This window comes from Micromonospora sp. NPDC047793, from assembly GCF_040642635.1.
In the GTDB taxonomy this organism is placed as follows: Bacteria; Actinomycetota; Actinomycetes; order Mycobacteriales; family Micromonosporaceae; genus Micromonospora.
This window is the reverse complement of record NZ_JBEYSG010000001.1, coordinates 230,687-287,850: the sequence shown is the minus strand read 5'-3', so window position 1 is coordinate 287,850 and position 57,164 is coordinate 230,687. Positions and strand designations below refer to the sequence as shown.

The following is a 57,164-nucleotide window of genomic DNA, read 5'->3' as shown; positions in this document are numbered from 1 at the left end:
TTCGCCGCCGTCAGCGTCCCCATCGCGGCGGTCCGCCTGGCCCAGGGGGTCGGGCGGCTGATCCGGGCCAACGGTGACCGGGGCGTGGTGGCGGTGCTCGACTCGCGGCTGGAGACCGCCCGTGGGTACGGGCCGTTCCTGCGCCGGTCGCTGCCGCCGTTCTGGTACACGACCCGCCGTGAGGTGGTCCAGGGCGCGCTGACCCGGCTCGCCGCCGACTGACCGGGCCGGGCAGGGCAGGGCAGGGCAGGGCCCGGCCGCTGCGGGTCAGGGGGCGCGGGAGGCGACGACCACCGCGTCCGGTGGGGTGTCCGGCACGGTACGCGCGGCGAGGCGGCGGACCGCCGTGTTGAGCACCGCGATCAACGGCACGGCGACCAGGGCGCCGGTGATCCCGGCGAGCACCACGCCGGCGGCCAGCCCGATGATCACCGCGAGCGGGTGGATGGCCACCGCCCGGCCCATGATCAGCGGCTGGAGGATGTGCCCCTCCACCTGCTGTACGCCGATCACCACGCCGAGGATGATCAGCGCGGTCACCGGGCCGCTGTCGACCAGCGCCACCAGCACCGCCACGCCACCGGAAAGGGTGGCGCCGACGATCGGGATGAACGCGCCGAGGAAGACCAGCGCGGCCAGCGGGAACGCGAACGGGATGTCGAAGATGACGAGGAAGATGCCGATGCCGACGGCGTCGATGAACGCGACCAGCACCGTGGCCCGGACGTAGGCGCCCAGGGTCGCCCAGGAGGCCCGGCCGGCGTCGTCGACCTTCCAGCGTGCCGCCACCGGCAGCAGCCGGACCAGGAACCGCCAGATGACGGTGCCGTCACGGAGGAAGAAGAACGCCGCGAAGAGCACCAGGACCGTGCCGGTCAGCACCTCGGCCAGGGTCGCGGCGGTGGAGAGGGCGCCGCTGGTGAAGCGCTCGGTGTTGTTGTTGACGAACTGCTGGACCTCCTCGATGTACCGGTCGAGGTCGTTGTCGGAGAGGTGCAGCGGCCCGGTCTTGAGCCAGTCCTGGATCTGTTGCAGGCCCTGGGTCGACTTCGCGGCCAGCTCCGGTACGCCCTTGATGAACTCGTTGACCACCAGGGTCAACGTGCCGATCACCGCGGCCAGGCCGGCGACCAGCACCACCGCCGTCGCCAGCGACCTCGGGAACCGGGCCCGCAGCAGCCACCCGACGGCAGGCGCCAGCAACGCCGACAGCAGCAGGGCGACGGCGAGCGGAATGATCACGATGCTGATCGTGCTGACGACCTTCACCAGCGCCCAGAACACGACACCGACCACGATCAACCGCCACGACCAGCCGGCGGCGATGCGTAACGCGTGCGGCACGTCCGCGTCGTCACGGCTGGAGGTGGAGGCGGGCCCTGGCTCCGGGGACTCCTCGTCGACCACGGTGGCGGTCGGCGACGCCACCGGACCGGGCCGCGACGGCGAGGCCGTAGCGGCGGGCTCCGGGACGTCCGGCGGCCGGTTCCGGGCGGTACGCACCGAATCCCGACCCGACTCGTACGCGCGACGCACGCGGCTGCGGATCCGCTCGAACCGGCTCACGGGCACCTCCAGGCAGATTTCGGCCCGCGCATGGGCGCCAGGGGCGGACAGGATACGTCCGACCGCTCCACGGTAGGGCAAACTTCCGCCACACATTGCCCCCACGGACGGCTGCCCAACCCGGGTGACCACCGGCGGCGCGCCGGAGGCGACACGGTAGCGTCTGCGGCGTGACAGCGGACCCGAATCTCGACTCCGGCCTGCCCATCCGGCTGCTGCACGACCGCGTGCTGGTGCGGGTGGAGGGAAGCGAGGGCGAGCGCCGTTCCACCGCCGGCATCGTGATCCCCGCGACCGCGGCCGTGGGCAAGCGCCTGGCCTGGGCCACCGCCGTGGGAGTCGGGCCGCACGTACGCTCGATCGTCTCCGGCGACCGGGTGCTCTTCGACCCGGACGACCGCTCCGAGGTGGAGTTGCACGGGCGCGGCTACGTGCTGCTGCGCGAGCGTGACGTGCACGCGGTGGCCGCCGAGCGGGTCGAGGAGGACGCCACCGGGCTCTATCTGTGACCCCGGCGGCACCGAGACACCCGAAGGCACCAGGACACCCGGCGACGACTGCGCTCCTCGTGGGCTGCCCGACCGTCCCCGGACGGCACTGACACCGTCCGCGTCGTTTGCCACGCTCCCCGGCGGGAAGCCAGCCGCACCACCGGCCCTGGGGAGGGACGATGCCGGTATTCGTGAAGAAGGTGCTGGCCTGGGGCAGCCTCGCGTTCCTGATCTATTTCATGGCCTTCCGGCCGGAGGGCGCCGCCCAGATGTTCCGGTCGATCGGAGCGGCCCTGATGATGATGGCGCAGGGGCTCGGGGACTTCCTGACCAGCCTGATGGCCTGACCGGGCACCCGTCCGCTCAGCGGTGGCCCGGCGGCCAGTGCGCGGGCGGGTGCTGCCCGTGCCAGCCGTACGGGCCGTACCCGGCGGGGTAGGCGGGCGGCGGTGGTGGCTGCGGCGGCGTGAGCACCACCGGGATGGGCACCACCGGTTCGTCCGGTGCCTCGACCGCCCGCTGGGAGCCGTCGGGGAAGCGCAGGTGGTACCGCTCGCCGTCCCAGACTCCCACCGGGGTCTGCGGGTCCCGGCCCACGAAGTACGACCGGTACAGGCTGATCGAGTCCAGTAGCTCCCGTTCCTCCCGCGCCGTCCGTTCCCGGTCGGCGGGCCGACGGTCCAGGCCCCGCGTCACGCCGTCGCGCAACAGCGCCAACCGGGTCGCCGCGAACTGGTAGCCGCGCATCGCCCGCAGCCCGGCCTCGCCACCCACCCGCTGGGCCCACACCCGGGCCGCGTGCCGCCGCCCGAGGCTGCTCAACGCCGCCACCTCCGGCGGGGTCAGCCAGCCGGCGCGGACGTAGTCGGGCAGGGTCCGCTCGGTGAGCCGGCCCTCCCAGGCCCGCAGCCAGACCGCGAAACCGACCATGCCGAAGAAGATCGGCACCATCACCCCGACGATGCCGACCACCGAGATCAGCACCTCGCCGGTGGCCTCGGCCAGCGTCGGCAGCAGGTTCCACGCGCCGTGCAGCATCATCGCCAGCAGCAGACCGGCGACCGGGGCGAAGAAACGGACCCGCCGGTCCGCCGCCCGGGCGGCGATACCGAGCCCGATACCCGCCAACGAGGTGAACAGTGGGTGGGCGAAGCCGAACAGCAGGATCCGGCCGATGAAGATGGCGATGACCTGCTGCGCACCGGTCGCCGGGCCGTACTGCTCGACGCCGGAGGCGTACCCGAGGCCGCCGAGGTAGAGGATGTTCTCCACCATCGCGAAGCCGATCGCGGAGAGTCCGCAGTAGACCAGCCCGTCGGTGATGCCCGACCACTCCCGCCGCCGGAAGATCAGCAGCAGGATCGGGCCGAGGGTCTTGGTCAGCTCCTCGATGAACGGCGCGACCAGCACCGCGGTCAGACCGGCGGGCAGTCCCTGGTCGTCGAACCAGTTGGCGGCCGTCTCGTTCACCAGCAACGAGATCGAGGTGGAGACGAAGGCACCCCACGCGAAGCAGAAGACGAGGTATTTCAACGGCTCCGGCTCGTACCGGTCGAGCCAGAGGAAGCAGGCCACCAGCACCGGGACCGGCAGGATCGCGGCGGCCGTACCGACCAGCAACGCCTCCCCGCCGAGACTGGCACCGAGCGTGAAGATGATGAAGATCGCGCTGGCCGCGATCACCAGGATCACCCCGGCCAGCACCAGCGCCCGCCGCCAGCGGAACCGGCGACGCGGCATGCCGGGCGTACCGGGGCCACCGGGTGGCGCGCCGGGCACGGGAGGCGACGGCGGCAGGTATCCGCCGGACGGGGTGTCGGCCATGCGGTCAGCGTAGTCATGCCGAGCCCACCCGGCCCGGCGCATCGGCACCCCGCCCCCGGCTCAGCCGACCGGGGGTGCGGTGGGCGCCTTGGCGGCCGGTTCCGGGCCGGACGGCGCACCCGGCCGGTCCAGCTCACCGAAGGACTGCCGGACCAGCCGGTTCGCCTCCTCCTGGCTGATCCCCGACGCCACCATCAGGTCGCTGGCGGTGGTACGCACCTGGGCCACCACCACGCTGCCGGAGAACCCGACCCCCTCGGCGTACGCCCGGCCGGCCTCGCTGACCGCGCGCAGCGACCGTTCCCGGGCCTGCTCGGGCTCCTCGCCCTGGGCGAACTCCTTCTTGAGCAGACGGACCGACTCGGCGAGGTGTGCGATCGCGTCCGGCATCGGCCCCGGGACCGGTTCGTCGTCCTCGACGAGGGTGACGGCCCGCCGGATCAGCGTGCCGCTGTTGCGCATCGCCCGGTCGATCGGCTCGGCCGCCTCCGCGTAGTGGGTCAGTTCGCTGCGCCGGTGCCAGCGTGCCGGGGAGAGCAGGGCGGTCTCCTTCGCCCCCTCGATCGCCTCGCTGAGTGCGGACAGTTCCTCCTTGTTGTTCCGCAGCCGGTCCAGCGCCTCCTGGATCCGGTCGCGGTCCCGGTCGCGCAGGCCGTCGGCGGCGTTGTCGAGTTGCTCGGCGAGCAGGTCCAGGGCCGGCCGGGCGGCGCGGTTGAGCACCCGTAGCGGGTTGAGCGGCAGCAGGACGGCGGTGACCAGCAACGCGATGCTGCCGCCGACGAGCGCGTCGATGAACCGGGGGATCTCCAGGTCCTCGACGGAGGGGCTGAGCGTCGCGATCAGCACCGCGGTGGCCGCCGCCTGGATGACGATGGCGACGCTGCCACCGGCGAAGATGGTGAGCAGGATCGCCGAGGTGACGATCAACGCGAGCTGCCACGGACCGGTGCCCAGGAAATAGACCAGCAGGTCACCGACGAACACCCCGACACCCACCCCGATGATCAGCTCGGCGGTCCGGCGGAACCGCTGGCCCACCGAGACGGCGAGGGTGCCGACCGCCGAGATCGGGGCGAAGACCGGCTGCGGGTTGCCCAGCAGTTCGTGCGCGGCCACCCAGGCCAGCCCGGCCGCGAGACCCGCCTGGAGGGCCAGGGCGAGCGACATCCGGACCCGGTGCAGGCGGTCCTTGAGGGTGGCCTTGCCCCGGTGGTGCAGTTGCGCCACCGTCTCCGCGATCCGCTGGGTGTCCACGTCCGACAGGCCGTCCCGCATGCGGTTGCCGCGTAGCAGGGTGAATCGTCGGTCCCGGGCCACCGCCATGGCCGCGACTACCCGCCGCACGTCGGGACATTCCTCGCCGACCGGGTGCATCCTCCCGTCGGGTGACGGTCCGCCCGTCCCGGACACTGCCGGACGCGACGCCCGCCGGAGGCGGTTCGGGCCGGGCCGGCACGGATCCGGAACCGCCGCGACGCGGACTCCCGGCCGGTGCGGCAGACTCGTCCGGGTGACGGGGTTGACGCAACGGTGGCGCACTGCCGCCCTCTCGGCGGGCGCGACCCGGCCGACGGCGGTGGACGACGCCGGGGCCGAGCTGGTCGCCCGGTGGCAGGAGCCGCACCGCCACTACCACACCCTCGACCACCTGACCGCCGTGCTCGACGTCGTCGACCGGTACGCACCCGCCGCGCACCAGCCCGATCTGGTCCGGCTCGCCGCCTGGTGCCACGACGCGGTGTACGACCCCCGGGCGCCCGGCGACCGCAACGAACGTGACAGCGCGGCGCTCGCGGAGGTCCTGCTCACCCGGGTCGGGCTGCCCGCCGCCGAGGTGGCCGAGGTCGGCCGGTTGGTCCTGCTCACCGCCGGGCACGCGGTGGACCCGGCGGACGCCGACGGCGTACTGCTCTGCGACGCCGACCTGGCGGTGCTGGCCGCACCCGAGCCGGAGTACGACAGGTACGCGGCGGCGATCCGGCGGGAGTACGCCCACGTGCCGGAGCCGGACTACCGGGTCGGTCGGGCCCGGGTGCTCTCCGGGCTGATCGCCCTGCCCGCGCTGTTCCGGTCAGCTCCGCTGGCCGACGCCGGACAGGCGCGGGCCCGGGCCAACCTGACCCGCGAGCTGGCCGCCCTCACCGGCCGGGACCCGGGCGGCGAGGTGTTTGGGGCGACGTAGGCCGGTGGCCCGCAGGAGCCGGGCGATCTCGCGGCTCGGCACCACCTGCGCGCCGAGCCAGACCGCCATCGCGAAGCGTTCCGCCGGGATGTCGTAGTGGTCCCGGTCGAAGCCGCGCCGGGGCGCACCGAGCGCCTCGGCGAAGGCGTGCAGCTCGGCGACGGAGACGTCACTGATCAGGTGGGACCAGAGTCGGCCCCGTGCCGGCCAGGCCGGCCGGTCCACGAAGATCACGGCAGTCACGGTACCCGGCAGCGACCCGAGGTTGATGATCGCCAGCGGCCGGTCGTAGCCTCGGCCCATGGCCAGCCTCCTCGACGACCTCCGCGCCGCGCTCGGCCCGGACGCCGTCCTCACCGACCCGGACCTGCTGCGCGGGCACGAGCGGGACGAGGCCGACCTGTGCGCGTCCGGCACCCCACTGGCGGTCGTCCGGCCGCGCAGCACCGAGGAGGTGGCCGCCGTGGTCCGGGCGGCCGGGCGGCACGGCGTACCCGTGGTGCCGCAGGGCGCGCGGACCGGTCTGGCCGGTGCGGCGAACGCCGTCGCGGGCGCGGTGGTGTTGAGCACGGTGGCGATGGACACCATCCTGGAGATCGACCCGGTGAGTCGGATCGCGGTGGTCCAGCCCGGCGTGGTCAACGCGGCGCTCAGCGCCGCCGTGGCCGAGCAGGGCCTGTGGTATCCGCCGGACCCGGGTTCCTGGGAGTCGTCCACGATCGGCGGCAACGTCGCCACCAACGCGGGCGGGATGTGCTGCGTCAAGTACGGCGTCACCACCGAGTACGTGCTCGGCCTGGAGGTGGTGCTCGCCTCCGGTGAGGTGCTGCGCACCGGCCGGCGTACCGCCAAGGGGGTCGCCGGGTACGACCTCACCCGGCTCTTCGTCGGCTCCGAGGGCACCCTCGGGGTGGTCACCGAGGTGACCGTGGCGCTGCGGCCCGCTCCGGCGGAGTCGTTGACGATGGTGGCGGTCTTCGGCTCCACCGCCGAGGCGGGCGACGCGGTGGCCCGGATCGCCGCCCGTGGCCTCTCCCCCAGCCTGCTCGAACTGCTCGACCGCACCCACCTGGTGGCGATCGAGGCGTACCGGCCGATGGGGTTGCGCACCGACGCCGAGGCGCTGCTGCTGGCCGCCGCCGACACCGGTCCCCGCGCCGCCGAGGACCTGGCCGAGCTGGCCGCCGTCTGCACGGCGGCCGGTGCCGCCGAGGTGTACGCGGCCACCGACGCGGTGGAGGCCGCCGCCCTCCTCCAGGCCCGACGCCTGGCGCACCCGGCGATGGAGAAGTACGCCTCGGACACGTATCCGGACGGCAACGGTGGGCTGATCATCGACGACGTGGCGGTGCCCCGGGCGGCGTTGGCCGCGCTGCTCGACGGGGTCGCCCGGATCGCCGCCGAGTGCCGGGTGCCGATCGGTGTGGTCGGTCACGCCGGTGACGGCAACATGCACCCCAACATCGTGGTCGACCGGGCCGATCCGGCCAGTCTGGAGCGGGGCCGCCGGGCCTTCGACGAGATCATGCGACTCGGCCTGGCACTCGGCGGCACCTGCACCGGCGAGCACGGCGTCGGGCTGCTCAAGCGGGAGTGGCTGGCCCGCGAGATCGGGCCGGTGGGCGTCCGGGTGCATCAGGCGATCAAGGACGCACTCGACCCGGCCGGGCTGCTCAACCCCGGCAAGGTGCTCTGATCCGGGCCGTCCGGGGGCGGGGTGCTTCTGACGGGCCGCCTCAGCCGACCATCTCGGCCGGGGTGTTCTGGGTGAGCAGCAGCAGGATCTCCTCGGCCACCTCGGGTCGTTCCTCGCCGGGGCAGTCCTGCGAGGTGATCAGGCCCGCCGAGGTGAGCAGGCTGGACGTCAACGCGCCGACGCAGGTGACCCGGTAACCCCGGGCCTCGTCGGTCTCCCGGGCCAGCCTCGGATCGGCGAGCAACTGCTGCAACCGCTCGCGGAGTTCCTCGTTGAGTGTGCCGGTCGAGGTGACGCCGTCGCCGGCACAGTCGATGCACTCCCAGCGGCCGTCGGGGGTCACGTTCAGGGTGCGCAGCGGCCCGTCGCTGCCGAGGTTCTGCAACAGGCTGACCCGCCCCTGGCCGCTGGTCGCGGCGCCGCCGGCACCCGGCTGGTCGGCGGCCGGTCCGCTCACCGACGTCTCCGGTTCGGCGCGCTGGCCGAACGGGGCGCATCCGCTCAGGGCGACCACCACCAGGGCGGTGACGGGCAGGGACAGCAGCCGTGACCAGGGTTGCGCTATCACGCGCGGAACTTACCTTACCGTAGGTAGGGCACGGAACCGTCCGGACGGACATCCACCGGCAGCGATATCCAGAATGGACCTGGTCAGCGTGGCAGCCCCGCCGCCCCGTCGTCGGCACCACGGTCCGCCGGATAGCCGCGCACGTCCGGCGCACCCAGCCGGGCGGCGTCCGCCGTCGCGTCGTCCGGCATCAACTGCGACTGCCGCTCCGCCTCCACCCGTGCCCGGTAGTGCGTCACCTCGCGCTCCCGCCGTGCCTCGTCCCAGCCCAGCACCGCACCCATCAACTCGGCCGCGTGTCCGGCCGACTCCAGCCCCCGGTGCGTGGTCTCGAAGGAGACCCGGGTACGCCGGGTGAGCACGTCCTCCAGGTGCAGCGCGCCCTCGGCACGGGCCGCGTAGGTCACCTCCGCCGCGAGGTACTCCGGCGCACCGGCCAGCGGAGACGCCTGCAACGGGTCGGCGTCGATCAGGGCGAGCAGGTCCATGGCCAGGCTGCCGTAACGCTCCAGCAGGTGCTCGACCACACCGACCGGCACCCCGTGCCGGCGGGCCAGGTCGGCCCGGTCCCGCCACATCGACGCGTACCCGTCCGCGCCGAGCAACGGCAGGTCGGCGGTGCGCGAGGGACGTTGTGCCCCGAGCCGGTGCGCGGCCCGGTCGACCACGTCCGAGGCCATCACCCGGTACGTCGTGTACTTGCCGCCGGCCACCAGCAACAACCCGAGCATCGGCTCGATGACGGCGTGCTCCCGGGACAGCTTCGAGGTGGAGTCGGCCTCGCCGGCCAACAACGGGCGCAGCCCGGCGTAGACGCCCTCGATGTCGGCCGTGGTGAGCGGCCGGTCCAGCACGGTGTTCACCTGTTGTAGCAGATAGTCGATGTCGCTGGCGGAGGCCGCCGGATGCGAGCGGTCCAACTGCCAGTCGGTGTCCGTGGTGCCGATGATCCAGTGCCCGCCCCACGGGATCACGAACAACACGCTCCGGGCGGTACGCAGGATCAGCCCGGTCTCACCGGTGATCGCCGAGCGGGGCACCACCAGGTGCACCCCCTTGGACGCCCGGACCCGGATGCCACGCCGCAACCCGACGTCGTCGAGCATCCGTGACATGTCGTCGGTCCACACGCCGGTGGCGGCGATCACGGTGCGGGCGCGTACCTCGAACTCGCCCTCCGGGGACCCGGCGGGCGACTCCAGGTCACGGACCCGCACCCCGGTCACCTCCCGGGCCTGCCGGATCAACCCGACCGCCCGGGTGCTGCTCACCACCGTCGCGCCCAGGCTCGCCGCGGTCCGGGCCAGCGTCACCACCAGGCGGGCGTCGTCCACCTGGCCGTCGTAGTAGCGGATCGCGCCGGCCAGTCCCTCGGTCCGCAGGCTCGGGAAGACCCGGCGGGCGCCCTCGCGACTGAGGTGCCGGTGCAACGGCATGCCCCGGCCACCGCCGAAGAGACCCGCGAAGGCGTCGTACGCGGCCACCCCGGCGCCGTAATAGGCCCGCCGCAGCACCCGGGCCGGAAGATCGCGTACGCCCTGCCCGGCGGGAAGCGGCACCAGGATCGGCACCGGACGCACCAGGTGCGGCGCCAGCCGGGTGGCCAGCAGACCTCGCTCGGTGAGCGCCTCGTGCACCAGGTGGAACTCCAACTGCTCCAGGTAGCGCAGGCCGCCGTGGATCAGTTTGCTGGACCGGCTGGACGTGCCGGCCGCGAAGTCGCGGGCCTCGACCAGGGCCACCTTCAGCCCCCGGGAGGCCGCGTCGACGGCGGCACCGGCACCGGTCACACCACCGCCGATGACCAGAACGTCGAAGCGCTCGGCCCGTAGCCGACGCAGGTCGTCGGCCCGGCGGGCGGGCGAGAGCTGGCCGGCAACGGATCGCAAGACGTGGGGATCGCGCACCCGTCCACGGTAGCCGCAGCGATCACCTGGTGGCATGCCACGGCCGCCGGGGACGACCGGTGGAGGCCGGACCGTAGGGTGTGCGGATGCGTGACGATCACTTGACGTCCGGTGACGCCGGGAGCCCCTGGGCCGTTGTCGCGGCGGTGCTGGTCGGCGGGGCGACAGTCACCATCGCCCTGCTGACACAGGCCGGTGGCTGGCTGGTCGACCAGGTGCTGCTGCTCAGCGGGCTGGACCGGTTCGTGCCGCTCTGGCCGCTGGCCGCACTGTTCACCGTGCTCCTGATCGGTGCCGCCACGCTGCCGCTGGCCCTGGTCCCCCGCTCGACGACGATCCGCGCCGCCGGCCGGGGCTGGCTGGTCGGGGCGCTCGCGATGGGCGTGCTCGGGCTGCTGCGGACGATTCCCCCGGTGCACCACGAGGCGTACCTGGCCGCGCTGGCCGTGACCGCCGCGCTGCTGGCGCTGCTCGCCCACCGGCTCTCCCCCCGTCTGGCCCCCGCTCCCCGCCCGGCCCGTCCCGGTCCCCTCCCGCCGCCCGGGTGGCACACCACACCGCCGGGTTGGCCCACGACACCGCCGGGTCCGACCGGGGCGGGGCCAGGTCCGACCGGGGCGGGGCCGGAGTCGTCCGGCGAGCAGCCCGTCCCCACGCCGGGCGGCGATCGGGCCGAGCCGGTGGGTGATCCGCCGGGCACGGCCGGACCCGACCCGGCCGCTCCCCCGGCTTCCCGGCCGACCCCGGTGACCCTGCTCGGCATCGCGGGCGGGCTGGTCCTGCTGATGCCCTGGGTCCGGTTCGGCGCGCTCGGCGGGCTGCTGGAGACGGTGCTGGCCGGGCTGGCCGCCGCCGCCGTGGGCGCGCTGGCCGCCGAACTGCTGGACGCCCGCTTCTGGGGCCACCACGAGGTCGGCGAGCCACCCCGACCGGCCCGGCTGGTGCTGCTCGGCGGGCTGGTCGCCGGCGTGGTGCTGCTGCTGGTCGGCGCCGGTACCGGTCAGTCGGGTGCCCAGTTGCCGCTGCTGCTGACCCTGCCACCGGCCGCCTTCGCGCTGGCCGCGCTGCGGGCCCTGGCCCGGCGTACCGACCGGCGGCACGGTCGCCTCCCCACCGCCTGGCTGGTCGGGCTGGGCGTGTTCGGTCCGCTGGCCTTCACCGACCCGGAGGAGGTCACCCTGCTCCTGTCGGGCAGCCGGGACATCCCGTTCTGGGTGGCCGTCACCACCGGCGCCGGGCTCCTCGTCGCGCTGCTGCTGTCGGCCGCGTACGCGGTGGTGCTGGCCCGGCCCTCGGCGCGCCCGCCACGCCGGGCCACCGCCTGGACGACCGCCGTGGTGATGCTGCTGACGGTCGGCGTCGGTGGCGTCGTCGCCGGCCAGCCCGGGCTGCACGGGGAACGGTTGTTCGTGGTGCTGCGCGAGCAGGCCGATCTGACCGGTCTGCCCGCCGGGGCGGGGAAGGCAGGTCGGGACGCCCGCGCCGAGGAGGTCTACCGGCGTCTGGTCGACACCGCCGAGCGGACCCAGGCCGACCTGCGCCGGGACCTGCGCCGGCTAGGGCTGGACCACACCGCCTACTACCTGGTCAACGCGATCGAGGTGGACGGCGGGCCGGTGACGCGAGCCTGGTTGTCGACCCGACCCGAGGTGGCGAAGGTCCTGGTCAGCCAGCGGCTGCGTCCGCTACCGGTGCCGGACGGTACGACGCGCGGCGACGCGTCCGCGCCGACCGGCCCACCCTGGAACATCACCATGATCGGTGCGGACCGCGTCTGGTCCGAGCTGGCGGTGACCGGCGCCGGGGTGACGGTGGGGAGTTCGGACTCCGGAGTGGACGGTGGACATCCGACCCTCGCCCCGGGTTTCCGGGGCGGTGACGACTCGTGGTTCGACCCCTGGAACGACACCCGTACGCCGACCGACCGCAGCGGGCACGGCACCCACACGGCGGGCAGCGCCGTCGGGCGGGGTGGTATCGGTGTGGCACCGGGGGCGCAATGGGTGGGCTGCGTGAACCTCGACCGCAACCTGGGCAGCCCCGCCGCGTACCTGGACTGCCTCCAGTTCATGCTGGCGCCCTTCCCGCCCGGCGGCGACCCGTTCGCGCAGGGGCGCCCGGCCCGGGCCCCGGAGATCCTCACCAACTCGTGGGGCTGCCCACCGATCGAGGGCTGCGACCCCCGGGTGCTGCTGCCGGCCGTCGACGCGCTGGAGGCCGCCGGGATCCTGGTGGTGGCCGCCGCCGGCAACACCGGCCCGTACTGCCGGTCCATCCAGGACCCGCCGGCCCCGTACCCGGACGTGCTGACGGTCGGTGCGGTGGACGAGCGGCGGCGGGTCACCGACTTCTCGTCCCGGGGACCCACCCCGTCGGGCGTGAACAAGCCGGACCTGGTGGCGCCGGGCGCGGACGTCCTCTCCGCGATGCCCGGGGGCGGTTACGCCACGCTCGCCGGTACGTCGATGGCGACCCCGCAGGTGGCCGGCGTGGTGGCGTTGATGTGGTCGGCCAACCCGGACCTCGTCGGTGACCTGGACCGGACCCGGCGGATCCTGCGCGAGACGGCCACCCCGATCGACGCCCCGACCGGCTCCGGCAACTGCGGCGGTACGGCGAACGTGGCCGGTGCCGGGCTGGTCGACGCGTACGCCGCCGTCGAGGCCGCCCGGGACTGACGCCGGATCACGGACTGACACCGGACTCGATGTGATCTAGGGTCGGCTGCCATGGACGCGACCACCATCGCCGAGTTGACCGTCGAGCGGGCCGCCGAGGTGGTCGAGCTCTGTCGCCGGGCGCTCGACCTGCCGGAGGACGCGGCCGAGGCGGAACCGCTCGTGGCGACGCTCTGGCACCGGGCCGCCGCCGACCGGCCGGTGCGGGTGTTCGGCGCGTACCGGGGTGACGACCTGGTCGGGGTCCTGATCGGATCGCACTCCGGCGAGGCGGGGCACGTCGACCTGCTGGCCGTGCACCCGCGGGTACGCCGTCAGGGCGTGGCCCGGGCCCTGCTCGGGCACGCCGAACGGGCGCTGGCCGAGTCGGGCGCGGTCGAGATGGTGCTCGCCGGCAACCCGCCGTACTACGGCTGGCCCGGCATCGACGTCCGCTACACCCCGGCGATCTGTCTCGCGCTCGCCCTCGGCTACCGCCAGGACCGCACCGCGTGGAACATGACCGCCGACCTGTCGTCCGACTCGTCACCGGCGCTGCGCGCCACCGAGGCGGCCGAGGCCCGGCTGGCCGGGCAGGGCGTGACGGTACGCCGGGCCGAGCCGAGCGACCTGCCGGCGCTCACCACCTTCGCCCGTACCACCTTCGGCGGGGCGTGGGACGGCGAGCTGGCCGGTTCGGTGGGTCGCCCCGACGCCGGCTGCCATCTGGCCGAGCGCGACGGCGAGCTGCTCGGCTTCGCCGCGTACGGATCGTCCCGGCCGAGCTGGTTCGGGCCGATGGGCACCGTCCCCGCTGCCGAGGGGTCCGGCATCGGCGGCGTCCTGCTGCGGCGCTGCCTGCGGGACCAGCGGACGGCCGGCATCGAGTCCGCGCAGATCGGCTGGGTCGGTCCGGTGCCCTTCTACTCGCGCAGCGCGGGTGCCCGGATCGAGCGGGTCTTCTTCCTGTACCGCAGGGCGCTCGGCAGCCCGAACGAGTCAACCGGCGCATAGGCGCCGATACCACCGTTCACCCTCCCCGGTCATCGACGCCCCCTACGGTTTTGCGTAGAGGAGGCAGCCATGACCACGGATGACGAGCAGACCCGGGACACCCTGGCGGTGCCCTTGGTCGCGGTTCCCGAACTCCCGGCCCAACTGCCGATCGACCGGCTGGACTACGGCGACGCCGAGCAGTTGGCGGAGATGACCGGGGCAGCCGAACCACCCGAGGAGCCGCTCATCCTGGTCGACGAACCGGCACCGCACCGCCCACCGTACGACCGGGCGCAGCAGCGGCGCGACGAGCGGCCGCTACCGACATAGGAAAAGGGCGGACCGCTGACGCGGCCCGCCCTTTCCGGCGTGTGGAGCTGGACTCAGAAGTCCATGTCCCCGCCACCCGGACCAGCCGGGGCGGCCGGGGTCTTCTCCGGCTTGTCCGCCACGACGGCCTCGGTGGTGAGGAACAGCGCGGCGATCGACGCGGCGTTCTGCAGCGCCGAGCGGGTCACCTTGGCCGGGTCGATGATGCCCGCGGCCAGCAGGTCCACGTACTCACCCGACGCGGCGTTCAGGCCGTGACCGGCGTCGAGGTTGCGGACGCGCTCGACGACGACGCCACCCTCCAGGCCGGCGTTGACGGCGATCTGCCGCAGCGGGGCGTCCAGCGCGATCTTGACGATCTGCGCGCCGGTCGCCTCGTCGCCGGCCAGGTCCAGCTTGTCGAAGGCGGTCTTGCCGGCCTGCACCAGCGCGACACCACCACCCGGGACGATGCCCTCCTCGACGGCGGCCTTGGCGTTGCGGACGGCGTCCTCGATGCGGTGCTTGCGCTCCTTGAGCTCGACCTCGGTGGCCGCGCCGACCTTGATCACCGCAACACCGCCGGCCAGCTTGGCCAGGCGCTCCTGCAGCTTCTCCCGGTCGTAGTCGGAGTCGCTCTTGTCGATCTCGGCCCGGATCTGGTTCACCCGGCCCTGGATCTGCTCGGCGTCACCGGCACCGTCGACGATGGTGGTCTCGTCCTTGGTCACCACGACCTTGCGGGCGCGGCCCAGCATGTCGAGACCGGCGGCGTCCAGCTTGAGGCCGACCTCCTCGCTGATGACCTGACCACCGGTGAGGATGGCGATGTCGGTCAGCATGGCCTTGCGGCGGTCACCGAAGCCCGGCGCCTTGACGGCGACCGACTTGAAGGTGCCCCGGACCTTGTTGACCACCAGGGTGGCCAGGGCCTCGCCCTCCAGGTCCTCGGCGATGATCAGCAGCGGCTTGCCGCCCTGCATGACCTTCTCCAGGATCGGGAGCAGGTCCTTGACCGACGAGATCTTGCTGTTGGCGATCAGGATGTACGGGTCGTCGAAGACGGCCTCCATACGCTCCGGGTCGGTCATGAAGTAGGCCGAGATGTAGCCCTTGTCGAAGCGCATACCCTCGGTGAGCTCCAGCTCCAGCCCGAAGGTGTTGCTCTCCTCGACGGTGATGACGCCTTCCTTGCCCACCTTGTCCATCGCCTCGGCGATGATCTCACCGACGGTGTTGTCACCGGCGGAGATGGAGGCGGTGGAGGCGATCTGCTCCTTGGTCTCGACGTCCTTGGCGAGCTTCAGCAGCTCCTCCGAGACGCTGGCCACGGCGGACTCGATGCCACGCTTCAGGGCCATCGGGTTGGCACCGGCAGCCACGTTGCGCAGACCCTCGCGAACGAGAGCCTGGGCCAGGACGGTCGCCGTCGTCGTGCCGTCACCGGCGACGTCGTCGGTCTTCTTGGCGACCTCCTTGACCAGCTCGGCGCCGATCTTCTCGTACGGGTCCTCGAGCTCGATCTCCTTGGCGATGCTCACACCATCGTTGGTGATGGTGGGGGCACCCCACTTCTTCTCGAGCACGACGTTGCGGCCCTTGGGGCCGAGGGTCACCTTCACGGCGTCGGCGAGCTGGTTCATGCCCCGCTCGAGGCCGCGGCGAGCCTCTTCGTCGAACGCGATCATCTTGGCCATACGGCGTTGTCCTCCTGGACACTCACGGACCAGCCGGGGTGTGCCCCGGACGGGCCGTCTGGTGTACGCACCTTGGGACGTCGCCACCTGGCGACGGCGACGTCTCCTCGGCCGGGCCGGATAGCCCGCGACGACCGGCCACTGCCCCGCCCGAGGTGATCCCCCGGGTGCGACGGTGGCCCCACCGTCCCGACCAACTGGCACTCACGCCATGCGAGTGCCAATGACTTGTTTAGCACTCTGCCCTGCCGAGTGCAAGCACGACCGCCGTGATCAGCCGAGTTCATGGGCCAGTTGGGCGTCGTTCACCGGCCCCTCGTGTCCCCGCTGCTCGGCGTACGTGACGACCAGCCCGACCAACTGGGCAAGCTGGCCCGGCAGGGTGAGCAGCGCCGCCAGCACCGTCACCACGACCGTGCCCGCCGTCACAGTCCGGGTCTCCATCGGGCCGGTGCCGATCAGCAGCAGGCCCACCTGCTCGATCGCAGCCGCGACCAACGACACGGCGACCACCGCGCCGATCACCAGCGCCAACCGGCCGAGCAGCAGGCCCAGGCGCTGCCGCAGCATCTGGTGCGAGCGGCCGATCGGGTTGTCCCGCTCGAACAGGTAGACCGGGCCGACCATGGCCAGCGCGAACACCGCGTAGATGCCGGGCAGGAAGCAGAGGCAGAGGCCGAACAGCACGATCATGCCGAACAGCAGGGTCCATCCCCAGAGCCCGAGCGCCCGCCGGACCCCGTAGCGCATGGCCGCGCCCAGGTCGACCGGCGTACCGGCCGCCTGCCGGGCGATCACCCAGGTCCCGGCCGCCCAGCCCACACACTGCACCAGGCTCGCGATCAGACCCGCCCCGAAGAGGCTGCCCACCCACACGAGGCTGTCGGCCCAGAATCCGGAGGGCAACGCGCTGCTGTCGTCGGCGAGCTGCTCCTCCCAGCGCGCGGTGGGGTCGATCACCAGCGCGAGCACCGCCAGCACCACCGCCGGCAGCACCTGGGTCAGCAGGACGATCGGCAGCAGGAGCGACCAGCCCCGGCGGAGCGCGCCGACACAGCGCGCGTACCAACCACCTACACCGGCACCGGGCGGATTCACCAACGGGCTGGCCGGGTCGAGGCCGTACCCCGGTTGCGGGTACCCACCGTAGGGCGACGTCGGATATGGCTGGCCCGGGTAGGGCTGGCTTGGATAGGGCTGGCTTGGATAGGGCTGGCCCGGATAGGGGGCGGTCGGGTCGACCGGTGGCCGCCCGTCCCCCCGATCGGGCTCGTTCGCCGGCGGGGTCGGCTCGTTCGCCGGCGAAGGCCGGGCCGGCTCGTCGGGGGACGAGGACGGACCCGCCGGGGGCGGCTGGTCGGACATGGACGCTCCTCAGCGATGGCTGGATCGGCCCATGATCTTCCCTGGTCGGCCCCGGCGCCGCTGCCCTGCACCGGCCACGATCCCATAACCCCACCCGAGGATCAGCCGGCGAGGTGGACGCGGCGGGTGACTCAGATGGCGCGTACCCGCTCGGCCTGCGGGCCCTTCTGGCCCTGGCCGATCTCGAACTCCACCCGCTGGCCGTCGTCCAGCGCCTTGTAGCCGTCCATCTCGATCGCGGAGAAGTGAACGAAGACGTCCTGCCCGCCGTCGACGGCGATGAAGCCGTAACCCTTTTCGGCGTTGAACCACTTCACGGTGCCCTGTGCCACGGTGTTGTCCTCACTCTGCGCGGCGTACCACAACTCCGGGCACCGGCACGCCGAACACCCGGAGACCACCGGTTTCAGCGATCCGCGACGACCCCGAAAAACGGTGACCGAAATCGCACGGTACACGAGGCGTGACGACCGCGCACGACCACAAATCGGGCATATTCCGACTGACGGCATCGCCGTACGTCATTGTGGTAAGCATGCCGACATGACCAGCGCGCTCGACGAGACCAGCACCCTGCGGGCGGACGTCCGTCGGGTCGAGCCGGCGGACGCCGCCCGGATGCGGGCCCTCCGTCTGGAGATGCTCGCCGACGCCCCGCTGGCCTTCCTGGAGACGATCGCGGAGGCCGCCGCGCGCCCGCACGCCGAGTACGCCGCCCGCGTCGCCCAGGTCTCGGCCGGCACCCACACCGCCCAGTTCGTGGCGGACCCCGGTGGCCGACTGGTCGGGCACGCAGGTGGCGTCGCCCATCCCACGGAACTCGCGGTCACCGTGGTCTACGCGGTCTACGTCACCCCGACGTGGCGCGGCACGGGCCTGCTCGCATCCCTGATCGATGCGGTCGGCGCCTGGTCACGGGAGTGCGGGCGGCAGGAGCTGATGCTCGAAGTCGTGGTGGGCAACGACCGCGCCTACCGCGCCTACCAGCGGATCGGCTTCGCCGACACCGGCGTACGGGTGCCGCACCCGACCGTCCCCGCCCTCCGCGAACTCCAGATGCGCCGCCGGGCGTAGTAGGTGTGGGTGGGGGTTTACGGGCAGCCCACCCTGCTCCGGGCGGTCAGGCTTGATTCCTCCGCAGGGTGGGCTGCCCGGAAACCCGACGTGGTCCGGCTGATCGGGTGGCCTGCCCTCGGATCGGACCGACCCACTCCCCTCGCCCTGCTCGGTAGCGACGGTCGCGGGCTGGCCAGGGTGTCCGGCGGATGCGGCGGGTGCCAGGTCTCCCGCGCCGCCTTTGCTCTGCTTCAATCCACGCAACGAACAGGGCGATTCGTTCCTCCTGGCAAATGCCGCACTGGCAAAGCCATGACAATTGACCAGAACCGGTGCGTTCTCCCGAGAGTATTGCGTGGAGTGAAGCAGAGCAAAGGCGGCAAGGCGCAGTACCGCCGCCCACCGTCCGCCTCCGCACCGCACCGCACCGCACCGCCCAAGCTCAACTCAGCTCATGCTCCAACGGTGACCCAGCAGGGTTCCGGGGCAGCCTGACCCGCGCAGGGATCAAGCCTGACCGCCCGGAGCGGGTCAGGCTGCCCCGGAACCCCCACCGTGAGAAGACCCGCCCCCCCCACCGTGAGCAGCAGACCTAGGCGTGCCGCCGACTCTGCACGATGCGGAAACGGTTGGCGACGTACGCCCCGTCGGTGAGGGCCGAGTTGGCCGCCGCGTTCGCCCCGCTGCCGTGGAAGTCGGAGAACGCCGCCGACTGGTTCACGAAGACGCCTCCGGTGAGGTTGCCGGACAGGTGCACTCCGACCTCGATCGCGGCGTTCTCGGCGGCGTCCAGCACCGCCTCGTCGGTGGAGTAGACGGCTGCCGTGAGCGCGCCCTTCTCCCCCACGGTCGCCCGGAGGATGTCCAGGCTGTGCGTGGTGGAGTCGGTGGCGATGGCGAAGGAGATGGGTCCGAACCACTCCCGCGAGTAGGTCGCGGTGTCGCCGGCGTCCAGCTTGACGACGGTGGGCGTACGGACCACCGCGTCCGGGAACGACGGGTGCGTGACGGTACGCGACTCCAGCACCGGCGTACCGACCTTGGTGACCTCGTCGAGGCGGTCCAGGACGCCGTCGTTGACGATGGCGCCGGTCAGCTCGACCCCACGCGCCGGGTCGGCGGTGAGCTTGCCGACGGCGGCGGCGATCCCGGCGGCCACCTCGTCGAAGCTCTTGTGTCCCTGGTCGGTGTCGATGCCGTCGCGGGGAATGAGGATGTTCTGCGAGGTGGTGCACATCTGGCCGCTGTAGAGCGTCAGGGTGAACCCGAGGTTGCGGCACATGCCGGCGAAGTCGTCGGTGGAGTCGACCACCACCGTGTTGAGTCCGGCCTTCTCGGTGTAGACCGCCGCCTGGCGGGCGTTGGCCTCCAGCCAGTCGCCGTACTCGGTGGAACCGGTGAAGTCCACGATCTTGACGGCCGGGTGCAGGGCCAGGGTCGAGGCCAGCTTCTCGCCGGGCGCCTCCGGGGCGAGCAGGACCAGGTTCGGGTCGAAACCGGCCTCGGCGAGCACCTGCCGGGCGTAGCGCACCGTCACGGCCAGCGGGAGTACGGCGCGCGGGTGCGGCTTGACGACCACCGGGTTGCCGGTGACCAGCGACGCGAACAAGCCCGGGTAGGAGTTCCAGGTCGGGAACGTGTTGCAGCCGATGACCAGGGCGACTCCTCGCGGCACCACATGGAACGTCTTGGTCATCCGCAGCGGGTCGCCCTTACCGGCGGCCTTCTCCCAGGCGGCGGTCCCCGGATGCCGGGTCATCTCCGCGTACGCGTAGGCGACGGCCTCCAGCGCCCGGTCGAGCGCGTGCGCGCCGCCGGCCTGGAAGGCCATCACGAATGCCTGCCCGCTGGTGAACTGCACCGCGTTGGCCAGTTCGAAGACGTTCTTGTGCAGCCGGTCGAGGATCTCCAGGCAGACCCCGACCCGCGCCTGCGGACCGGCGTCCCGCCACGCGGGCAGCGCCGTGGACGCGGCGGCGACGAGCTGTTCGGCGGTGGCGTGCGGGTAGCGGACGTCCAGCGGGACGCCGAAGGGGCTGGTCTCGGTGGCGACCTGGTCGCCGTCGCCCGACTGGTCGAGCGGGAAGTCTCCACCCAGGTACGCCTCGAATGCGGCCTTGCCGTCGGCGGCTGCGGTCTCGCCGTACACCCGGGGGCTGGGTGATTCCGGGTAGGCGGACCAGTACCCGCGCTCCGTGATCGCGGTCAGCGCGCGGTCGAGGGTCTCGGCGTGCCTGTCGTACAGGGGGTGCGGGGTCTCCGTCATGCCCGCCATCATGCAACAGGAAGCCCCGCGATCAGTAGGGGCGTGTCACAGCTCAGACGTCGAGTTGCCAGTTGCTCCAGCGATCCATCACCCGGAAACCGAGCTGCTCGTTGATCGTGATCATGTGATCGTTGCTGTCCGCGTTGAAGGTGTCGATCACCTGGATCGCGGGTTCGTGGGCGAGCAGGTGACGAAGGTTCTCGATCTTCGTGAGCAGGCCGAGGCGGCGGCCCCGGTGCTCCGGGTCGACGATGGTGATCTGTTGGAAGGCGTGCCAGTCGGCGGTCGGTGACATGTCGAGCAGGGTCCAGGCGACCAGCCGACCGGACTCCTGATGCCGTACGCCCGCGTGGTAGCGCCGCTTGCCGCGCGCTTCGAGCGCCCGCTCGGTGCCGCGTACCCGCTCCGCGTCGACCTGCTCGGGCTCCCATGCCAGGTCACCCATGGGCGCGTCGGCCAGCAGCCGCCCGTCCAGGTACGCGACGTCGGCGATCAGATCGTCCGGCGTACCCCCGCGCCAGAACAGCACCTCGTAGCCGGTTGCCCGGGATCGTGCGTCGGCCAGCAGCGCGTCCAGGGCGGCCTGGTCCAGTTCGGCGACGTGCAGTCGCCGTCGTACGTCGGCCAGGGCGTCGACCGCGCCGACGGTGGCGGCGAACCGGGCGGCCGGGGCGGGGTGGTCGGGATCGTCGCGCAGGTGCGCCCGGCTCAACGCACTGACCCGTTTCCGCCCGCGCTCGCGCAGTACGCGCAGGCCGCGCTCGAACAGCGCCCGACCGACCCCCCGGCTGCGATGGTCCGGGTGCACGACCAACTCGCCGGAGGCGTTCTCGGTGTTGTCGAGTTGCGGCAGGTCGAGCAGCAGGTAGCCGGCCGGGGTGCCGTCGGCGTGGGCCAGCAGGGCGAGGGTCTCGGTGCCCGGCATCGGCTGGTGGAACAGCGAGGTGAACCGCTGCCGGCTGAACGGGGGGTAGTCCGGCAGGTCGGTCGCGGTGTAGTCGGCACCGATCCGGTACGCCTGTTCGATGGCCGACTCGTCGTCGGGACCGAAGGAGGTGATGGTGATGGCCATCTCCGCAGCCTGCGGGACGACCGACGAAGGGGCCAGCGATTATTCGCCGGCCCCTTCGGAAAGCTTGGTCGGGAGGGACGATCGCACAACGCCTCCGGCGCTGGGTCGTAAAGACTGAAAGTCTACGGCGAAACGCCCTCCCGCACGAAGCATCTTGCGCCGCCCGGTTCCTGCCGTCAAGTACTCGACGGCGTGTTTTCCGCACTCACCGCTAAAAGCCCGTTACCCGGCGGATCGGTCGGCGTGCACCATGCCACTCGGGCGACGGGCTCGCGGTGTGTCTCAGCCGAGCAGGCCGGCGTCGCGGGCGGCCCGCAGCGACGGCTTGATCCGGTGGGTCGGCCCGACCTCGCCCGCGACCGCGTCGAGCGTCTTGAGCCCCTCACCGGTGTTGTAGACCACCGTCTCCGCGGTCGGGTCCAGCTTTCCGGACTCGACCAGCTTGCGCAGCACCGCGACGGTCACCCCGCCCGCCGTCTCGGCGAAGACCCCGGTGGTACGCGCCAGCAGCCGCACGGCGGCACGGATCTCGTCGTCGTCGGCGTAGTCCATCCAGCCGCCGGTCCGGCGTACCGCCTCCAGGGCGTACAGGCCGGCCGCCGGGTCGCCGATGTTGAGCGACTTGGCGATCCCGGTCGGCTTGACCGGGGTGATGGTGTCACCGCCGCCGTGCAGGGCGGTGGCGATCGGGTTGCATCCGGCCGACTGGGCGCCGAAGACCTTCCACCCGCCGGCCGGCGCCTCGACCAGGCCGATCTCGACCAGTTCGCTGAACGCCTTGTCGACCTTGGTGAGCAGCTCACCGGAGGCCATCGGGATGACCACCTGGGCCGGGATCCGCCAGCCGAGCTGCTCGGCGACCTCGTAGCCGAGCGTCTTGGAGCCCTCCGCGTAGTACGGCCGGACGTTGACGTTGACGAAGGCGGTGTCCTCGAACTCGTCGGTCTCCACCAGCTCGCCGCAGAGCCGGTTCACGTCGTCGTACGAACCGTCGATGGCGACCAGCTCGCCGCCGTAGACGGCGGTGGTCACGACCTTGCCCTGCTCCAGGTCGCTGGGGATGAACACCACCGACGGGGTGCCGGCGCGGGCCGCGTGGGCGGCGACGGAGTTGGCCAGGTTGCCGGTGGAGGCGCAGGCGAACCGGGCGAAGCCGAGCGCCCGGGCGGCGGTCAGCGCGACCGAGACGACCCGGTCCTTGAACGAGTGGGTGGGGTTGGCGCTGTCGTCCTTGATCCAGAGCGGGCCGGTGATGCCCAGCTCGGCGGCGAGCTGGTCGGCGGCGACCAGCGGCGTGAAACCGGGGTCCAGGGTGACCCGGGTGGCCGGGTCCTGGCCGGCGGGGAGCAGCGCCGCGTAGCGCCAGATGTTCTGCGGGCCCGCCTCGATCTGCTCACGGGTCACGGTGGCGAGGGCCGCCGGGTCGTAGTCGACCTCCAGCGGGCCGAAACACTCGTAACAGGCGTGCTGCGCGGCCAACGGGTAGCGGGCGGAACAGGCGCGGCAGACCAGGGCGCGGGCGGGGCTGGCGGTGGTGTCGATCCCGGTAGGGGCGAGCGTCGACGTCATGTCCGAGTCCTCTCATCTTCCCCCACATCGCACCCTGCGGCGGGGACGGAATTGGCACCTGCCCCACGGGACGCTCAGCGATGAGCGCGCGGGGTGGTTGCCGGGGCGTCTTCGGGCCGTATCCCTCAGCCCCTCTGGATGAGGTATTCAGTTGTGCCGCCGAGTCTAGGCAATCCCGCCGCGCTCGTCAGCGTTCGATCTCAGCCTGTGAGCGATTCCTCACCGCCGCCACCACCCGCGCAAGCGCGTCGACCCTGGATCGGGCAGCCCCGGCAGCGCCGGGTTGACCTGGTCCAGGGTCGCGCACGAGCGTCGGTCGGTCACCGCACCGGCCGGGTCAGGCCGGTACGGACCTGCGTTCGGCCGCCTTCAGGTCCAGTGCGGCACCGTTGCGCTGGCGCAGCAGGTTGTCCAGCGCCCAGCTACCCGGGCCGAGCACCGCGATCAGCAGGAACGACCAGCAGAACAGCACCGACAGCTCGCCGTGGTTGCGTAGCGGCAGCAGCGCCTCGGGCTGGTGGACGACGAAGTAGGCGTAGGCCATCGAGCCCGACGCCACCAGTGCCGCCGGTCGGGTGAAGAGACCGAGGAGCACGAGGGCACCGCAGACGGCCTGGATCAGCGCGGCCCACCAGCCCGGCCAGGTGCCGAGCGGGACGGGTTCACCGCTCCCCCGGGCACCGCCGAAGACGCCGAACAGAGACGACAACCCGTGGCAGAGAAACAGCAGGCCGATGACCATGCGGAACAGGGACAGGGCCGGCCCGCCGAACCGGTCAGTACGCATTCCGGAACCTCCATTGTGGATGGACGAGGGCAACCAGAATGCGGGACTGATAAATATTTGTCGATGCAATCTCTTCCTTTGGGAACGCTCCCACATCGATGGTAGCGACTGGAACTCCCGAGGGAACCCCCCTCGGCGAAGATCATTTCGATCACCCTCCGTAACGACCCCCTGTACACCCTGGACATCTGACGGCAACAAGTCGCGGTCATCCGATCCGGGGCCGCGCGCCCACCCGGGTCCGGAAGCGGCCACCGTCGTCCCACCAGCCGGTACGCGGGGCGGTCCCCGACCGACCGGAAAGCCGTCCCGAAGCGCCCACCTCGCCACCCCGACTGCCCGCCGAACGATCGAGGACCGTGATGCGACGATGGGCCGATGCGAGAAATCCACGGGGGATCGATGCCGGATACGACCACGAGACGCGGCGACGGAGGCCGGGCCTACCGGCGTCCTCGGCTCGTCGCGCTGCTGACCGCCTTCGCGCTGCTCGCCGGCTGCGCACCGACCGACGCGTCCGGCAACGTCCCGGGTGACGGACCGACGGAGCAGGCCGACCCGGCCACGAGCCCGACCACCGCCGGCCCGGACGCGCCGGAGGTCTGCCCCGAATCGGGGGTACGGATCCGCTACCTCGGCGTCAGCGCGGCCATGGGGCTCCGGGCGATGGGCGTGGAGCTGGTCAACTGCGGCGACCGCCCGTACAAGCTGCGCGGCTATCCGGCGCTGCGTCTGTTCGACGGCGAGGGGGCACCGATCACCGTCCGGGTGGTCGAGGGGGCGGCCGGGATCGCCTCGGGCTTCGACGACCCACCCCGGCCGCTGGTGCTGGCACCGGGCGCCACGGCCGGAGCGGCCGTGATCTGGCGCAACCTGGTCGACGATCCGACCGTGGTCGCCACCGACGCCGCGCGGGTGGAGATCGCGGCGGCCAAGGGGCAGCCGGGGCAGGAACTCGACATGGAGGGGCCGATCGACCTCGGCAACACCGACCGGATCGGAGTCAGCGCCTGGAAGAAGCGGACGGGCCCGACGCCGACGCCCACCGAGTCGGCGGACGACGGCGTCGACGCCGCACTCAGCTGGTGATGTCCTTGCGGGTGAAGCGCCAGAAGGCGAGCCCCCAGAAGAGGGTGGCGTAGCAGATCGCCGAGACGGCGCCCCGGACGATGTCGTCGGTCTGCACCGGCGTGGAGAGCAACCCCAGCCAGGCGGTGCTGTAGTGGGTCGGCAGGAACGACCGGATCGCGCCGAGCGCGGTGATCTGGTCCAGGATGCTGGAGAGGATCCACAGCAGCACCGCACCACCCACCGCGCCCAGCGCGGCATCGGTGACCACCGAGAGCAGGAACGCCAGGCCGGCGACGACCAGCAGGACGACCGCCAGGTAGCCGAGCACCGCGAGCAGGCGGAGCAAACCCTCGCCGGGTTCGAGCTGTGCGGCGACCGTGCTGCGCAGCGGCGACCAGCCGTACCGCAGGGTGCCGATCAGCAGGGCCGTACCGGCGAGCAGCACCAGCGCGAACGCCGAGTAGGCGAGCGCCACCAGCAGCTTCACCGTCAACAGCCGGGCCCGGGGCACCGGCACCGCCAACAGGTAACGCAGGCTGCCCCAGCTCGCCTCGCTGGCCACCGTGTCGCCGCAGAACAGCGCCACCACCACGACCAGCAGGAACGAGGCGGAGACGAAGATGGTGAACAGGGTGAAGTTCAGTCCGCCGGAGGTGGCGAACGAGACGAGGCTGCCGAACTCGCCCCGGCCGCTGTCGTCGTCACCCGAGTCGAACTGGAAGGCGATCAGGATGATCAACGGCAGCAGCACCATGAAGCCGAGCGCCAACTGGGTACGCCGCCGCGCCGCCTGACGGCGGAACTCGGCGCCGAACGGCAACGTCCTCGACGGCCGGTAGCCGGCGGCGGCACCCGACGGAGCCACCCCGGACTCCTCCCGCGTCGGCTGCACGGTCGATCCCGCCATCACCGGTCCCCGCTTCCCCGAGAGTTCTCGCCCACCAGGGCGAGGAACGCGTCCTCCAGGCGGCGCCGGGGCACCACCCGGTCCACTCCGATACCGGCCCGTACCAACTCGGCGACCACCTCGCTGCGCGCGGTGCCGTTGGTGTCCACCACCAGGTGCCCGTCGGCGTCGTCCAGCACCCGTACGCCACCGAGGTCGTTGAGCACGTCCCGGGCCGCGGTCGGGTCGCTCACCTCGAACAGCACGCTGGGCGAGTCACCGACGATGTCCTCCACCGGCCCGGAGGCCACGATCCGGCCCTTGTTGACCACCACGGCGTGGGTGCAGGTCTGCTCCACCTCGGCGAGCAGGTGACTGGAGACCAGCACCGCGCGCCCGTCGGTGGCGTACCGCTGAAGCACCCGGCGCATCTCGGCGATCTGTGGCGGGTCCAGCCCGTCGGTCGGCTCGTCGAGCACCAGCAGCTCGGGCAGGCCGAGCATGGCCTGGGCGATGGCCAACCGTTGCCGCATCCCGTGGCTGTACTTGCGGACCCGCCGGTGCACCGACGAGCCCAGACCGGCGATCTCCAGCGCCTGCTCGAAGTGTGCGTCGGCCTCCGGCCGTCCGGTCGCCCGCCAGTACGCCCTGAGGTTCTCCAGGCCGGAGAGGTGCGGCAGGAATCCGGGCCCCTCGACGAGAGCGCCGATCCGGGAGAGCACCGGCGAGCCCGGCACCAGCCGGTGCCCGAAGACGTAGATCTCCCCGGCGGTCGGCTGGGTCAGCCCCATCAGCACCCGCAGGGTGGTGGTCTTGCCGGCGCCGTTGGGCCCGAGCAGGCCGACCACCTGACCGGGGTGCACCTCGAAGTCCACCTCGGAGACTGCCACGAAGCCGTCGGCGTACTCCTTGCGCAAGTGGCGCACGGCCAACGGGGTGTCCGCGTACTCGGGATGGATCGAGGTGTCCTGGCGGCGGTGCCGCAGGCGCAGCACGGCCACGAGCACGACGAGCCCGATCACGATCGCGGCGATCAGCCCGACCAGCACCCAGCGCCAGAGCGCCGCCTCGGTGGGGATCGGGTCGCTGTCGACCGTCGGCAGGCTGACCGGCGTGTCACCGACCGCGACCGTGTACACGGCCGGCTCGATCGGGGTCGTGTAGGCCTGGTCCGAGGTGGCCACCACCAGCCGGAGCCGGTGCCCGGCCTCCACCCGGTGCACGATCGCCGGCAGGGTCACGGTGACCGGCGCGGCGGCGTCGACGGTGGCCGGCAGACCGCTGAGCCGGATCGGCGCGATGAGTCCGCTGGGCAGGGTGGCCGCCCCCTCCGGGTCGACCACGTAGAGCTTGGCGAAGAGGACCGCCTCGCCGCTGCTCGACGCGGCGCGCACCGACACGGTGGGCGCGCCGACGATGTCGACCGCCTCGGTCAACGGCTCGGACTCGAACCGGGCGTGCTGCCCGGGTATGTCACCGGCCACCCCGCTGAGGAGTGAGCTCAACGAGCCGGCGAACGGCACCGAGGAGATCGCGGCGGGGTTGCCGCCGGGCGGGTTGGCCACCGGCTGGGGCGGCCCGGCCACGGTCACCTCGCGGCGGGCGTCGCCGCCGAGACCGGGGTAGTCGTCGGTGCGGTATCCGGTGGCGACCAGCCCCCGGTCCATCGCGTCGAAGCCGGCGATCCGGGAGAAGGTGAAGGTGTCGCCGGGCGCGTCCCCGGTTCCCGCGACGTAGTGGTCGAGCCACTGCGCGGTCAGGAACTTCACCCGGTCGGAGTCGGTCTGCGGGCCGGAGCCGCCGTCGTGGCCGCCGGTGAACCAGGCGACCCGCACCGGGGTGCCGTTGGCGGCGATGCCCCGGGCGTTGGCGTCGGCCTCGCCGAGCGGGAAGAGGGTGTCCGCCGCGCCCTGGACCAGCAGGGTGGGTGCCTCGATCCGGTCCAGTACGCCGGCCGGGCTGGACCGGCGTAGCAGGTCGACGGCGGCCTGGTCGGCCTGACCGGTGGCGGCGATGCGCAGGTACGCGGCGCAGACGTCGGAGGCGAAGCGGCCGCAGGAGGGGTCGGGCAGGCCGCCGGCCATCGGGGCGCCCGGCGCGGTGCCCGGTCCCTGGCCCGGCGCGGGGCTGGGCGGCCCGGCGTCCGGCGCGCCCTCCGGCGACTCGGCGCCGGTGCCGGAGATCCCGGCCGGTCCGGAGCCGGCGGCACCGCCGCCACCGAAGAAGATGCCGGCCCAGCCGGACTTGAACACTCCGGCGGTCGGTTCCCCTCCGGTGCTCTCCGGCAGGAAGGAGCGGGACAGGTCGTTCCAGGTGATCATCGGGACGATCGCGTCCACCCGCTGGTCCTGGGCGGCGAGCAACAACGCCAGCGCGCCGCCGTAGGAGCCGCCGACCACGCCGACCCGGGGGTCGCCGGTCGCGTCGGTCCGGATCTCCGGGCGGTCGGCCAGCCAGTCCAGCAGTCGTTGCGCGTCGCGTACCTCGTGGTCGGGGCTGTCCAGGTGGATCTGGCCACCACTGCGGCCGAAGCCCCGGGCGGTCCAGGTCAACACCGCGTAGCCCCGGTCGGCGAGGTCCTCGGCGTCGGTGCGGACCGAGTTCTTGGTGCCGCCGAACCCGTGCGCGAGCAGCACCGCGGGCACCTTCTGGTCGGCGGCGGCCTCGCGCGGCAGGTACAGCGTGGTGTCCAGGTCGACGGGCTCGTCGCCGTTCGGCCCGGACCGGACGGTGAGCATCGCGGACTCGGTCCGGAAGCTCGGCCGCTCCGGCCACACCGCCCAGACGACGACCGCCGCGAGCAGGGCGACGGCCACTGACGCGGCGACGGCCCGGCGGCTGGTGGGCAGGGCACGGCGGATCCGCGCGGCCGAGAACGGCGATCTCATGCGGCACACGGTACGGCGCGCAACCTGAGTGGTAGCTGAGATCCGCCGTACGTCCGTCCTACTCGGCCGATCGTCATCCGCAAGAGGTCGACCGCACATCCTCCGCAGGCGAACCTTTGGGATGAGTTCGCATCATGGAAATTAATGCCTTTCACTGGAAAATACGCGTAACCACGACGTACCTCCACGGAAAGAGCCACCCACCGTAGTCAATCAGTTAATCCTCCGTCACATCGCTCGAAGTGACGCAAACCTGACCCGGAGAGACCGATACAGACAGTCCCGGTTCGATTAGTTTTCCGGTCCGGCGCACGGGACCGGCTCCTTGACGCCATCCCCCGATCGTTGCGCCACCCGGAGGAGTAACCATGACCGTTCCCGCTTCGCGGGTCCGTCGCCGGCCCCCGACGCCGGGCCGCTTGTTGCCGCTGCTACTCGCCACCGCGCTGCTGCTGCCGGTGGCGTTCCTCGTCGTGCGGGCCCACCAGTACATCGACGCCGACCGGGAGGCCCTCAAGCAGGAGCGGTTGGGCGTGGAGTACCTGCGCGCCCTCGGACCGGTGACCGAGGCGCTGGTGGACGCGCAGAGCGCCGCCGTGGCCGACCGCCAACCGCCCCGGGAGAACCTCCAGAAGGCCGTCGAGCGGGCCGCCGCCGTCGACGCCCGCATCGGTGCCGAGCTGAGCACCAGCGAACGGTGGGCCGGGATCCGGGCCAAGCTGGAGGCGCTGCCCGAGCGGTCGCTCGACCCGGAGGCGGCCTTTGGCGCGTACCGGGAGGTCACGGATCTGCTGCTGGCCCTGCACGGCAAGGTGCGCGAGACCTCCGGCCTGATCCGGGACTCCGGCGCCGCCTCGTACTTCCTCCAGGACGGCGTCGGCGAGGAGATGCCGGAGGCGACGGTGGCCGGCGGGCGGCTCGTCGACATGGCCGTCCTGGCCGCGCAGCGGCCCGTCGCCGACCGGGTACGCACCCTGAGCGAGCTGGCGACCCTGCGGCTCGCCGCGCTGCAACCCGCCAACGACCTGGTGAACAACCTGCGCGCGGTGGTGGACAGCTCGGCCAGCGCCGACCTGGGCGCGAGCGTGCTCACGCCGTTCGACGCCTATCAGCGGGCGACCGAGGCGATGGCGGTCCACTCCCAGCCGGACAACCGGACCGGCACGATCAACCTGGTCCGGCTGACCAGTGCGCGGGACGACGCCCAGCGGGCCGCCACGCAGCTCCAGCCGATCCTGCTCGACGAGATCGACCGGCTGCTGGTGGAACGGATCGACCAGCTCGACCGGGACGACCTGCTGACCATGGTCGCGGGCGGCGTGGCCGGTCTGCTGCTGATCGCCCTGGCGGTGACCGGATGGCTGTCCCGTTCGAGGGACACCACCGGTCGACCGCAGGCCACCGACGCCGCAGCCGGGGACCCGGAGCAGCCCGTCGACGACCGGTGGGAGCCCGCTCGTCCGCCGGGCGACCGCGCGCTCCAGCCGGTCGGACACGGCCACGACCCGGATCGGTGGAGGCCCTTCGATGCTGCTCGATAGGCTCCGGATCCGGGGCAAACTCGCCCTGTTGGTGCTCATCCCCCTGCTCTGCATGCTCGGGCTGACGTTTCCGGTGGTGTGGGAACGCGCCGGGGTCGCCCAGCGGGCCGGCGACATCGAGAGCACCGTCAAGGTCGCCAGCCGGATCGGCACCCTGCTCCAGCACCTCCAGCGGGAGCGGATGCTCGCCATCGGTCTGCTGCTGCGGCAGGTCGAGCGCACCGATCTGGTGCAGGAGATCGCGGAGGTGGACGACCTGATCGTCGACCTGCGCACCGAGTTGGCCGACGACCTGTCCCCCGACGTGTCGACCGCGCTCGACGGGGTCCGGCAACTCGCCCCGGTACGCACCGCCACGCTGGCCGGACAGGCCAGCCCGGACCAGGTCATCGGCGCGTACGGGCCGGTCCACCTCAAGCTGATCGACTCGTTGCGGCTGCCGTACGACGTGGACACCCGCACCTCGGCCGGACGGCAGGTGCTGGCGCTGGACGGGATCCTGCGCAAGAGCGAGGGGCTCGGCAGTGGCGCCGCCCTGCTGGTGCTGGTCGCGGCCAAGCCCAGCCCGCAGCTCGCCACCGTCTTCGTGGCCAACATGGCCACCCTCCAGTCGGAGACCAACCAGTTGCTCGGCCTGATCACGCCCGAGCAACTGGCGCTGATGGACGTCGAGCAGGCCGCCCTGGACGCCCGGACCGGGCCGGGCTTCCTGGACCAGAGCTCGCTGGACCCGGTGGGCGCGGTGTCGCAGACGCCCGTCGAGGTCCTCTACCCGACCATCTCCTCCCTGATCACGCTGGGTCAGTTCGTGGAGAAGAAGCTGGTCGCCGACGTGACCGCCGAGGTGCGGGCGGACCGGCAGACCGCGATCGCCGAGGCGTACTGGGTGGCCGCCCTGGTGCTGCTGATCCTGGTCGTGGTGGTGCTGCTCGCCCTCGCCATCGGCCGGACCGTCGCCCGGCCGCTGACCCGGCTCACCCGCTCCGCCGACCGGGTCGCCCGGGTCGCCGAGTCCGAACTGGTGCGGGTCGCCGACGACGAGACCGACGCCGCCCAGCCGATCCGGCTCGACCGGGTCGACGTCCGTGCCCGGGACGAGATCGGTGACCTGGCCCGCGCCTTCGAGCGGGTGCAGAGCACCGCCGCCCTGCTGGTGGAACGCCAGGTGGCCAGCCGGCGCAACGTGGCCCAGATGTTCGGGCACGTCGGCCGACGTACGCAGAACCTGGTCGGTCGGCAGATCGCGCTGATCGACCGGCTGGAGCAGCAGGAGGCCGACCAGGGGCGGCTGGAGAGCCTGTACCGCCTCGACCACATCTCCAGCCGGCTGCGGCGTAACGCGGGGAACCTGGTGGTGCTCTCCGGCGCCACGGGCGACGTCACCCACGTCGCGCCGGTCCCGCTGGCCGACGCGGTCCGCCTCGCGCTCGGTGAGATCGAGGACTACACCCGGGTCGACGTCGCGGTCCCGGCCGAGGTGTCGGCGGCCCCGGCGATCATCGGTGACCTGGTGCTGGCGCTGGCCGAGCTGATGGAGAACGCCACCGTCTTCTCCCCGCCGCACACCCGTGTGGTGGTCGGCGGTGAGATCACCGACGACGGCGCCCGGCTGACCGTGGTCGACCACGGGATCGGCATGACCGAGGCGCGGCTGGCCGCCGAGAACGTCCGGCTCACCCGCCGGGAACGGCTCGACCTCGCCCCGACCGAGGTGCTCGGACTCTTCGTGGTGGGTCGACTGGCGCGCCGGCACGGCTGGGGCGTCGGCCTGTCCGCGACGCCGGGCGGTGGCGTCACCGCCACCCTGCTGATCCCCCGGTCGTCGCTGGTCTTCGGCACCGGCGGGGCGACACCCACCGCCCGGGCCAGCGTGCCCGTCGCGCTGCCGACCCGGCACCAGCCCGAGCCCGGCATCCCGATGTCGCCGCCGGTGCCGACGCTGGACGGCCCGGCCCAGGCCGAGCCGGTCCACGTCGGCGTGGGCGGTCCGACCCACCTGCCGGCCGAGGCCGCCGCATTGCCCGGCTTCGACCAGAAGCTGCTCAGCCGGGCCACCGAGAGCATGGAGGTGGGTGCGTCCTGGGACGCCTTCGCCACCGCTCCGGGCGCCGTCGAACCGGACGGCACCGTCACGCCGGACCGACCGGCCGACGGCGACCCCGCCGTACCGACCGGGAGAGGGCCGGCACCGGCGGAGACCCCGCTACCCGCCCCGACCGGTCCGGTGCCCGGCATCCGGCAGCGGGTGCCCGGCGCCAGCCTGTCCAGGAGCGCACCCCGGGTGGGTCCGGTGGACGCCACCCGCGCCGACCCGGTCGCCGCCCGCGCCCTCGTCGAGCAGTTCGAGTCGGGCGTACGGCGGGCCGAGCAGAGCCGGGCGGCGGCACTTCCGCAGCCGGTCGAGCCCGCGCCCTCCGGCGCACCCACCCAACTGAGTCGGCGGGTGCCGGGCGCGAACCTGATCGCCACCACGCCCCGCCAGACGATGGCGCAGAACCCCGGCGACCCGGCCGAGGTCCGCGATCTCCTCAACGCGTTCGAGACCGGCGTCGCCCGGGCTCTGCGCGATGTCCGTCCCGACCACAGCGACGAAGAAGGAACGCCACTTTGACCAGCCCGCACGTACACGAGAACCTCGACCACCAGAGCCACCCGGCCGGGGACCTGAGCCCCGAGGCCCGCACGTTCAACTGGCTCCTGGACACCTTCACCTCGAGCACGGCAGGGGTGCTGGAGGCGATCGCCGTCTCGTCGGACGGGTTGCTGATGGCCATGTCCGCGATCAAGGACCGGTCCAACGCGGAGCGGCTCGCCGCAGTGGTCTCCGGCATGACCAGCCTGGCCGGCGGCGCCGCCAGCTGGTACGCGTTGGGCGGGCTGAACCGGGTCGTGGTGGACATGGCCGAGGGCTACCTGCTCATCAGCGCGATCAGCAGCGGCTCGGTGCTCGGTGTGGTCGCCGACCGGTCGGCCAACCTCGGCACCGTCGCGTACGAGATGACCCTCTTCGCCGGTCGGGCCGGAAGCGCGCTCACCCCGCGCCTGATCGCCGAACTCAAGAACTCCGTTCAGCAATGAACCCCGACGCCGCCGGTGCGGAACAGGAGCCGGTGTTCCGGATCCGGCCCTACCTGCGTGAGCCCTCCTCGGTCGGCGACGCCGCCCCGGTGGACGCACCGGCGGCGGTCGGATCGGCGGCGGCGTCGGTCGTCGGATCGGAACCCGAGGCGGCCGGTCCGACCGGACTCCGCCCGTTCGTGCTCACGGCCGGGCGGGTGGCCGGCGCCGACCCGTCGATCGGCCTGGAGACCCAGGTGACCGCCCGGCCCGGCCCCGAGCCGTGGACCAGTGTGACCGCGCGGCTGACCCCGGAACTCCAGGCGATCGTGGCACTCTGCGGCGACCCGATCTCGGTCGCCGAGATCTCCGCCAAGACCCGGTTGCACTTCGGTGTGACCCGGGTCCTGGTGGGCGACCTGCGGGCCGCCGGCCACCTGGACGTACACGTCAACGACGCCGACGACGCCCTCGACCCCGACGTCATCCTGCGAGTGATTGATGGACTTCGTGCAATCTCCTGACTGGCCGGTCGCCCCGCAGGGCGCGCTCGCCGCCAACAGCGCCACGGCCCGCTACGGCGGCTCCGCGCCGGTCCCCCCGTCGGTGGGACGGGCCACCCCGCCGCCGCCCCCCGCACCGGTTGCTTCGCCCCCGCCGTACCGGCCGCCCGCGGCGACCGGCGGAAGGGGTGCGCACCGCCGGACCCCGCCGATCCCGGTCAAGATCCTGGTGGCCGGGGGCTTCGGGGTGGGTAAGACGACCACCGTGGGTGCCATCTCGGAGATCGTGCCGCTGACCACCGAGGCGGAGATGACGATCGCCGGTATCGGGGTCGACGACCCCGGCCAGCGCTCGGACAAGACCACGACCACCGTGGCGATGGACTTCGGCTGCGTCACCATCGACCGCAGCCTGAAGCTCTACCTGTTCGGCACGCCCGGCCAGGCCCGCTTCGGCTTCATGTGGGACGACCTGGCCCGGGGCGCGCTCGGCGCGCTGGTGGTGGTGGACAGCGCCCGGCTGGACGACTGCTACCCGGCGATCGACTTCTTCGAGCGGGCCGGCCTACCGTTCGTGGTCGGGGTGAACGCCTTCGACGGGCAGCTGGCGCACGACCTCAACGCGATCCGGTGGGCCCTGGCCATCGGTGAGCACGTACCTCTGGTGCAGTTCGACGCCCGGGACCGGCTCTCCGTGCGGGACGCCCTGCTGGTCGTCCTCGATCGGGCGTTGGACCGGGCGATCCGGGACAAGCGGGCCTGAGCCGACCGGCTCACGGCCGCTCGTGGGAAGGGGTGAGGCGGATGAGGGGCGGACTGGACGAGACACTGGCCCGGATGCGTCGGCGCGAGGAGGCGCTGCGCCGCCGGTCCACGGATCCGTCGACCGACGACCAGCCCGATCCGGGGCCGGACGCGCCGTCCGGTGCGGCGGCGAGCCGGACGGACAGCCGGAATGCGGGACCCGGCTGGACGGGTGCGCCGGAACGCGTACCCGGGACGTCTCCGCGGCAGGTCGCGGAGGAGGTGGCCGAGGCGTTGCGCGTCGTGGTCGCGGCCCGTCCGGGCACCAGCGTCACCGCCCGGGTCGACCACGACGGCACCGCGTACGACCTGCGGGTGGCCTGGATCGGCCAGGAGGTCGTGGTCAGCGGGCAGCCCGCCACGCCGCCGCCGGCCTGGCCGGTACCGATCAGCGACGCGACCGGCTGGTCCGACGCTCCGGAAGCACCGCAGCCGGACCCGGCGGCCCGGCTGGCCGAGCTGATCCGTCGTGACCCGTCGCTGCTCACCGGTGAGGATCAGCCGGGCTGATCGCACGGGGGGTGACCGGGCCGGTTAGGGTCGCTCGGGTGGGCGAACCCGAGTTGACCCTGATCGCCAGTCTGCGTCCGGCCGCGCTGGACGCCCGGCGTGGCATCGTCCGGCTGCACCCCGAGGCGCTCACCGCGCTCGCGCTGCGGCCAGGCGATCCGGTCCGGTTGACCGGCAGGCGGGTGACCGCCGGCATCGCCGCCGAGGCCGAACCGGGCTCCGGTGCCGGCCTGCTGCACGCCGACGACCTGACGCTGGGCAACCTCGGCGTCCGCGACGGCGGGGAGGTCACGGTGCGCCCGGCACCCGTCACCGCCGCCCGCCGGGTGCTGCTCTCCGGCCCGGCCCAGATCGTCGCGGTGGTCTCCCCGGAGATGCTGCGACTGGCGTTGCTCGGCAAGGTGGTCACCGCCGGGGACGACGTCTCCCTGCTGCCCCAGGACGTCCTCCCGGACGCGTCGACGCGCACGCTGGTGGAGGCGGCCCGACGCAGCCTCTCCACCCGGGTCGGCTACGCCTGGACCAGCACGCTCCTCCGCGTCGTCGACGCCGACCCGGCCCCGGGGGCGCTGGTCACCATGGACACCCTGGTCGGGTGGGAGCACGGCCCGCAGACCCGGGGGGAGACCGACGCCCGCAGGTCGGCGACCGCCGTCTCCGCCGGGCTCGGGCGACCGACCGGTGGGCGTACGACGGTGGGCGCTGACCGGCACACCGACGCGGACGCGGAGACCGGTGCCGAGGTCTGGGCCGACAGCGAGGTGCACCAGGAGCACCTTCCGTCGGTGGACGAGCTGCCCGGCCTGCGGTCCCAGGCGGAGGAGCTGACCGAACTGCTGGACCTGGGCTTCCACCACGGTGAGGTGCTCGGCCGACTCGGCACCACCGTCGCGCTCGGCGTACTCGTCGCCGGTCCGGCCGGCTCCGGGAAGTCCGCGCTGGTCCGGGCGGTGGCCGCGCAGGTCGGTGCCCGGGTGCACCAGCTCTGGGCTCCCGAGGTCGCGGCGCTGACCAACTCCTCGGCCGCGGCCCGGCTCCGGGCGGTGACCGCCGAGGTGGTCGCCGGTGGCCCGGCCGTGCTGCTGGTCTCGGACGTGGAGGCGCTGGCCCCGGCGGACAGCCCCGGCCCGGTGGGGACCGTGTTCCGGCAGTGCCTGGCCGAGGTCGTCCGGGCCGGCTCGGCGGTGGTCTGCACCACGGGCCGACCGGAGGCCGTGGACCCGGCGCTCCGCGCCCCGGACCTGCTCTCGCTGCGGATCGACGTCCCGCTGCCGGACGCCGCCCTGCGCCGGGAACAGCTCACCGTGCTGACCCGCCCGGTGCCGCTCGCCGAGGACGTACGGCTGGACGAGGTCGCCGGGCGTACCCCCGGGTTCGTCGCCGCCGACCTGGCCGCGCTGGTGCGGGAGGCCGGTGTACGCGCGGCCCTGCGCCAGAAGTCGGTGGAGAACCCGACCGTAGCGATGGCCGACTTCACCGCCGCGTTGGAGGTGGTACGGCCGACCACCATGGCCGCCTCCACGCTCGAACTGGCCCGGGTGACCCTCGACGACGTCGGTGACCTGGTCGAGGTCAAGCAGACGCTGACCGAGTCGGTGCTGTGGCCGCTGACCTACCCGGACACGTTCGCCCGCCTCGGCGTGCAGCCACCGCGCGGCGTCCTGCTCTACGGTCCGCCCGGCTGCGGCAAGACGTACCTGGTGACCGCGCTGGCCGGGTCCGGCCGGGCGAACGTGCTCTCGGTCAAGGGCGCCGAACTGCTGTCGAAGTGGGTCGGCGAGAGCGAACGCGCGGTCCGTGAACTGTTCCGGCGGGCCCGGGAAGCCGCGCCGACGCTGGTGTTCCTGGACGAGGTGGACGCCCTGGCCCCGGTACGCGGCCAGGCCAGCGACGGCGGCACCACCGACCGGGTGGTGGCCGCGCTGCTGACCGAGATGGACGGCGTCGAGTCACTGCGCAACGTGGTGGTGATCGGCGCGACGAACCGGCCCGACCTGATCGACCCGGCGCTGCTGCGGCCCGGACGGCTGGAACGGCTGGTCTACGTCCCGCCGCCGGACGCCGAGGCACGGACGGCGATCCTGCGGGCCGCGGCCCGCAACGTACCGCTCGCCGAGGACGTCGACCTGCCCTCGCTCGGCGCGGAGCTGGACGGCTTCTCCGCCGCCGACTGCGCGGCGCTGGTCCGGGAGGCGGCGCTGGCCGCGATGCGCGAGTCGCTGACCGCCGCCACGGTCACCGCCGACCACGTCGCCACCGCCCGATCCCGGGTACGCCCGTCCCTGGACCCCGACCAGGTCGCCTGGCTGGCCGCCTACGCCGACAAACGCAGCTGACCCCACCACGGTGGGGTCAGGGGGCGGGGTTGAGGGCGATCTCGGCGTACACCCGGTCGCCGTCCTCGCGCAGTTTGGCGCCGCACCTCTCCAGCACGTACAGGGCACCGTGGTTGTCCGCCGTGGTGTCCGCGACCACGGTCCGCACTCCGACGTCCGGCGCGAGGTTCATCAGCTCGCACAGCGCCGCCCGCCCGATGCCCTGGCCCCGGGCGGACTGGCCCAGCCACATGCCCACCTCGACGGTGTCCGGGGCGTCCCGCCGGGTCATCCGGATCATGCCGACCACCTCACCGCCGGCCAGGATGGCGTACATGGCGGTGCGTGTGGGCCCGTCGAGCCCGCCGAAGCTGGCGCGGTGGAACTCCCGGAACGCCTCCCGCCGCGCGTGCGACCAGCCCGCCGGTGCCTCCACCGGCGGCATCACCTCGGCCGGTTCCGCCTCGGCCGCCGCTACGGAGAGCAACGGTTCGAGGTTCTTCTCGTCTACCGGCTCCAACCGGACCGCACCCGTCACGTGCCGCAGTCTCCCGCGCCCGACGCCGCAAGTCCACCCGGTCCGCGTCGACCGACCCCTCCGGCGGACGGGTTCGACCGGTCGGACCGGATTTCGTCCGACCTCACGCTCCGCTGTCGTCCGACCGAGTGAATTCGCAGTAGACGGCAGACGCGTCGTCGGCCGGCTTGTGCCGGCGCAGCCGGTCGGGGTGCTCCCGCTCGGCCGACCGGACCAGGTCGACGAGCGCGCCCGGACCGCCGGTGGACACCACGTCCAGCAGGCCGGCCCAGTCGAAGAGGCCGAACTCCTCGACGGCGGCGGAGGCCCCGTCGGTGAGCAGCACCGCGCGCCGCAGCGCCTCCGGGCCCCGCAAAGGCAATGTGCCGACCACCGCCTGGTAGGCGGCGTCCGGATCGGCGGCGGCGACCCAGTAGCCGTGCGTACGGTTCATCCGCTCGCGCTGCGCGGTGACGGCGTGCCGGAAGCGGGTCGCCCGGTCCGTCGAGTCGGGCAGTGCGGTGGCGACGGCGCGTAACCGGGCCACCGAGGCGGCCAACCGGTCGTCGGTGACCACCCCGACCCGACCACCGATGTCGAGCACCAGCGGGCTGTCGCAGAGCACCAGGTAGTCGACCTGGTCACCACCGTCGCGCAGCAGGCACACCGTGCTCGACGGCGTTCCGGGGTGGTCGAGATCACACTGCCCGCCGTGGTCGGAGCGGACCGCCAGGATCGCCGCCGCCAGGTTGCTCACCAGCGTCGCCGCCGGGCGCGCCGCCTCGGCCAGCCCCAGTCGGGCGGCCAGGTGCCGGACGTACCACTGCGGCCCGTGTACGCAGCCGGTGTCGAAGCCCTCCGGCACGGTCGCCCCGTCCAGGACACCGACCAGCGGGCCGAACCGGAACACCAGGTCCTCGTTGACCGCCCGGCCCGGTGGCGGGGCGGACGCGGAGCGTACCCGCATGGTCGGCGCGGCACCGACCGCCGGGCCCCGCCGACGCTCCTCGGAGACGGCCTCGGGCAGCCCCGCGTCCGTCCTCGGATACGTCACCTGTGCGGTACGCCTCGGTCGCGTCGGGCCTGATCCGGTCATCGTCGCCACCTCCGTGCCCCGGCTACCCGCCGCGCGGTCCGACATTCTCCCCGGTCAGCGGCGCCTGTTCCGTGCGCGGGAAGCGCGCAGCCGGACCAGCCGGCCCACCAGCACCGGGTCTGCGGCCAGCGCGGCCGGATTGTCCAGCAACGCGTTCAGCAGCTGGTAGTAGCGGGTCGCGGAGAGCCCGAAACGGTCCCGGATGGCCTGTTCCTTCGCACCGGCGTGTCGCCACCACTGGCGTTCGAAGGCGAGGATCTCGCGGTCCCGGTCGCCGAGCCCCCCGGCGGGCGGAACGGCTGCCTCGGGGGCACTCTCCGCTGCGGCGTCCTCGGCGGTGTCCTCGGGTCCTTCGGGGCCGACGACACCCGCGTCCGGCGCCCGGGTCGACTCCACCTCGGGGGCGGACCGTGGCGGCGGCACCGTGACGGCGTCCGGACCGGTCTCCGCTGTCTCAGCGGCGTCGGCGGGCTGCATGGGGCTCCTCTGCGAGGGGCGGCCGGCACGAGCAGCGCCGACCGGGTCCACCAGCCTAACCAGGGGCATCTTCCGACGCATCGTGACGCGTACGCACCACCGCCACCACGACCCGAGGGCGGTGGTGGCGGTGGCGTCCGCAGTCGGTCGAGTCAGTTGATGTCGCGGCGGCGCATCGCCCACATCGCCGCGCCGAGGAAGAGCACGACGCCGACCGTGAACAGCAGCGACGAGTGCTGCCAGGTGATCGCCAGCGTCGCCGGCTCACAGTTGCCCGTGTACGAGGCGTCGCAGGAGCGCCAGTCCTGGAGCTCGATCTCCTTGGTCATCCAGGCGTACGCGTAGGTGGGCAGCAGCCACGCGTCGAGGTACCGCACCTGGATCATGCTCAGCAGGACGGCGATCGCCATCTGACCGACCACCAGCACCCCGATCGCTCCGCCGAGCGCCATCGCGGTGTGCCGACCCAGCGACGCCAGGGCGAAGCCCACCGTCGCCGCCACCAGTGCCAGCACGATGCCGCGAAGCCCGGTGAGCAGGAACGACTGCCAGGCGCCGGAGGTCATCTGCTCGGTGCTGCCGCGCAGGTTGGCGACCAGCCACATGCTGCCGAACCAGGCCACCGTGGCGGGCAGCGCCAGGGCGAGCAGCCCGGTGAGCAGCGCGCCGAGCTTGGTCAGCAGCACGGTCAGCCGTTTCGGTCGCCAGAGCAGCAGGTTCATCATCCCGCCGGTGCTCCATTCGGCGCCCACGAAGGAGGCGCCGACCACGAACCCGATCAGGGCCAGGATCGCGGCGAGCGGGATCAGCATGTCGCCGAAGCTCTCGCGGAAGTCGAACGTCGAGGGCAGGAACCACTCCGCCTCGATGTCCTCACGTGCCGGCGGGCTGATCTCCGCGCAGTTGGTGGTGTAGAACTCCTCGCCCGTCGTCTTCGCCCGCTCGCAGGCGACGCGCTCCTGCTCGGCCCAGCGGACCTGCTCCTGGTACTGCCGGTCGGCGGACCGTTCCGCCGCGGCCCACTGGTCCGGGCCGATCTTCTGGTTGCTGACGAACATGCCGACCACGACGACGGCCAGCACCAGCAGGCCCCCCACCGCCATCCAGCGGGCGAAGCGTCGTTTGGCGAGCCGGCGCAGCTCGGTACGGAAGAGACTCACGCGCCCCAACCTCCTGCGGTGGGCGCGGACGGTGCCGCCCCATCGATTCGTACGGACTGGTCGACCTGCCGGTGCTGACCGGGGACCGGTGCGGTGGCGGTCAGTTCGAGGAAGACGCTCTCCAGGTCGACCGCGATAGGTGCGAGTTCGCTGACGTAGAGCCCCTGCTCGGCGAGGAGCCGGGTGACGGTGGCCGGCTTGTCCACCCCGGCGAGCATCAGGTGGTCGGCGTTCGTGGTGACCCGTACGCCCGCCTGGGTCAGCGCGGCGACGGCGACCGGCAGGTCGGTCACGGCCTCCAGCCGGACCCGCACCCCGCCCGACGAGTGCTGCGCCAGCACCTCGTCGACCGGGCCGAAGGCGACCCGACGACCCAACGAGATGATGGTGACCGAGTCGCAGATGAGCTGGATCTCGCCGAGGATGTGGCTGGACAGCACCACCGTCATGCCGGATTCGGAGAGATTGCGCATCAGGGAGCGCATCTCCCGGATGCCGCCCGGGTCGAGGCCGTTGGCCGGCTCGTCCAGGATCAGCAGCCGTGGGTTCTTGAGCAGTGCCGAGGCGACCGCGAGCCGCTGCTTCATGCCGAGCGAGTACGTCTTGACCCGCTCCCCGGCCCGGTCGCGCAAGCCGACCAGTTCCAGCACCTCGTCGACCCGCTGCGCGGGCACGTCACCGGCGCCGGCCAGCAGCGACAGGGTGTCCTTGGCGCTGAAGTGCGGGAAGAACTGCGGGCTCTCCACGATCGCGCCGACCTGACCGGCGACCTGCGGCAGCGCTGCGGGCACCTCGTGCCCGAGGATCGCCATCCGGCCGCCGTCGGGCCGGATCAGGCCGAGCAGCGTACGCAGTGTGGTGGTCTTGCCCGACCCGTTGGGGCCGAGGAAGCCGTGCACCTGTCCCGCCTCGACGCGCATGTCGAAGCCGTCCAAGGCGTTGCGGGTGCCACGTCGTCGGCTGCGGTACGTCTTTCGTAGACCTTCGATTTCCAGGACAGCTGGCAAGCTGCACCTCCCCCGTTGGTGTGTGGGCGACGACGACACCATACGCGGTATGCAGCGGAAGGCAATACCCGGTATGCAGTGCCACGCCGGGGGTGTTGTTAGCAGGGGTCCCCTGCTCTACCGGAGGCGCTAGGAGGGGGCCCTTCCTTGCACGTCAGGCGCAGATGACGTGGACACCGGCGACGCGGAAGGCATCGACCACCTCGGGTGCCGCACCCGAGTCGGTGACCAGCGTCTCGACCCGCTCCACAGAGCAGATGCGGGCGAAGGCGTGACCGCCCAGTTTGGACGAGTCCGCAATGATCACGACCCGCTTGGCGCGGGCCACCATCAGGTTGTTCATCGCCGCCTCACCCTCGTGGTGGGCGGCGGCGCCGAGCTGCGGATCGATGGCGTCCACGCCGAGCAGCGCCACGTCGAGGGTGACCTCGCGCAGCAGCGCCCCACCCAACGGGCCGACCAGCTCGAACGACTTCGGCCGCACCACCCCGCCGGCCACCACGACCTTCATCCGGGACCGGACCAGTAGCTCGTTGGCGATGTTCAGGGCGTTGGTGACCACGGTCAGCTGCGCGCCCTCGGCATTGGTGTTGAGATCCGGGCGGACGGCCAGCGCCCGCGCCACCTCGGTGCTGGTGGTGCCGCCGTTGAGGCCGACCACGGTGCCCGGGGACACCAGCGCGGCGGCGGCCGCGCCGATCCGCTGCTTCTCGGCGGAGTGCTTGGCGGTCTTGTAGCGCAGCGGCAGGTCGTACGAGACACCGTTGGCGACCGCGCCACCCCGGGTACGCGTGATCATCTGCTGTTGGGCGAGCTGGTCGAAGTCGCGGCGGATGGTGGCCTGCGAGACGTCCAGGCGTTCGGCGGCCTCCTCGACGGTGACCCGACCGGAGTCGGTCAGCATTTCGAGCAGGGCGTTCCATCTCGCGTAGCGGTCCACCCCGGAGCCTCCGTCACTGCACGATCCGTGATTGGTTGCGTGCACAGTAGTGCGCGAAACTACGATGAGGCAAAACCTCTGGCTGCGCGTTCACCCCTGCGGTTGCCATTACCACCGCGTTTCGAGCAGAATGGCGCTCGAAAGATGCGGTTAACGAGCCGTATTGCGCAGCCAGCGGCAACGCACGTCGAGCCGCACTGCGCAACAAGCCGTGCTGCGCGACAAGCTGCACTGCGCAACGAAGGGCATGACGCAGCGAACTGGCCTGCGAGGAGTTCTCATGGCGTACGTTTCCGCGGAGATCACGAGCCAGCCGGACTGCTGGCGCCAGGCGGCCGACCTGGCCCCCTCGGTGGTCGACCGGCTCCCCCGCACCGGCGAACGGGTCGCCGTCGTCGGCTGTGGCACCTCGTGGTTCATGGCCACCGCGTACGCGGCCCGCCGCGAGGCCGTCGGGCACGGCGAGACCGACGCCTTCCAGGCCAGCGAGTTCCCCGCCGGACGGCGGTACGACCGGCTGCTGGCGATCACCCGCTCCGGCACCACGACCGAGGTCCTCGACCTGCTCACCGCCGTACGCGGACAGATCCCGACCACCGTGCTGGTGGGCGACCCCGCCGCACCGGCGGTCGACATCGCCGACGCCAGCGTCACCATGCCCTTCGCCGACGAACGTTCGGTGATCCAGACCCGCTTCCCCACCACCGCGCTGGCGCTGCTCCGCGCCCACCTGGGTGACAACATCACCGCGCTGGTCGCCGACGCGGAGGTCGCGGTCCGCGCCCCGCTGCCGATCGACCCGAGCCTGATCGAGCAGGTCACCTTCCTCGGCCGGGGCTGGACGATCGGGCTGGCCCAGGAGGCGGCGCTCAAGTGCCGCGAGGCGGCCACCTTCTGGGCCGAGGCGTACCCGGCGATGGACTACCGGCACGGCCCGATCTCCGTCGCCGCACCGGGCCGGCTGGTCTGGGCCTTCGGCGAGCTGCCCGACGGGCTGCCCGAGGACGTCGCCGCCACCGGTGCCGCCTTCGCGCACAGCCGCACCCACGGTGTCCGTACCGTGCTGGGCCGCTGGGCCGCCGGGCGTACCCCGGTCGACCCGATGGCCGACCTGATCCTGGCGCAACGCTTCGCCGTCGCCCTGGCCACCAGTCGCGGGCTCGACCCCGACGCACCCCGGCACCTGAGCAGGTCCGTGGTACTCACGTGACCGCAGATCACGAGCGGGTCGTCGTCGCGTTGGACGTCGGCGGCACCGGGATGAAGTGCGCGCTGATCCGGCCCGACGGTGCCGTGGTGCACGCCGAACGGCACCCCACCGAGGCGGCCCGGGGTGCCGAGGCGGTCGTCGACACGATCCTCGCCGTGGCCGAGGGGCTGGCCGACAAGGCCCGCGCCGACGGCCTCGCCCCGGCCGCGCTCGGCGTCGTGGTGCCGGGCGTCGTCGACGAGGCACGCGGCGTCGCGGTCTGGTCGGCGAACGTGGGCTTCCGGGACGTACCCCTGCGGGAACTGGCCACGGCACGCCTCGGCCTGCCCACGGCGCTCGGGCACGACGTGCGGGCCGGCGGGCTCGCCGAGGCGCGCCTCGGCGCCGGCCGCGACGCCGGGCACGTGCTCTTCGTGGCCATCGGCACCGGCATCGCCGCCGCGCACGTGGTCGCCGGGTCGGCCGCCACCGGCGCACACGGCGCGGCCGGGGAACTCGGCCACATCCTGGTCCGCCCGGACGGCCCGCCCTGCGGCTGCGGCCGGGCCGGCTGCCTGGAGTCGATCGCCTCCGCCTCGGCCGTCGCCCGCCGCTACGCCGCACTCACCGCCGGGTCGGACGTCGGGTGCGCCACCGGTTCCGGTACGCCGCCGACGATGGTGAGCGCCGCCGAGGTGGCCGCGCGCGCGGCTGCCGGTGAGGAGATCGCCAGCCGGGTGTGGCGGGAGGCCGTCGCGGCATTGGCCGACGGGTTGGCCACCGGCCAGGCCCTCTTCGACGTGGAGACGATCGTCCTGGGCGGTGGGCTCGCCCAGGCCGGTGCCGGGCTGTTCGACCCGCTGCGTGCCGCGCTGCGGGACCGGCTGACGTTCCACCGGGAGCCACGACTGGTCCCGGCCGCCCTCGGCGACGAGGCGGGCTGCCTCGGTGCCGCCCTGCTCGCCCTCGACCAGCTGGAGACGTGATGACCGTACGGGTTAACGGCAAGGTGGTGACCCCGAGCGGGGTGATCCGGCAGGGTTGCGTCGAGGTCCGGGATGACCGGATCAGCGCTGTCGCCGAGTACCCGTCGGTCCAGGACGGCCACTGGGTGGTGCCCGGCTTCGTCGACATGCACACCCACGGCGGCGGTGGGCACACCTTCACCACCGGCGACGCCGACCAGGCCCGTGCCGCCGCCGCGTTCCACCTGCGGCACGGCACCACCAGCCTGCTCGCCAGCCTGGTCAGCGCGCCGTTCGACCTGATGCGCGCGGCCACCGCCGCGTTCGCCCCGCTGGTGGGCGACGGCGTGCTGGCCGGTATCCACTTCGAGGGGCCGTACCTCTCCGCCGCCCGGTGCGGCGCGCAGAACCCGGAGTTCCTCCGCGATCCGTCCACCGACGAGCTGAACGAGTTGATCAAGATCGGTGACGGCGCGGTGCGGATGGTCACCCTCGCCCCGGAGCGCCCGGGCGCGTTGGAGGCCATCGAGCTGCTCACCCGGCAGGGCGTGGTCGCCGCCGTCGGGCACACCGACGCGACGTACGAGCAGACCGTCGCCGCGGTGGCGGCCGGGGCGAACGTCGGCACCCACCTGTTCAACGGGATGCGTCCGGTGCACCACCGCGAGCCGGGACCGGTGGTGGCGTTGCTGACCGCCCCGAACGTCGTGTGCGAGCTGGTCGCCGACGGGGTACACCTGCACCAGGGCACGTTGACCTTCGCCACCGGCACCGCCGGTCCGGAACGCTGTGCGCTGATCACCGATGCGATGGCCGCCGCCGGGATGCCCGACGGCGAGTACGAGCTGGGCGGGCAGGCGGTGACCGTGACCGACGGAGAGGCCCGGCTGGCCCGGGACGGGGCGATCGCCGGCAGCACCCTGACCATGGACGCGGCGCTGCGCAACGCGGTGGCCGCCGGGATCCCGGTGCCCGACGCGGTGCGCATGGTGTCCACCACGCCGGCGCTCGCGATCGGCCTCGGCGACCAGGTAGGCGCCCTCCAGCCCGGCCTCCGCGCCGACCTGGTGGTGCTCGACGACGACCTGCGGGTCGTCCGGGTGATGCGCGGTGGCGACTGGGTCGAGTGACCTGGCCGGTCAGCGGGGCGCCGGGATCTCCACGCCGAGCACCGCCTGCTCGTCGGGGCGGTGCACCAGCACGTCGCCGAGGAACGAGTGCACGGCGTGCCGCATGCCGACGTCCCGCCCGGCCTCCTCGGAGAGCAGCCACTTGTGCTCGATGATCTGCGCGAACAGCTCCTGCGGCTCCAGCTTGCGCCGCAGGTGCGCGGGCACGGCGCGGACCACCGGCTCGAACACCTCGGTCAGCCAGCGGTGCGCGGCCTGCTGCTCGTCGATCAGGTCGCTCTCCGCCCGGTACGCGTCGAGGTCGTTGAGCAGCCGGCGGGCCTGGTTCTCCTCGGCGTCCAGACCGGTGAGCCGGAGCAGCCGCCGGTGGTGGTAGCCGGCGTCGACCACCTTCGGCCGGATGAGGTACCGCCCGTTGTCGATCGTCGACATGGCCACCTCGGCCACGTCGAAGCCCATCTCGTTGAGTCGCCGGATCCGGCCCTCGACGTCGTGCCGACCGTCCCGCTCCACCTGCTGCTCGTAGGTGATCTCGTGCCAGAGCCGCTCGTACCGCTGCACGACCTCCTCGCAGACCACCTCCGGGTCGATCGAGTCGTGCAGCAGGCCGGCAGCGGCGAGGTCGAGCGCCTCGCCGAAGATGTTGACCCGGGCGATCTCCAGGTCCTCGCCACGCTGGCCGTTGGAGAGCGCGCTGCGCAGCGCCCCGGTCTCCGCGTCGACCAGGTACGCGGCGAACGCGCCCGCGTCCCGCCGGAACAGCGTGTTCGACAGCGAGCAGTCGCCCCAGAAGAAGCCGGTCAGGTGCATCCGGACCAGCAGCGCGGCGAGCGCGTCCAGCAGCCGGCCCATCGTCTCCGGCCGCAGCGTGTGCGAGAACAACGCCCGGTACGGCAGGGAGAACTGGAGGTGCCGGGTGATCAGCACCGGGTCGAGCGGCTCACCGGCGTCGGACTGCCGGTCGGCGACGATCGCCACCGCCTGCACCGACGGGAAGTCGATCCGTTCCAGCGCCCGCAGCAGGTCGTACTCCCGCTCGGCCACCCGCTCGCCGGTCTCCTTGACCGCGTAGACGAACCCGCCGAGGCGGACGAAACGCACCACGTGCCGGGAGATGCCCTGCGGAAGTGCGACCAGATGTTCGGCCGGCCACTCCTCCAACGGTGTCGACCAGGGCAGGTCGAGCAACGCCGGGTCTACGAGGGCCGAAGTGATCCGCACGGCGTCAAGTCTGACGGCTCGCCGCCCGGAACGCTCCCCCGCGTGGTCGGCCCCACAGTGCCGGGACGGAGGCGCGGTCGATCCACCCCGACGGCCCGGTAGCGTGGCGGGGTGCGGGAAACGACACCCCGGAGGCTGCGCCCGGCGCCGGTACGCCCGGCCGGCTGGTGGTGCGACGCCCTGCTGATCGCCGGGTTCGCGGCGCTGACCGCCGTGCTCGCCACCGGCCGGTTCTACGGCCTCGACCTCGCGGTGAGCGAGTGGGCCTTCGCTCACGCACCCAACCCGCTGTACTGGATCGCCCGAGCGTTCAACCTGCTCGGTCAGGGTGGTGGGCTGCTGCTGCCGCTCTCCGGCGGACTCGCGGTGGCGGTGGCCTGGCGACGCCGTACGATCCGGCCGTTCCTGTTGGTGGGTGCCGCTCTCGTGGTCACCACGCTGACGATCGGTCCGCTCAAGCTCTGGACCGACCGGGCCGCCCCGACCGCCTCGGTCAAGGAGCCGTTCCTGGCACCGGAGGAGGCGGTGCGGATCTTCCACGAGCTGCCACCGGACGCCTACTCGCTGTCGTACCCGTCGGGCCACGTCGCGAACGCGATCGTCTGGTACGGCGTGATCGCCGCACTGCTGCTCGCGCTGACCGCCGGCCGGCTCCGGACCGGGCTCTACCGACTGGTCCGGTACGCGCCCCCGGCGATCCTGCTGGTCACCACCACGTACCTGAACTTCCACTGGCTCACCGACGGGCTCGCCGCCCTGCTGCTGGGCCTGCTGCTGGACCGGCTGCTGCACCGGGTGCCCTGGGACGGGTTGCCGCTCCCCGAACGGCTACGCCACTGGAGCGCTCCGTTCACCGAACGCCCCTAGGCTGCGGGCCGTGGAACGGTTGGTGCGGCGGCTGGGCGTACCGGATGCGGTCGTCATCGGTCTGGGCTCGATGCTCGGCGCGGGCGTCTTCGTGGTCTTCGCTCCGGCCGCCGCGGCAGCCGGCGGCACCGGACTGCTGGTCGCGCTGGCGCTGGCCGGTGCGGTGGCGTTCTGCAACGCGACCAGCTCGGCCCGACTGGCGGCCCGCTACCCGGAGTCCGGCGGCACCTACGTCTACGGGCGGGAACGGCTCGGCCCGTTCGCCGGGTTCGTCGCCGGCTGGGGGTTCGTGGTCGGCAAGACGGCGAGTTGCGCGGCGATGGCGCTGACCGTCGGGGCGTACCTCTGGCCCGGACAGGCCCGGCTCGTGGCCGTCGCCGCCGTCGTCGCGGTGACCGGCGTGAACCTGCGCGGCGTCGCCAAGACCGCCACCGCCACCCGGCTTCTGGTGCTGGTCGTGCTGGCGGTGCTGGCTGTGGTGGCGGTGGCCGGCGCGACCGGCGTCCAGCTCGCTCGGATCGACCAGCCCGGCGGCTCCGCGCGCGGCGTGCTCACCGCCGCCGGCCTGCTCTTCTTCGCCTTCGCCGGGTACGCCCGGATCGCCACCCTCGGCGAGGAGGTCCGGGAGCCGGAGCGGACCATCCCCCGGGCGGTGCCGCTGGCGCTCGGCCTGGTGCTGGTGGTCTACCTGGTGCTGGCCGTGATCGCACTCGGTGTGCTCGGGCCGGACCGGCTCGCCGGGTCGACCGCACCGCTGGCCGACGTGGTGAGCGCCGCCGGGCTGCCCGGCCTGGCCTGGGTGGTCCGCGCCGGGGCGACCGTCGCGGTGACCGGGGTGCTGCTGTCCCTGCTGGCCGGGGTGGGTCGCACCACGCTGGCGATGGCCCGCCGCCGCGACCTGCCCGCCGCCCTGGCCACCGTGCACCCCGTACACCGGGTGCCGCACCGCGCCGAACTGGCCGTCGCCGCCGTGGTGATCCTGGTGGTGGCGCTCGGTGACGTCCGGGCCGCGATCGGCTTCTCCAGCGTCACCGTGCTGGTCTACTACGCGATCACCAACGCGGCGGCGCTGACCCTCGGCCGGGACCCGGAGCGGAGACTGCCGGTGCGGGCCCTCGCCGTGCTGGGGCTGGTCGGCTGTGTCCTGCTCGCGGTCAACCTGCCGCTGACCAGCGTGCTCGCCGGCCTCGGCGTACTCGCCCTCGGCGCCGCCTGGTACGCGCTGCGCCCCACCCGCGCCTGACCCGAGCTGCTCACTCGGTGGTGGCCGGTGCCGTCACTCCTCGGCCTCGCGCGGCACCGGTGGGCCGGTCGGTGCCGGCGGCTCCGGCTCGGGTGGAGCGACCTCGCGGAGCAGGGAGTTCAGCCCGGCCCGGCGGGCCATCACGGTCAGCCGGTCCCCCGCCGAGACCATCATCCGCCGGTCCGGTGACCAGTCGAGACGCTGCCCGACCCGGGCGTGCGCGAGCAACCGGACGCTGCCCGGTCGGCCGACGCTGGCGAGTGTCCGGCCGTCCAGCCTCGAACCGGCCGCCACCGCGACCTCGGTGACCAGCAGCGCGTGCCGGCCGACCGGGATGGTGGCGATCACCGCGCGGTCCAGCAGGGCCGCCGCGAACGACGGTGCCGCCAGATAGGAGACGCTGCGGGAGGTGCCGATGCCGAAGGCCCGCTGCACCCGCTCGGCGAAGTCGCCGTCGAAGAGCCGCAGCACCACCCGGAGCTGGTCGTTCACCGTCCGGCCGTTCAGCGCCGCCCGCAGGTTGGCGCCGTCGTCGGTGGAGACCACCACCAGCGCCTGGCAGGTGGCGATCGAGGCGGCGCGCAGCGTCTCCTCCTGCGCCGCGTCGCCCACCACCAGCGGTACGCCCAGCCGCCGGGCCAACCCGGCACCCCGGGCGTCGGCGTTGCTGTCGATCGCGACCACCTCGACGCCGAAGTCGTTGAGCTGGGCCATCACCCGGGTGCCGATGTTGCCCAGGCCGACCACCACGACGTGCCCGGAACGCTCGACAAAGTTCCGCCCGGCGTGCAGGGCCAGCCTCGCCCGGACCACACCGTCGACGACCACCGCCGTGATCAGCGGAATCAGGGCCACCCCGGCGAGGTTGAGCACCACCTGCATGACCTTCTCGGCCCTGTCCTTCTCGATGTCCGGGTCCTGCCCGGTGAGCGTGGTGACCATGGTCAGGTAGAGCGCATTGGCCCAGGAGACGTGAGCGGCGCGCCCGTAGAGGGCACCAAACGCGGCGATCACGGCGAGCAGCACGAACACCGCGATGCCGATCTTGCGGGTGGCGAAGCCGCGTACGGCCCCGAGCAGCATCGCCACCGGGCGCCGTCGACGCCGGGCCCGGACCAGCCGGCGGGCGGCCAACTCGGTGCCGGCCGGGCGGCCGACGGCCTCCGCGAGCACCACGTCGGCGTCCTCGTCGTCGGCGGGAAGCACCAGGTCCTGCTGGGGGTCGCGGGTGTCGGCCACCCCGCAGACGATCTCGCTCGGGCGGACGTCGTCGCGGCGGGCCACGTACAGGGTGCGCCCGCCGTGTCGGAAGTGCGTCGGCGCGACCTCGCCGAGCGCGGCGGCCACGAAGGCCGGGGCGGCCATCGAGGCGTCGGAGAGCACCGACGAGTCGGGGAAGATCTGCCGTACGCCGTTGGCCAGGCCGGTGTTGAACATCCGCACGACCAGCCGCAGCCGGGGCTCGACCTCCTGCGCGCAGAGGGCGGCCTGCATGTTGCCCACGTCATCCTGGTGCAACAGGGCCAACCCGGCCGCGCCGGCCAACCCGGCCCGGCGGAACGTCGCCTCGTCCAGCCGGTCGGCCGGGACCACCTCGATGCCGGGCAGGTCACGCCCGTCCGGGCCGGGCGACCGCTGCCGCTCGGGCACGACGAGGGTGATCCTCAACCGCCCGGTCTGCGTCTCGCTGGCCAGCATCGCCCGCACCACCCAGTACGCCAGCGGATCCTGGCCGCAGACCACGTAGTGCGCCCGTGGCTCGCCGTTGACCCGCAACCGGCGGCCTGCCCGCCGGGCGCGATCGATCAGCGGCTCCGCCATGCTTCGCATGGTAAACAGCCGGTCGCAGTCCGCGCAGCCCCGCGACGATCATGAAGACCCCTGCCCGGCATGTCCGGGTCGAGGACGGGTACGGCAAGCCCCATGCAGACCTTCCTGCCGTACCCGGACTTCCTGGCCAGCGCCCACGTGCTGGACCAACGGCGGCTCGGCAAGCAGCGGGTGGAGGCGATCCAGGTGCTGCGTGGACTGACCCGCCCCGGGTACGGCTGGCGGCACCACCCCGCGGTGAAGATGTGGACCGGCTACGAGGAGGCCCTCACCCGGTACGGCCTGGACGTCTGCGCGGTCTGGAGCGCCACCGGACGGGCCGACACCTGCGCCACCACGCTGACCGTCGACCTCGCCGACGCCCGGGACATCACGCGGGTCCGTACCCAGCAGGAGCTGGCCGAGGCGGGTGAGCTGCCGCCCTGGCTCGGTCGCGCCGACCTGCACCTGAGCCACCGCTCGTCGCTGCTGCGCAAGGATCCCACGCACTACCGCCCGATCTTCGGGGACGACACCCCCATCGACGTCGAGTACGTCTGGCCCGACTCCGACCGCCGCCCCACCGTGTAAGGAAGGGCCCCCTGCTATCGCCTCGTGTATTACAGGGGTCCCCTCCTTACACTTCGGGCGCTGCCGACCGCGTCGGGCAGACTGTGGGGCGATCGGGAGGTGCGGTGTGAAGCTGTCTCAGGTGTTCGGTCGGCTCATCGGCGTACGGCCGCACCAGGTGGACCCGGGCGGCGGTGGCGCGACCCGGGTGCCGCGTCCCGTGCAGGCGGTCGTGGTCGGTGGCGGCATCGCCGGCATGTCGGCGGCGGTGGTGCTCGCCGAACGCGGTGTCGAGGTGACGGTGCTGGAGGCCGCGCCGACGCTCGGCGGCCGGCTCGGCGCCTGGCCCGACGCGCTCGCCGACGGCACCCCGCAGGTCGACGAACACGGCTTCCACGCCTTCTTCCGGCAGTACTACAACTGGCGCAACATCCTGCGTCGGGTCGATCCGACGCTGCGGTTCCTGCGCCCGATGCCCGGTTACCCGGTGCTCAGCGCGCAGTGGCCGACCGAGGAGTTCGGACGGTTGCCACCCGCCCCGCCGGCCAACCTGCTCACCCTGCTCGCCCGCAGCCCCAGCCTGCGGCTGCGTGACCTGCGCACGATGGACCGGGACGCCGCCCTGCCGCTGCTGACCTACCACCCGGAGCGCACCTACGCCGAGTTCGACCACCGCACCGCCGACGAGTTGCTCACCTCGCTGCGGCTGCCGGACCGCGCCCGGGCCATGCTCTTCGAGGTCTTCTCGCACTCGTTCTTCAACCACGAGGCGCAGATGTCGGCCGCCGAGATGATCGCGCAGTTCCACTTCTATCTGCTCGGCAACCCCGAGGGGCTGGCCTTCGACTGCCCGGACGAGGACTACGCCACCGCGATCTGGCAGCCGCTGACCCGGTACGTGGAACGCCACGGCGGTCGCGTCCGCACCCGTGTCGCGGCGACCGCGCTGGACCGTGAGGGCACCGGCTGGCGGGTACGCACCACCGACGGCTCGTACCCGGCCCGGCACGTGGTGCTGGCCCTCGACCCGCCGGCCCTGGCCGACCTGGTCGCTGCCGCACCGGCACTGGCCGAGGAGGCACCGACGCTGGCGGCGGCGATGCCCGCGTACGGTCGGCCCGGCCCGCCGTACGCGGTGGCGAGGCACTGGTGCGACGGGGACGTGGACCCGGGTCGGGCGACCTTCAACGGGGTGTCCCGGCAGGCCACCCTGGACTCGGTGACGCTGTACCACCGGTTGGAGGAGGAGCCGCGACGCTGGGCCGCGCAGACCGGCGGCTCGGTGATCGAGCTGCACGCGTACGCCTGCGATCCGGACGTGCCCGCCGACGAGGTGGCCGACCGGATGTGGGCCGAGCTGGGCGCGCTCTGGCCGGAGGCGCACCGGCTGCGGGTCCGCGAGCGGCGTGCCCGGGTCGAGGCCAAGGCCCCCGCCTTCACCCCCGGCAGTCATCCCGGCCGGCCCGGGGTACGCACCGAGGCCGCCGGGCTCTACCTGGCCGGCGACGGCATCCGCACCGACTTCCCCAGCGCGCTGATGGAACGGTCCGCGGCCACCGGCATCCTGGCCGCCAACCACATCCTGCGGGCCGAGGGGGGCGCGGCCGAGCCGATCCACTCGGTACGCCCCCGAGGTCTGCTCGCCCGTCCCTGAGCCGTCGGTTCTCGCCCGCCCCCTGACCGGCAGGATCAGGGCGAGCGGGTCGCGGCGGCCGGGTCAGGGCGAGCAGGTCGGCGCGGCCGGGCCAGCACCGGCAAGTCAGGGCGAGCCGGTCAGGCCGAGCAGCTCAGGCGGGCGGGTCAGCCGGCAGTAGGCGGGGTCCAGCCGAACCGGGCCGGACGCCGTTCGTGGAAGGCCGCGACGCCCTCCCGAGCCTCGCCGCTGTCCCGCGCCTGCCCGTGCCACCAGGCGACGCGGTCCGCGTCGGCCCGACCGTCCACGATCTCCTTGGCGGCGGCGACGCTGAGCTGTGAACGCTCGGCGATCGTCGCGGTGAGTGCGTCGACCCGGGCGGCCAGACCGTCGCCGGGCAGCACCTCGTCCACCAGGCCGGTCCGCAGCGCCCGGCCGGCGTCGACCAGCTCACCGGTGAAGAGCAGGTGTTTGGCCGTCGACGGGCCGACCAGCCGGGTCAGCCGTCGGGTGGCCGGCGCCGGATAGACCAGGCCGAGCCGCGCAGGCGGTACGCCGAACCGCGCGTCATCGGCGGCCAGCCGCAGGTCACAGGCGACGGCGAGCAGGCAGCCGCCGCCGACGCAGGCACCCTGCACCGCGGCGACGGTCGGCTTGGCGACGTCGGCCAGCCGTTGCTCCGCCACGTCCACCACGTTGCCGTCACCGGGGTCCAGCACCTCGTCGAGGTCACCCAGATCGGCACCGGCGCAGAAGGTGCCGTCCGCGCCGGTGAGCACCAGGACGCGTACCGCCGGATCGGCCTCCAGGCCGTCGAGCAGCACCGGCAGCTGCCGCCACATCGCCGTCGTCATCGCGTTGCGGCGACCCGGGTTGCGGATCACCACCGTGGCCACCGGGCCGGTCACCTCGACCACGAGTTCCGCGTCCGCCACCGTCCACCCCCTCCTGCCGACGGCCTGAGGGTAACCCGCACCGCCGCCGGGCCCGTCGGCCGTCCGGTGACCCGAGGTGTACGCCTGGTAGCTGCCCGGCATTCACCGGCGGGCCGCCCACGCCTGACAGCGTCGTCCTGCGCGCACCTCCCACCCGGCCCGAGCGAGCAGGTGAGCATGGTTTCCACACCCCAGGTCAGCGTGGTCGTGCCGACCTTCGCCCGGCCCGCGTTGGTGACCCGCGCGGTCCGCAGCGTCCTCGCCCAGACCGTGACCGACATCGAGGTCATCGTGGTCGTCGACGGACCGGACGCCGCCACCGGCGCGGCCCTCGCCGAGATCGGCGACCCCCGGGTACGCGTGGTGGAGCTGCCCGGCCGGGGCGGCGCGCCGAACGCCCGCAACAGCGGCGTACGCGAGGCCCGCGCGCCGTGGACGGCACTGCTCGACGATGACGACGAATGGCTGCCCACCAAGCTCGCCGTCCAGCTCGACCTGGCCCGACGCACCCGCGTGCCCAGCCCGGTCGTGGCCAGCCGTCTGATCAACAAGACGCCCCGGGCGGAGTTCGTGCTGCCCCGCCGCCTCCCCGAGCCGGGCGAGCCGATCAGCGAGTACCTGACCGTGCGCCGGGGCCTGTTCCACGGTGACGGCTTCATCCAGACCTCGACGATCATGGCACCGACCGAGTTGCTGCGCCGGGTCCCGTTCACCGTCGGCCTACGCCGGCAGCAGGAACTCGACTGGACCGTCCGCGCCACCGGCCACCCCGACGTCGCACTGGTCTTCGCCGCCGAACCGCTGGTGCTGTGGCACCAGGACGAGGACCGTCCCCGGATCAGCCTCAGCTCGCCGTGGGAGGCGCAACTCGCCTGGCTGCGCGGCATCCGGCCGCTGATCACCCCGCGCGCGTACGCGGCGATCACGATGAGCATCATCAGCTCGATGGCCGCGCCCACCCGCAGTCTCCGGGTCTTCCGCCTGCTGCTGGCCGAAGCACACCGGCACGGCGACCCGGGGCTGGTCGACTACCTCACGTTCGCGCAGATCTGGCTGATCCCACCATCCCTGCGCCACCGGGTACGCGATCGCATCCTCGGCCGTCGACCCGTACGCCCCGTCCCTGCCCCGCCTCCCACCTCGGACCCGGTGGCGGCGGAGCCCGGAGCCGATGTCCGGCGATAGGGTCGTGGTGGTCTGGCGGAGTTGCCTGCTGCCCGGGTCGGAGACGTTCGTCCGCCACCAGGCCGACGCGCTGCCCACCTGGCGCGCGGTCCACCTGGGTGCGGTCCGGATCGACTCGCCGTTGAGCCGGGACACCGACGTCCTGCTCTGCCCGGACACCCCCCGTGGCCGCCGGGACTGGCTGCGGCTCCGGCTGACCGGCGAGCTGCCCCGCCTGCACCGGATGCTGGCCCGGCTCCGGCCCGACGTGGTCCACGCCCACTTCGGCGGAGACGGCTGGCTGGTCAGCCGCACCGCGACCCGGCTCGGCATCCCGCTGGTGATCACCCTGCACGGGCTGGACGTCACCCGACAGCCGTCCACCCCGGGTTGGCGGGGCACCCGCCACCGACGTCACCTCCGGACCGCCTTCGACCGGGCCGCGATGATCCTGGCCGTCTCCGGCCCGATCCGCGACCGGGCGCTGGAGCTGGGCGCGGACCCGACCAAGGTACGTGTCCACCACACCGGCGTACCCGTACCGGCCGAGCCGCCCAACGGCCCCAAGAACTGGGACGTCGTCTTCGTCGGCCGCTTCGTCGAGAAGAAGGGCGTGGACGACCTCGTCGAGGCCGTGAGCCTGCTCGACGATCTGCGCCCCCGGGTACTGCTCATCGGCACCGGTCCACTGCACGCCCACGTACGCGCCCAGGCCGAGCGGTCGGGAGTGGACGCCACCTTCGCCGGGGCACTGCCACCGGACGAGGTGATGCGACACATCGCCGGATCCCGGGTGCTCGCCGCCCCGTCCCGTACCGCCGCCGACGGCGACACCGAGGGGCTTCCCACCACGATCCTGGAGGCGGCGAGTCTGGGCGTACCGGTGGTGTCGACGTACCACAGCGGCATCCCCGAAGCGGTCACGCACGAGGTGAACGGCCTGCTCGGACCCGAGGCCGATCCACCCGCTCTCGCCGCCAACCTCCGTCGGCTCCTCACCGACACACGCCTACGCCACCGTCTCGGTGACCACGCCCACCGTCACGCCGCCACCCGCTTCGACCTCCACCGCCAAACCCGCGCCCTGGAATCCCTCTACGCCGCCCTCCGCTGACCTCGTCGCCCCGCCCCCGCCCCCCTCTTCCCTCGGCGATCATGGAGTGGTGGTAGGCGATACGCACCTTTGAGCCCTCTTTGCACTGACCACCACTCCATGATCGGCGGAATCCGGGCGGCGCGGGGCGGACGGGATCGCGCGGGCGGGGCGGGTGGGTGGGTGGGTGGGGTGGGGTGGGGTCAGGTGGGGTGGCGGAGGTGGTGGAGGGCGGTGCGGGCGGTACGACGGGCGGTGCGGGCACCGGCGAGCAGGATTCGGCCGGCACGGGCGGTCGGGGTGCCACTCACCAGCGAGACGATCCGCCGCAACCGGGTCAACTCGCGGTCCCGCTCGGTCAGCGTCCGCTCGTACCACTGCGTCAGGGCACGGGCCTCGGCCACCTCCCGGGCCAGCTCGTCCCGGTCGACGAGCAGTTCCCGCCACCCCCCTGCGACCGCCTGCGCACGGTCGTCGGCGAACGGCACCGGATCCCGCCCCGCCAGGGTGGCCAGAGTGGACGTCAGCTCACCGGCCGGCCAGAGGTACGCCAGCCCGGCATCGA

At 72.9% G+C, this 57,164-nt stretch carries 51 protein-coding genes and 1 riboswitch (2 of these 52 running past the window's edge); of the genes, 26 read left to right on the top strand and 25 right to left on the bottom strand.

The window, feature by feature from the left end:
* On the top strand, positions 1-222 hold the 3' end of the coding sequence (locus ABZ738_RS01275) for an ATP-dependent DNA helicase (RefSeq protein ID WP_357210256.1). 2,007 nt of this gene lie to the left of the window's left edge; 222 of the gene's 2,229 nt are visible here — the last part of the coding sequence; its start codon lies off the left edge, out of view; it ends in the stop codon at positions 220-222.
* A gap of 45 nt (positions 223-267) precedes the next feature.
* Here ABZ738_RS01275 and ABZ738_RS01270 read toward each other — a convergent pair whose 3' ends face one another.
* The gene (locus ABZ738_RS01270) at positions 268-1,566 is read right to left on the bottom strand and encodes an AI-2E family transporter (RefSeq protein ID WP_236146039.1); all 1,299 of its coding nucleotides are present in this window, start codon (positions 1,564-1,566) and stop codon (positions 268-270) included.
* A 170-nt stretch (positions 1,567-1,736) separates the two neighbouring features.
* Between ABZ738_RS01270 and ABZ738_RS01265 the strand changes: the two genes are divergently transcribed.
* On the top strand, positions 1,737-2,075 hold the full coding sequence (locus tag ABZ738_RS01265) for a co-chaperone GroES (RefSeq protein WP_131057469.1): 339 nt from the start codon (positions 1,737-1,739) through the stop codon (positions 2,073-2,075).
* A gap of 161 nt (positions 2,076-2,236) precedes the next feature.
* Complete coding sequence (locus ABZ738_RS01260) at positions 2,237-2,404, top strand: hypothetical protein (protein WP_162854396.1); 168 nt, start codon at positions 2,237-2,239, stop codon at positions 2,402-2,404.
* Positions 2,405-2,420: 16 nt separating this feature from the next.
* On the opposite strand, the gene ABZ738_RS01255 is transcribed toward ABZ738_RS01260, so the two are convergent.
* Positions 2,421-3,923, bottom strand: a complete 1,503-nt coding sequence (locus ABZ738_RS01255) for a PrsW family intramembrane metalloprotease (protein WP_357210252.1) — start codon at positions 3,921-3,923, stop codon at positions 2,421-2,423.
* A gap of 18 nt (positions 3,924-3,941) precedes the next feature.
* Positions 3,942-5,156 carry an FUSC family protein gene (locus ABZ738_RS01250; protein ID WP_236145890.1) on the bottom strand — a complete coding sequence of 405 codons (1,215 nt, stop codon included), beginning with the start codon at positions 5,154-5,156 and terminating at the stop codon, positions 3,942-3,944.
* A 235-nt stretch (positions 5,157-5,391) separates the two neighbouring features.
* Here ABZ738_RS01250 and ABZ738_RS01245 point away from each other — a divergent pair, with 235 nt between their 5' ends.
* Positions 5,392-6,063 carry a metal-dependent phosphohydrolase gene (locus tag ABZ738_RS01245; protein WP_357210249.1) on the top strand — a complete coding sequence of 224 codons (672 nt, stop codon included), beginning with the start codon at positions 5,392-5,394 and terminating at the stop codon, positions 6,061-6,063.
* Here ABZ738_RS01245 and ABZ738_RS01240 read toward each other — a convergent pair.
* The gene (locus tag ABZ738_RS01240; RefSeq protein ID WP_343232781.1) at positions 5,953-6,366 is read right to left on the bottom strand and encodes a DUF4031 domain-containing protein; all 414 of its coding nucleotides are present in this window, start codon (positions 6,364-6,366) and stop codon (positions 5,953-5,955) included. The genes ABZ738_RS01245 and ABZ738_RS01240 overlap by 111 nt on opposite strands.
* Here ABZ738_RS01240 and ABZ738_RS01235 point away from each other — a divergent pair.
* Complete coding sequence (locus ABZ738_RS01235; RefSeq protein ID WP_131054856.1) at positions 6,365-7,759, top strand: FAD-linked oxidase C-terminal domain-containing protein; 1,395 nt, start codon at positions 6,365-6,367, stop codon at positions 7,757-7,759. The two genes, ABZ738_RS01240 and ABZ738_RS01235, sit on opposite strands and share 2 nt — an antisense overlap.
* 40 nt (positions 7,760-7,799) lie before the next feature.
* Here the strand turns inward: ABZ738_RS01235 and ABZ738_RS01230 are convergent, their stop codons facing one another.
* Entirely contained in the window at positions 7,800-8,327 is a 528-nt protein-coding gene (locus ABZ738_RS01230; protein WP_131054855.1) for a hypothetical protein, read from the bottom strand.
* Between the two features lie 83 nt (positions 8,328-8,410).
* Positions 8,411-10,270: a glycerol-3-phosphate dehydrogenase/oxidase gene (locus tag ABZ738_RS01225; protein WP_176095362.1), complete on the bottom strand. Its 1,860-nt coding sequence runs from the start codon at positions 10,268-10,270 to the stop codon at positions 8,411-8,413.
* 50 nt (positions 10,271-10,320) lie between these two features.
* Here ABZ738_RS01225 and ABZ738_RS01220 point away from each other — a divergent pair, with 50 nt between their 5' ends.
* From ABZ738_RS01220 to ABZ738_RS01210, 3 genes are all read left to right on the top strand, one after another.
* Complete coding sequence (locus ABZ738_RS01220; RefSeq protein ID WP_357210244.1) at positions 10,321-12,912, top strand: S8 family serine peptidase; 2,592 nt, start codon at positions 10,321-10,323, stop codon at positions 12,910-12,912.
* Positions 12,913-12,963: 51 nt separating this feature from the next.
* Complete coding sequence (locus tag ABZ738_RS01215; RefSeq protein WP_357210242.1) at positions 12,964-13,905, top strand: GNAT family N-acetyltransferase; 942 nt, start codon at positions 12,964-12,966, stop codon at positions 13,903-13,905.
* Between the two features lie 69 nt (positions 13,906-13,974).
* Positions 13,975-14,217 (top strand): hypothetical protein, encoded by a 243-nt coding sequence (locus tag ABZ738_RS01210; protein WP_236145715.1) that lies wholly within the window; start codon positions 13,975-13,977, stop codon positions 14,215-14,217.
* A 53-nt stretch (positions 14,218-14,270) separates the two neighbouring features.
* Here ABZ738_RS01210 and groL read toward each other — a convergent pair whose 3' ends face one another.
* The 3 genes from groL to ABZ738_RS01195 form a co-directional block, all read right to left on the bottom strand.
* The gene (gene groL, locus ABZ738_RS01205; protein WP_131053051.1) at positions 14,271-15,893 is read right to left on the bottom strand and encodes a chaperonin GroEL; all 1,623 of its coding nucleotides are present in this window, start codon (positions 15,891-15,893) and stop codon (positions 14,271-14,273) included.
* Positions 15,894-16,166: 273 nt separating this feature from the next.
* The gene (locus ABZ738_RS01200) at positions 16,167-16,991 is read right to left on the bottom strand and encodes a hypothetical protein (RefSeq protein WP_357210238.1); all 825 of its coding nucleotides are present in this window, start codon (positions 16,989-16,991) and stop codon (positions 16,167-16,169) included.
* Between the two features lie 398 nt (positions 16,992-17,389).
* Positions 17,390-17,590, bottom strand: a complete 201-nt coding sequence (locus tag ABZ738_RS01195) for a cold-shock protein (RefSeq protein ID WP_131053053.1) — start codon at positions 17,588-17,590, stop codon at positions 17,390-17,392.
* Between the two features lie 211 nt (positions 17,591-17,801).
* Here ABZ738_RS01195 and ABZ738_RS01190 point away from each other — a divergent pair, with 211 nt between their 5' ends.
* On the top strand, positions 17,802-18,332 hold the full coding sequence (locus tag ABZ738_RS01190; protein WP_357210235.1) for a GNAT family N-acetyltransferase: 531 nt from the start codon (positions 17,802-17,804) through the stop codon (positions 18,330-18,332).
* 574 nt (positions 18,333-18,906) lie between these two features.
* Here the strand turns inward: ABZ738_RS01190 and paaN are convergent.
* The 4 genes from paaN to ABZ738_RS01170 all read right to left on the bottom strand — a co-directional run bounded on the left by paaN (position 18,907) and on the right by ABZ738_RS01170 (position 24,008).
* A complete protein-coding gene (paaN, locus tag ABZ738_RS01185; RefSeq protein WP_201272368.1) occupies positions 18,907-20,580 on the bottom strand; it encodes a phenylacetic acid degradation protein PaaN in 1,674 nt (557 codons plus the stop codon).
* Positions 20,581-20,632: 52 nt separating this feature from the next.
* The gene (locus ABZ738_RS01180; RefSeq protein WP_131053056.1) at positions 20,633-21,652 is read right to left on the bottom strand and encodes a GNAT family N-acetyltransferase; all 1,020 of its coding nucleotides are present in this window, start codon (positions 21,650-21,652) and stop codon (positions 20,633-20,635) included.
* A gap of 282 nt (positions 21,653-21,934) precedes the next feature.
* Positions 21,935-23,221 carry a threonine synthase gene (gene thrC, locus ABZ738_RS01175; protein WP_131053057.1) on the bottom strand — a complete coding sequence of 429 codons (1,287 nt, stop codon included), beginning with the start codon at positions 23,219-23,221 and terminating at the stop codon, positions 21,935-21,937.
* 9 nt (positions 23,222-23,230) lie between these two features.
* Positions 23,231-23,366, bottom strand: a riboswitch (SAM riboswitch).
* Between the two features lie 192 nt (positions 23,367-23,558).
* Positions 23,559-24,008 (bottom strand): DoxX family protein, encoded by a 450-nt coding sequence (locus ABZ738_RS01170; RefSeq protein WP_131053058.1) that lies wholly within the window; start codon positions 24,006-24,008, stop codon positions 23,559-23,561.
* 402 nt (positions 24,009-24,410) lie between these two features.
* Between ABZ738_RS01170 and ABZ738_RS01165 the strand changes: the two genes are divergently transcribed.
* Positions 24,411-25,097, top strand: a complete 687-nt coding sequence (locus tag ABZ738_RS01165; RefSeq protein WP_176095369.1) for a DUF4232 domain-containing protein — start codon at positions 24,411-24,413, stop codon at positions 25,095-25,097.
* Here ABZ738_RS01165 and ABZ738_RS01160 read toward each other — a convergent pair.
* On the bottom strand, positions 25,087-25,986 hold the full coding sequence (locus ABZ738_RS01160) for an ABC transporter permease subunit (RefSeq protein WP_131053060.1): 900 nt from the start codon (positions 25,984-25,986) through the stop codon (positions 25,087-25,089). The two genes, ABZ738_RS01165 and ABZ738_RS01160, sit on opposite strands and share 11 nt — an antisense overlap.
* Positions 25,986-28,853 (bottom strand): alpha/beta fold hydrolase, encoded by a 2,868-nt coding sequence (locus ABZ738_RS01155; RefSeq protein ID WP_357210231.1) that lies wholly within the window; start codon positions 28,851-28,853, stop codon positions 25,986-25,988. Before ABZ738_RS01155 ends, ABZ738_RS01160 begins: the two co-directional genes overlap by 1 nt.
* Positions 28,854-29,221: 368 nt before the next feature.
* Here ABZ738_RS01155 and ABZ738_RS01150 point away from each other — a divergent pair, with 368 nt between their 5' ends.
* Genes ABZ738_RS01150 through ABZ738_RS01120 form a run of 7 tightly spaced genes read left to right on the top strand, consistent with a single transcriptional unit; the run spans position 29,222 to position 37,604 of the window.
* Positions 29,222-30,394, top strand: coding sequence for a hypothetical protein (locus tag ABZ738_RS01150; RefSeq protein WP_131055725.1), 1,173 nt, complete (start codon positions 29,222-29,224; stop codon positions 30,392-30,394).
* A complete protein-coding gene (locus tag ABZ738_RS01145) occupies positions 30,381-33,005 on the top strand; it encodes a nitrate- and nitrite sensing domain-containing protein (RefSeq protein WP_131055727.1) in 2,625 nt (874 codons plus the stop codon). Before ABZ738_RS01150 ends, ABZ738_RS01145 begins: the two co-directional genes overlap by 14 nt.
* On the top strand, positions 33,002-33,472 hold the full coding sequence (locus ABZ738_RS01140; protein ID WP_131055729.1) for a roadblock/LC7 domain-containing protein: 471 nt from the start codon (positions 33,002-33,004) through the stop codon (positions 33,470-33,472). Before ABZ738_RS01145 ends, ABZ738_RS01140 begins: the two co-directional genes overlap by 4 nt.
* Positions 33,469-33,975: a DUF742 domain-containing protein gene (locus tag ABZ738_RS01135; protein ID WP_131055731.1), complete on the top strand. Its 507-nt coding sequence runs from the start codon at positions 33,469-33,471 to the stop codon at positions 33,973-33,975. Before ABZ738_RS01140 ends, ABZ738_RS01135 begins: the two co-directional genes overlap by 4 nt.
* Entirely contained in the window at positions 33,953-34,717 is a 765-nt protein-coding gene (locus ABZ738_RS01130) for an ATP/GTP-binding protein (RefSeq protein WP_254876993.1), read from the top strand. Before ABZ738_RS01135 ends, ABZ738_RS01130 begins: the two co-directional genes overlap by 23 nt.
* A gap of 41 nt (positions 34,718-34,758) precedes the next feature.
* Positions 34,759-35,268: a hypothetical protein gene (locus ABZ738_RS01125; protein ID WP_131054341.1), complete on the top strand. Its 510-nt coding sequence runs from the start codon at positions 34,759-34,761 to the stop codon at positions 35,266-35,268.
* 38 nt (positions 35,269-35,306) lie between these two features.
* Positions 35,307-37,604: an AAA family ATPase gene (locus ABZ738_RS01120; RefSeq protein WP_131054340.1), complete on the top strand. Its 2,298-nt coding sequence runs from the start codon at positions 35,307-35,309 to the stop codon at positions 37,602-37,604.
* A gap of 16 nt (positions 37,605-37,620) precedes the next feature.
* Here the strand turns inward: ABZ738_RS01120 and ABZ738_RS01115 are convergent, their stop codons facing one another.
* The 6 genes from ABZ738_RS01115 to ABZ738_RS01090 all read right to left on the bottom strand — a co-directional run bounded on the left by ABZ738_RS01115 (position 37,621) and on the right by ABZ738_RS01090 (position 42,780).
* Positions 37,621-38,121: a GNAT family N-acetyltransferase gene (locus tag ABZ738_RS01115; protein ID WP_131054339.1), complete on the bottom strand. Its 501-nt coding sequence runs from the start codon at positions 38,119-38,121 to the stop codon at positions 37,621-37,623.
* A gap of 103 nt (positions 38,122-38,224) precedes the next feature.
* Positions 38,225-39,196, bottom strand: a complete 972-nt coding sequence (locus ABZ738_RS01110; RefSeq protein ID WP_236145833.1) for a hypothetical protein — start codon at positions 39,194-39,196, stop codon at positions 38,225-38,227.
* 54 nt (positions 39,197-39,250) lie between these two features.
* A complete protein-coding gene (locus ABZ738_RS01105; RefSeq protein WP_131054338.1) occupies positions 39,251-39,673 on the bottom strand; it encodes a DUF3263 domain-containing protein in 423 nt (140 codons plus the stop codon).
* 152 nt (positions 39,674-39,825) lie between these two features.
* Positions 39,826-40,833: an ABC transporter permease subunit gene (locus tag ABZ738_RS01100; RefSeq protein WP_131054337.1), complete on the bottom strand. Its 1,008-nt coding sequence runs from the start codon at positions 40,831-40,833 to the stop codon at positions 39,826-39,828.
* Positions 40,830-41,840 (bottom strand): ATP-binding cassette domain-containing protein, encoded by a 1,011-nt coding sequence (locus ABZ738_RS01095; RefSeq protein WP_131054336.1) that lies wholly within the window; start codon positions 41,838-41,840, stop codon positions 40,830-40,832. Before ABZ738_RS01095 ends, ABZ738_RS01100 begins: the two co-directional genes overlap by 4 nt.
* A 154-nt stretch (positions 41,841-41,994) precedes the next feature.
* Positions 41,995-42,780 (bottom strand): DeoR/GlpR family DNA-binding transcription regulator, encoded by a 786-nt coding sequence (locus tag ABZ738_RS01090; RefSeq protein ID WP_131054335.1) that lies wholly within the window; start codon positions 42,778-42,780, stop codon positions 41,995-41,997.
* Positions 42,781-43,060: 280 nt separating this feature from the next.
* On the opposite strand from ABZ738_RS01090, the gene ABZ738_RS01085 reads away from it, so the two are divergent.
* The 3 genes from ABZ738_RS01085 to nagA are packed head-to-tail and all read left to right on the top strand — an operon-like array spanning position 43,061 to position 46,064.
* A complete protein-coding gene (locus ABZ738_RS01085; protein WP_131054334.1) occupies positions 43,061-43,990 on the top strand; it encodes a sugar isomerase in 930 nt (309 codons plus the stop codon).
* Positions 43,987-44,955: an ROK family protein gene (locus ABZ738_RS01080; RefSeq protein WP_303393509.1), complete on the top strand. Its 969-nt coding sequence runs from the start codon at positions 43,987-43,989 to the stop codon at positions 44,953-44,955. Before ABZ738_RS01085 ends, ABZ738_RS01080 begins: the two co-directional genes overlap by 4 nt.
* A complete protein-coding gene (gene nagA, locus ABZ738_RS01075) occupies positions 44,955-46,064 on the top strand; it encodes an N-acetylglucosamine-6-phosphate deacetylase (protein WP_357210222.1) in 1,110 nt (369 codons plus the stop codon). The genes ABZ738_RS01080 and nagA overlap by 1 nt, the downstream gene beginning before the upstream one ends.
* A 9-nt stretch (positions 46,065-46,073) precedes the next feature.
* On the opposite strand, the gene ABZ738_RS01070 is transcribed toward nagA, so the two are convergent.
* Positions 46,074-47,285 (bottom strand): DUF4032 domain-containing protein, encoded by a 1,212-nt coding sequence (locus ABZ738_RS01070; protein ID WP_131055663.1) that lies wholly within the window; start codon positions 47,283-47,285, stop codon positions 46,074-46,076.
* Positions 47,286-47,420: 135 nt separating this feature from the next.
* On the opposite strand from ABZ738_RS01070, the gene ABZ738_RS01065 reads away from it, so the two are divergent.
* Together ABZ738_RS01065 and ABZ738_RS01060 are read left to right on the top strand one after the other, a co-directional pair.
* Positions 47,421-48,152, top strand: a complete 732-nt coding sequence (locus tag ABZ738_RS01065; RefSeq protein ID WP_357210907.1) for a phosphatase PAP2 family protein — start codon at positions 47,421-47,423, stop codon at positions 48,150-48,152.
* 10 nt (positions 48,153-48,162) lie between these two features.
* Positions 48,163-49,395 (top strand): APC family permease, encoded by a 1,233-nt coding sequence (locus tag ABZ738_RS01060; protein WP_357210218.1) that lies wholly within the window; start codon positions 48,163-48,165, stop codon positions 49,393-49,395.
* Positions 49,396-49,428: 33 nt separating this feature from the next.
* Here ABZ738_RS01060 and ABZ738_RS01055 read toward each other — a convergent pair whose 3' ends face one another.
* Positions 49,429-51,225, bottom strand: coding sequence for an NAD-binding protein (locus ABZ738_RS01055; RefSeq protein WP_176095378.1), 1,797 nt, complete (start codon positions 51,223-51,225; stop codon positions 49,429-49,431).
* A 93-nt stretch (positions 51,226-51,318) separates the two neighbouring features.
* On the opposite strand from ABZ738_RS01055, the gene ABZ738_RS01050 reads away from it, so the two are divergent.
* Together ABZ738_RS01050 and ABZ738_RS01045 are read left to right on the top strand one after the other, a co-directional pair.
* Entirely contained in the window at positions 51,319-51,795 is a 477-nt protein-coding gene (locus ABZ738_RS01050; RefSeq protein ID WP_131055594.1) for an MSMEG_6728 family protein, read from the top strand.
* Positions 51,796-51,901: 106 nt separating this feature from the next.
* Positions 51,902-53,428: an FAD-dependent oxidoreductase gene (locus ABZ738_RS01045; RefSeq protein ID WP_131055592.1), complete on the top strand. Its 1,527-nt coding sequence runs from the start codon at positions 51,902-51,904 to the stop codon at positions 53,426-53,428.
* A gap of 146 nt (positions 53,429-53,574) precedes the next feature.
* Here the strand turns inward: ABZ738_RS01045 and ABZ738_RS01040 are convergent, their stop codons facing one another.
* Entirely contained in the window at positions 53,575-54,342 is a 768-nt protein-coding gene (locus ABZ738_RS01040; RefSeq protein ID WP_236145930.1) for an enoyl-CoA hydratase/isomerase family protein, read from the bottom strand.
* Positions 54,343-54,519: 177 nt separating this feature from the next.
* On the opposite strand from ABZ738_RS01040, the gene ABZ738_RS01035 reads away from it, so the two are divergent.
* Positions 54,520-55,527, top strand: coding sequence for a glycosyltransferase family 2 protein (locus ABZ738_RS01035; protein WP_131055588.1), 1,008 nt, complete (start codon positions 54,520-54,522; stop codon positions 55,525-55,527).
* The gene (locus ABZ738_RS01030) at positions 55,514-56,620 is read left to right on the top strand and encodes a glycosyltransferase (RefSeq protein WP_131055586.1); all 1,107 of its coding nucleotides are present in this window, start codon (positions 55,514-55,516) and stop codon (positions 56,618-56,620) included. Before ABZ738_RS01035 ends, ABZ738_RS01030 begins: the two co-directional genes overlap by 14 nt.
* Before the next feature lie 182 nt (positions 56,621-56,802).
* On the opposite strand, the gene ABZ738_RS01025 is transcribed toward ABZ738_RS01030, so the two are convergent.
* Positions 56,803-57,164 carry the end of a hypothetical protein gene (locus ABZ738_RS01025; RefSeq protein WP_357210212.1) on the bottom strand. It continues 1,339 nt past the right edge of the window, so only the last 362 of its 1,701 coding nucleotides appear in the window; the start codon falls outside the window, past its right edge; it ends in the stop codon at positions 56,803-56,805.

Coding starts and splice junctions, on each gene's coding strand:
- ABZ738_RS01260 (WP_162854396.1), top strand. CDS start 2,237: ATGCCGGTATTCGTGAAGAAGGTGCTGGCCTGGGGCAGCCTCGCGTTC.
- ABZ738_RS01255 (WP_357210252.1), bottom strand. CDS start 3,923: ATGCGCCGGGCCGGGTGGGCTCGGCATGACTACGCTGACCGCATGGCC.
- ABZ738_RS01250 (WP_236145890.1), bottom strand. CDS start 5,156: ATGCGGGACGGCCTGTCGGACGTGGACACCCAGCGGATCGCGGAGACG.
- ABZ738_RS01235 (WP_131054856.1), top strand. CDS start 6,365: ATGGCCAGCCTCCTCGACGACCTCCGCGCCGCGCTCGGCCCGGACGCC.
- ABZ738_RS01240 (WP_343232781.1), bottom strand. CDS start 6,366: ATGGGCCGAGGCTACGACCGGCCGCTGGCGATCATCAACCTCGGGTCG.
- ABZ738_RS01225 (WP_176095362.1), bottom strand. CDS start 10,270: ATGCCACCAGGTGATCGCTGCGGCTACCGTGGACGGGTGCGCGATCCC.
- ABZ738_RS01220 (WP_357210244.1), top strand. CDS start 10,321: ATGCGTGACGATCACTTGACGTCCGGTGACGCCGGGAGCCCCTGGGCC.
- ABZ738_RS01215 (WP_357210242.1), top strand. CDS start 12,964: ATGGACGCGACCACCATCGCCGAGTTGACCGTCGAGCGGGCCGCCGAG.
- ABZ738_RS01210 (WP_236145715.1), top strand. CDS start 13,975: ATGACCACGGATGACGAGCAGACCCGGGACACCCTGGCGGTGCCCTTG.
- groL (WP_131053051.1), bottom strand. CDS start 15,893: ATGGCCAAGATGATCGCGTTCGACGAAGAGGCTCGCCGCGGCCTCGAG.
- ABZ738_RS01190 (WP_357210235.1), top strand. CDS start 17,802: ATGACCAGCGCGCTCGACGAGACCAGCACCCTGCGGGCGGACGTCCGT.
- paaN (WP_201272368.1), bottom strand. CDS start 20,580: ATGACGGAGACCCCGCACCCCCTGTACGACAGGCACGCCGAGACCCTC.
- ABZ738_RS01180 (WP_131053056.1), bottom strand. CDS start 21,652: ATGGCCATCACCATCACCTCCTTCGGTCCCGACGACGAGTCGGCCATC.
- thrC (WP_131053057.1), bottom strand. CDS start 23,221: ATGACGTCGACGCTCGCCCCTACCGGGATCGACACCACCGCCAGCCCC.
- ABZ738_RS01170 (WP_131053058.1), bottom strand. CDS start 24,008: ATGCGTACTGACCGGTTCGGCGGGCCGGCCCTGTCCCTGTTCCGCATG.
- ABZ738_RS01165 (WP_176095369.1), top strand. CDS start 24,411: ATGCCGGATACGACCACGAGACGCGGCGACGGAGGCCGGGCCTACCGG.
- ABZ738_RS01160 (WP_131053060.1), bottom strand. CDS start 25,986: ATGGCGGGATCGACCGTGCAGCCGACGCGGGAGGAGTCCGGGGTGGCT.
- ABZ738_RS01155 (WP_357210231.1), bottom strand. CDS start 28,853: ATGAGATCGCCGTTCTCGGCCGCGCGGATCCGCCGTGCCCTGCCCACC.
- ABZ738_RS01150 (WP_131055725.1), top strand. CDS start 29,222: ATGACCGTTCCCGCTTCGCGGGTCCGTCGCCGGCCCCCGACGCCGGGC.
- ABZ738_RS01145 (WP_131055727.1), top strand. CDS start 30,381: ATGCTGCTCGATAGGCTCCGGATCCGGGGCAAACTCGCCCTGTTGGTG.
- ABZ738_RS01135 (WP_131055731.1), top strand. CDS start 33,469: ATGAACCCCGACGCCGCCGGTGCGGAACAGGAGCCGGTGTTCCGGATC.
- ABZ738_RS01130 (WP_254876993.1), top strand. CDS start 33,953: ATGGACTTCGTGCAATCTCCTGACTGGCCGGTCGCCCCGCAGGGCGCG.
- ABZ738_RS01125 (WP_131054341.1), top strand. CDS start 34,759: ATGAGGGGCGGACTGGACGAGACACTGGCCCGGATGCGTCGGCGCGAG.
- ABZ738_RS01110 (WP_236145833.1), bottom strand. CDS start 39,196: ATGACCGGATCAGGCCCGACGCGACCGAGGCGTACCGCACAGGTGACG.
- ABZ738_RS01105 (WP_131054338.1), bottom strand. CDS start 39,673: ATGCAGCCCGCCGACGCCGCTGAGACAGCGGAGACCGGTCCGGACGCC.
- ABZ738_RS01085 (WP_131054334.1), top strand. CDS start 43,061: ATGGCGTACGTTTCCGCGGAGATCACGAGCCAGCCGGACTGCTGGCGC.
- nagA (WP_357210222.1), top strand. CDS start 44,955: ATGACCGTACGGGTTAACGGCAAGGTGGTGACCCCGAGCGGGGTGATC.
- ABZ738_RS01055 (WP_176095378.1), bottom strand. CDS start 51,225: ATGCGAAGCATGGCGGAGCCGCTGATCGATCGCGCCCGGCGGGCAGGC.
- ABZ738_RS01050 (WP_131055594.1), top strand. CDS start 51,319: ATGCAGACCTTCCTGCCGTACCCGGACTTCCTGGCCAGCGCCCACGTG.
- ABZ738_RS01035 (WP_131055588.1), top strand. CDS start 54,520: ATGGTTTCCACACCCCAGGTCAGCGTGGTCGTGCCGACCTTCGCCCGG.
- ABZ738_RS01030 (WP_131055586.1), top strand. CDS start 55,514: ATGTCCGGCGATAGGGTCGTGGTGGTCTGGCGGAGTTGCCTGCTGCCC.